The sequence below is a fragment of the Sphingopyxis sp. Geo25 genome (assembly GCF_949769135.1).
In the GTDB taxonomy this organism is placed as follows: Bacteria; Pseudomonadota; Alphaproteobacteria; order Sphingomonadales; family Sphingomonadaceae; genus Sphingopyxis.
In genome coordinates, this window is sequence record NZ_CATKOZ010000001.1 from 1,404,897 (window position 1) to 1,459,253 (window position 54,357).

General features: G+C 64.9%; 56 protein-coding genes and 1 tRNA gene (2 of these 57 running past the window's edge). 29 read left to right on the forward strand and 28 right to left on the reverse strand.

All coding sequences use genetic code 11. From position 1 onward, the window contains the following. From QOL68_RS06880 to QOL68_RS06900, 5 genes are all read left to right on the forward strand, one after another. On the forward strand, positions 1-830 hold the 3' portion of the coding sequence (locus tag QOL68_RS06880) for a LysR family transcriptional regulator (RefSeq protein ID WP_282948119.1). Its footprint begins 67 nt before the window's first position; 830 of the gene's 897 nt are visible here — the last part of the coding sequence; the start codon falls outside the window, past its left edge; it ends in the stop codon at positions 828-830. Positions 831-905: 75 nt separating this feature from the next. Next, positions 906-1,811 carry a sulfate adenylyltransferase subunit CysD gene (cysD, locus tag QOL68_RS06885; RefSeq protein WP_282948121.1) on the forward strand — a complete coding sequence of 302 codons (906 nt, stop codon included), beginning with the start codon at positions 906-908 and terminating at the stop codon, positions 1,809-1,811. Beyond that, positions 1,812-3,713 carry a sulfate adenylyltransferase subunit CysN gene (gene cysN, locus QOL68_RS06890; RefSeq protein WP_282948123.1) on the forward strand — a complete coding sequence of 634 codons (1,902 nt, stop codon included), beginning with the start codon at positions 1,812-1,814 and terminating at the stop codon, positions 3,711-3,713. A gap of 3 nt (positions 3,714-3,716) precedes the next feature. Then, positions 3,717-4,466, forward strand: a complete 750-nt coding sequence (locus tag QOL68_RS06895) for a 3'(2'),5'-bisphosphate nucleotidase CysQ (RefSeq protein ID WP_058455808.1) — start codon at positions 3,717-3,719, stop codon at positions 4,464-4,466. Positions 4,467-4,542: 76 nt separating this feature from the next. Beyond that, entirely contained in the window at positions 4,543-5,676 is a 1,134-nt protein-coding gene (locus QOL68_RS06900) for a zinc-binding dehydrogenase (RefSeq protein WP_282948126.1), read from the forward strand. Here the strand turns inward: QOL68_RS06900 and QOL68_RS06905 are convergent. Beyond that, on the reverse strand, positions 5,673-6,383 hold the full coding sequence (locus QOL68_RS06905; RefSeq protein ID WP_282948128.1) for a helix-turn-helix transcriptional regulator: 711 nt from the start codon (positions 6,381-6,383) through the stop codon (positions 5,673-5,675). The genes QOL68_RS06900 and QOL68_RS06905 overlap by 4 nt on opposite strands. Before the next feature lie 92 nt (positions 6,384-6,475). Between QOL68_RS06905 and QOL68_RS06910 the strand changes: the two genes are divergently transcribed. Beyond that, complete coding sequence (locus QOL68_RS06910; protein WP_282948130.1) at positions 6,476-7,213, forward strand: glutathione S-transferase C-terminal domain-containing protein; 738 nt, start codon at positions 6,476-6,478, stop codon at positions 7,211-7,213. Between the two features lie 49 nt (positions 7,214-7,262). On the opposite strand, the gene QOL68_RS06915 is transcribed toward QOL68_RS06910, so the two are convergent. The 4 genes from QOL68_RS06915 to QOL68_RS06930 form a co-directional block, all read right to left on the reverse strand. Continuing rightward, entirely contained in the window at positions 7,263-8,417 is a 1,155-nt protein-coding gene (locus QOL68_RS06915; RefSeq protein WP_282948132.1) for a cell wall hydrolase, read from the reverse strand. Between the two features lie 9 nt (positions 8,418-8,426). Then, on the reverse strand, positions 8,427-9,347 hold the full coding sequence (cysK, locus tag QOL68_RS06920; protein ID WP_282948134.1) for a cysteine synthase A: 921 nt from the start codon (positions 9,345-9,347) through the stop codon (positions 8,427-8,429). Continuing rightward, positions 9,344-10,012 carry an RBBP9/YdeN family alpha/beta hydrolase gene (locus QOL68_RS06925; protein WP_282948136.1) on the reverse strand — a complete coding sequence of 223 codons (669 nt, stop codon included), beginning with the start codon at positions 10,010-10,012 and terminating at the stop codon, positions 9,344-9,346. Before QOL68_RS06925 ends, cysK begins: the two co-directional genes overlap by 4 nt. A 151-nt stretch (positions 10,013-10,163) precedes the next feature. After that, positions 10,164-11,474: an MFS transporter gene (locus tag QOL68_RS06930; protein WP_204992851.1), complete on the reverse strand. Its 1,311-nt coding sequence runs from the start codon at positions 11,472-11,474 to the stop codon at positions 10,164-10,166. Positions 11,475-11,601: 127 nt separating this feature from the next. On the opposite strand from QOL68_RS06930, the gene QOL68_RS06935 reads away from it, so the two are divergent. Genes QOL68_RS06935 through QOL68_RS06945 form a run of 3 tightly spaced genes read left to right on the forward strand, consistent with a single transcriptional unit; the run spans position 11,602 to position 16,319 of the window. Next, on the forward strand, positions 11,602-13,323 hold the full coding sequence (locus QOL68_RS06935) for a DUF885 domain-containing protein (RefSeq protein WP_282948139.1): 1,722 nt from the start codon (positions 11,602-11,604) through the stop codon (positions 13,321-13,323). 54 nt (positions 13,324-13,377) lie between these two features. Then, a complete protein-coding gene (locus tag QOL68_RS06940) occupies positions 13,378-14,547 on the forward strand; it encodes a TIR domain-containing protein (protein ID WP_282948141.1) in 1,170 nt (389 codons plus the stop codon). Next, entirely contained in the window at positions 14,544-16,319 is a 1,776-nt protein-coding gene (locus QOL68_RS06945) for a TRAFs-binding domain-containing protein (protein ID WP_282948144.1), read from the forward strand. Before QOL68_RS06940 ends, QOL68_RS06945 begins: the two co-directional genes overlap by 4 nt. On the opposite strand, the gene QOL68_RS06950 is transcribed toward QOL68_RS06945, so the two are convergent. After that, positions 16,311-17,609, reverse strand: coding sequence for an RsmB/NOP family class I SAM-dependent RNA methyltransferase (locus QOL68_RS06950; RefSeq protein WP_282948146.1), 1,299 nt, complete (start codon positions 17,607-17,609; stop codon positions 16,311-16,313). The genes QOL68_RS06945 and QOL68_RS06950 overlap by 9 nt on opposite strands. Positions 17,610-17,667: 58 nt before the next feature. Here QOL68_RS06950 and QOL68_RS06955 point away from each other — a divergent pair, with 58 nt between their 5' ends. After that, the gene (locus QOL68_RS06955; protein ID WP_058455818.1) at positions 17,668-17,874 is read left to right on the forward strand and encodes a DUF1674 domain-containing protein; all 207 of its coding nucleotides are present in this window, start codon (positions 17,668-17,670) and stop codon (positions 17,872-17,874) included. Between the two features lie 17 nt (positions 17,875-17,891). On the opposite strand, the gene QOL68_RS06960 is transcribed toward QOL68_RS06955, so the two are convergent. The 3 genes from QOL68_RS06960 to QOL68_RS06970 all read right to left on the reverse strand — a co-directional run bounded on the left by QOL68_RS06960 (position 17,892) and on the right by QOL68_RS06970 (position 20,758). Continuing rightward, a complete protein-coding gene (locus tag QOL68_RS06960) occupies positions 17,892-18,434 on the reverse strand; it encodes a cytochrome b (RefSeq protein ID WP_282948148.1) in 543 nt (180 codons plus the stop codon). Positions 18,435-18,447: 13 nt separating this feature from the next. Then, positions 18,448-19,224, reverse strand: coding sequence for a SapC family protein (locus tag QOL68_RS06965; protein WP_282948150.1), 777 nt, complete (start codon positions 19,222-19,224; stop codon positions 18,448-18,450). Between the two features lie 109 nt (positions 19,225-19,333). Next, on the reverse strand, positions 19,334-20,758 hold the full coding sequence (locus tag QOL68_RS06970) for an FAD-binding oxidoreductase (RefSeq protein ID WP_502957380.1): 1,425 nt from the start codon (positions 20,756-20,758) through the stop codon (positions 19,334-19,336). Between the two features lie 184 nt (positions 20,759-20,942). Between QOL68_RS06970 and QOL68_RS06975 the strand changes: the two genes are divergently transcribed. Next, a complete protein-coding gene (locus QOL68_RS06975; protein WP_058455821.1) occupies positions 20,943-21,473 on the forward strand; it encodes a hypothetical protein in 531 nt (176 codons plus the stop codon). A 113-nt stretch (positions 21,474-21,586) separates the two neighbouring features. Next, positions 21,587-22,951 carry a DEAD/DEAH box helicase gene (locus QOL68_RS06980; RefSeq protein ID WP_058455822.1) on the forward strand — a complete coding sequence of 455 codons (1,365 nt, stop codon included), beginning with the start codon at positions 21,587-21,589 and terminating at the stop codon, positions 22,949-22,951. 416 nt (positions 22,952-23,367) lie between these two features. Here QOL68_RS06980 and QOL68_RS06985 read toward each other — a convergent pair whose 3' ends face one another. Then, on the reverse strand, positions 23,368-24,384 hold the full coding sequence (locus tag QOL68_RS06985) for an NADP-dependent oxidoreductase (RefSeq protein WP_282948153.1): 1,017 nt from the start codon (positions 24,382-24,384) through the stop codon (positions 23,368-23,370). Between the two features lie 101 nt (positions 24,385-24,485). On the opposite strand from QOL68_RS06985, the gene QOL68_RS06990 reads away from it, so the two are divergent. Then, positions 24,486-24,561, forward strand: a tRNA-Ala gene (locus tag QOL68_RS06990). A 119-nt stretch (positions 24,562-24,680) separates the two neighbouring features. On the opposite strand, the gene QOL68_RS06995 is transcribed toward QOL68_RS06990, so the two are convergent. The 3 genes from QOL68_RS06995 to QOL68_RS07005 all read right to left on the reverse strand — a co-directional run bounded on the left by QOL68_RS06995 (position 24,681) and on the right by QOL68_RS07005 (position 28,894). Then, positions 24,681-25,589, reverse strand: coding sequence for a DUF4349 domain-containing protein (locus QOL68_RS06995; protein ID WP_282948155.1), 909 nt, complete (start codon positions 25,587-25,589; stop codon positions 24,681-24,683). 74 nt (positions 25,590-25,663) lie between these two features. Next, positions 25,664-27,976, reverse strand: a complete 2,313-nt coding sequence (locus tag QOL68_RS07000) for an ATP-dependent helicase (RefSeq protein WP_282948157.1) — start codon at positions 27,974-27,976, stop codon at positions 25,664-25,666. Between the two features lie 48 nt (positions 27,977-28,024). Continuing rightward, positions 28,025-28,894, reverse strand: coding sequence for a Rossmann-like and DUF2520 domain-containing protein (locus QOL68_RS07005; RefSeq protein ID WP_282948159.1), 870 nt, complete (start codon positions 28,892-28,894; stop codon positions 28,025-28,027). Positions 28,895-29,004: 110 nt separating this feature from the next. Here QOL68_RS07005 and QOL68_RS07010 point away from each other — a divergent pair, with 110 nt between their 5' ends. Continuing rightward, positions 29,005-30,273, forward strand: a complete 1,269-nt coding sequence (locus QOL68_RS07010; protein ID WP_282948161.1) for an MFS transporter — start codon at positions 29,005-29,007, stop codon at positions 30,271-30,273. Here the strand turns inward: QOL68_RS07010 and rsmD are convergent. Beyond that, positions 30,260-30,802, reverse strand: coding sequence for a 16S rRNA (guanine(966)-N(2))-methyltransferase RsmD (rsmD, locus tag QOL68_RS07015; RefSeq protein ID WP_282948163.1), 543 nt, complete (start codon positions 30,800-30,802; stop codon positions 30,260-30,262). The genes QOL68_RS07010 and rsmD overlap by 14 nt on opposite strands. Further along, on the reverse strand, positions 30,799-31,647 hold the full coding sequence (locus QOL68_RS07020) for a pseudouridine synthase (protein WP_204992837.1): 849 nt from the start codon (positions 31,645-31,647) through the stop codon (positions 30,799-30,801). Before QOL68_RS07020 ends, rsmD begins: the two co-directional genes overlap by 4 nt. Positions 31,648-31,802: 155 nt before the next feature. On the opposite strand from QOL68_RS07020, the gene QOL68_RS07025 reads away from it, so the two are divergent. From QOL68_RS07025 to QOL68_RS07040, 4 genes are all read left to right on the forward strand, one after another. Continuing rightward, positions 31,803-32,240, forward strand: a complete 438-nt coding sequence (locus tag QOL68_RS07025; protein ID WP_058455829.1) for a response regulator — start codon at positions 31,803-31,805, stop codon at positions 32,238-32,240. Positions 32,241-32,300: 60 nt separating this feature from the next. Continuing rightward, positions 32,301-33,044 carry a DUF1223 domain-containing protein gene (locus tag QOL68_RS07030; RefSeq protein ID WP_282948166.1) on the forward strand — a complete coding sequence of 248 codons (744 nt, stop codon included), beginning with the start codon at positions 32,301-32,303 and terminating at the stop codon, positions 33,042-33,044. Positions 33,045-33,151: 107 nt separating this feature from the next. Continuing rightward, positions 33,152-34,498, forward strand: coding sequence for an AmpG family muropeptide MFS transporter (locus QOL68_RS07035; protein WP_282948167.1), 1,347 nt, complete (start codon positions 33,152-33,154; stop codon positions 34,496-34,498). Positions 34,499-34,502: 4 nt separating this feature from the next. Beyond that, positions 34,503-35,246, forward strand: a complete 744-nt coding sequence (locus QOL68_RS07040; RefSeq protein WP_282948169.1) for a tetratricopeptide repeat protein — start codon at positions 34,503-34,505, stop codon at positions 35,244-35,246. Here QOL68_RS07040 and QOL68_RS07045 read toward each other — a convergent pair. From QOL68_RS07045 to QOL68_RS07060, 4 genes are read right to left on the reverse strand one after another with little or no spacing between them, the layout of a single operon-like run. Continuing rightward, entirely contained in the window at positions 35,243-36,583 is a 1,341-nt protein-coding gene (locus QOL68_RS07045; RefSeq protein WP_282948171.1) for a bifunctional folylpolyglutamate synthase/dihydrofolate synthase, read from the reverse strand. The genes QOL68_RS07040 and QOL68_RS07045 overlap by 4 nt on opposite strands. Before the next feature lie 19 nt (positions 36,584-36,602). Beyond that, positions 36,603-37,454, reverse strand: coding sequence for an acetyl-CoA carboxylase, carboxyltransferase subunit beta (gene accD, locus QOL68_RS07050; protein ID WP_058455834.1), 852 nt, complete (start codon positions 37,452-37,454; stop codon positions 36,603-36,605). Further along, on the reverse strand, positions 37,451-38,239 hold the full coding sequence (gene trpA, locus QOL68_RS07055) for a tryptophan synthase subunit alpha (RefSeq protein WP_282948174.1): 789 nt from the start codon (positions 38,237-38,239) through the stop codon (positions 37,451-37,453). The genes accD and trpA overlap by 4 nt, the downstream gene beginning before the upstream one ends. Beyond that, a complete protein-coding gene (locus tag QOL68_RS07060) occupies positions 38,236-38,514 on the reverse strand; it encodes an endonuclease domain-containing protein (RefSeq protein ID WP_349252321.1) in 279 nt (92 codons plus the stop codon). Before QOL68_RS07060 ends, trpA begins: the two co-directional genes overlap by 4 nt. Between QOL68_RS07060 and QOL68_RS07065 the strand changes: the two genes are divergently transcribed. After that, positions 38,419-38,649, forward strand: a complete 231-nt coding sequence (locus QOL68_RS07065) for a hypothetical protein (protein ID WP_282948176.1) — start codon at positions 38,419-38,421, stop codon at positions 38,647-38,649. The genes QOL68_RS07060 and QOL68_RS07065 overlap by 96 nt on opposite strands. 14 nt (positions 38,650-38,663) lie before the next feature. Here QOL68_RS07065 and trpB read toward each other — a convergent pair whose 3' ends face one another. From trpB to purB, 5 genes are all read right to left on the reverse strand, one after another. Next, positions 38,664-39,884 carry a tryptophan synthase subunit beta gene (gene trpB / locus QOL68_RS07070; RefSeq protein WP_282948178.1) on the reverse strand — a complete coding sequence of 407 codons (1,221 nt, stop codon included), beginning with the start codon at positions 39,882-39,884 and terminating at the stop codon, positions 38,664-38,666. Between the two features lie 100 nt (positions 39,885-39,984). Next, complete coding sequence (locus tag QOL68_RS07075; protein ID WP_204992829.1) at positions 39,985-40,614, reverse strand: phosphoribosylanthranilate isomerase; 630 nt, start codon at positions 40,612-40,614, stop codon at positions 39,985-39,987. Between the two features lie 10 nt (positions 40,615-40,624). Continuing rightward, positions 40,625-41,299, reverse strand: a complete 675-nt coding sequence (pyrF, locus tag QOL68_RS07080; RefSeq protein WP_058455837.1) for an orotidine-5'-phosphate decarboxylase — start codon at positions 41,297-41,299, stop codon at positions 40,625-40,627. After that, a complete protein-coding gene (locus QOL68_RS07085) occupies positions 41,296-41,646 on the reverse strand; it encodes a lipopolysaccharide assembly protein LapA domain-containing protein (protein WP_282948182.1) in 351 nt (116 codons plus the stop codon). Before QOL68_RS07085 ends, pyrF begins: the two co-directional genes overlap by 4 nt. Positions 41,647-41,706: 60 nt before the next feature. Continuing rightward, positions 41,707-43,023, reverse strand: a complete 1,317-nt coding sequence (purB, locus tag QOL68_RS07090; protein WP_282948184.1) for an adenylosuccinate lyase — start codon at positions 43,021-43,023, stop codon at positions 41,707-41,709. 198 nt (positions 43,024-43,221) lie between these two features. Here purB and QOL68_RS07095 point away from each other — a divergent pair, with 198 nt between their 5' ends. Further along, on the forward strand, positions 43,222-43,659 hold the full coding sequence (locus QOL68_RS07095) for an EF-hand domain-containing protein (protein ID WP_282948189.1): 438 nt from the start codon (positions 43,222-43,224) through the stop codon (positions 43,657-43,659). Positions 43,660-43,730: 71 nt separating this feature from the next. Here QOL68_RS07095 and rnk read toward each other — a convergent pair whose 3' ends face one another. Further along, positions 43,731-44,144 (reverse strand): nucleoside diphosphate kinase regulator, encoded by a 414-nt coding sequence (gene rnk, locus QOL68_RS07100; protein ID WP_058455841.1) that lies wholly within the window; start codon positions 44,142-44,144, stop codon positions 43,731-43,733. Between the two features lie 217 nt (positions 44,145-44,361). Further along, complete coding sequence (radC, locus tag QOL68_RS07105; protein WP_058455842.1) at positions 44,362-45,051, reverse strand: RadC family protein; 690 nt, start codon at positions 45,049-45,051, stop codon at positions 44,362-44,364. A 197-nt stretch (positions 45,052-45,248) separates the two neighbouring features. Between radC and QOL68_RS07110 the strand changes: the two genes are divergently transcribed. The 8 genes from QOL68_RS07110 to QOL68_RS07145 all read left to right on the forward strand — a co-directional run bounded on the left by QOL68_RS07110 (position 45,249) and on the right by QOL68_RS07145 (position 51,797). Then, a complete protein-coding gene (locus QOL68_RS07110; RefSeq protein ID WP_282948193.1) occupies positions 45,249-48,407 on the forward strand; it encodes an intermembrane phospholipid transport YdbH family protein in 3,159 nt (1,052 codons plus the stop codon). After that, positions 48,404-48,619, forward strand: coding sequence for a YnbE family lipoprotein (locus QOL68_RS07115; protein ID WP_282948196.1), 216 nt, complete (start codon positions 48,404-48,406; stop codon positions 48,617-48,619). The genes QOL68_RS07110 and QOL68_RS07115 overlap by 4 nt, the downstream gene beginning before the upstream one ends. A 16-nt stretch (positions 48,620-48,635) precedes the next feature. Further along, entirely contained in the window at positions 48,636-49,031 is a 396-nt protein-coding gene (locus QOL68_RS07120; RefSeq protein ID WP_282948198.1) for a YdbL family probable chaperone protein, read from the forward strand. A 205-nt stretch (positions 49,032-49,236) separates the two neighbouring features. Beyond that, a complete protein-coding gene (locus QOL68_RS07125) occupies positions 49,237-49,557 on the forward strand; it encodes an AtpZ/AtpI family protein (RefSeq protein WP_058455844.1) in 321 nt (106 codons plus the stop codon). A 67-nt stretch (positions 49,558-49,624) separates the two neighbouring features. Beyond that, positions 49,625-50,410, forward strand: a complete 786-nt coding sequence (locus QOL68_RS07130; RefSeq protein ID WP_204992820.1) for a F0F1 ATP synthase subunit A — start codon at positions 49,625-49,627, stop codon at positions 50,408-50,410. A gap of 41 nt (positions 50,411-50,451) precedes the next feature. Continuing rightward, positions 50,452-50,679, forward strand: coding sequence for a F0F1 ATP synthase subunit C (locus QOL68_RS07135; protein ID WP_003044110.1), 228 nt, complete (start codon positions 50,452-50,454; stop codon positions 50,677-50,679). Between the two features lie 82 nt (positions 50,680-50,761). Further along, positions 50,762-51,262: a F0F1 ATP synthase subunit B family protein gene (locus QOL68_RS07140; RefSeq protein ID WP_204992819.1), complete on the forward strand. Its 501-nt coding sequence runs from the start codon at positions 50,762-50,764 to the stop codon at positions 51,260-51,262. Continuing rightward, a complete protein-coding gene (locus tag QOL68_RS07145; RefSeq protein ID WP_204992818.1) occupies positions 51,255-51,797 on the forward strand; it encodes a F0F1 ATP synthase subunit B family protein in 543 nt (180 codons plus the stop codon). The genes QOL68_RS07140 and QOL68_RS07145 overlap by 8 nt, the downstream gene beginning before the upstream one ends. 62 nt (positions 51,798-51,859) lie before the next feature. Here the strand turns inward: QOL68_RS07145 and QOL68_RS07150 are convergent, their stop codons facing one another. Next, positions 51,860-52,504, reverse strand: coding sequence for a glutathione S-transferase family protein (locus QOL68_RS07150; RefSeq protein WP_204992817.1), 645 nt, complete (start codon positions 52,502-52,504; stop codon positions 51,860-51,862). Between the two features lie 11 nt (positions 52,505-52,515). Next, positions 52,516-53,235, reverse strand: coding sequence for an SDR family oxidoreductase (locus tag QOL68_RS07155; RefSeq protein WP_282948206.1), 720 nt, complete (start codon positions 53,233-53,235; stop codon positions 52,516-52,518). 70 nt (positions 53,236-53,305) lie between these two features. Here QOL68_RS07155 and uvrC point away from each other — a divergent pair, with 70 nt between their 5' ends. Continuing rightward, positions 53,306-54,357, forward strand: the 5' portion of a protein-coding gene (gene uvrC / locus QOL68_RS07160; protein ID WP_282948207.1) for an excinuclease ABC subunit UvrC. It continues 883 nt past the right edge of the window; only the first 1,052 of its 1,935 coding nucleotides appear in the window; it begins with the start codon at positions 53,306-53,308; its stop codon lies beyond the right edge, outside the window.

Here is a 54,357-nt window from a genome sequence, read left to right on the forward strand (position 1 = left end):
CGCAGCAAATCCGGGTCACCCAGCCGGCGCTGTCGACCGGCGTGGCCGACCTCGAACGCCTTGTCGGCGCGCCGCTCTTCATCCGTAACCGCCGCCAGATCCGCCTTACCGAAGCCGGAGGCCGCTTCCTGCCGATCGCGCGCGACCTTGAGCGGGGCTTTCGTACCGCCGACGGCTTCGGGCGGGGGGAAGAGAGCGACAAACCGGTGCTCAGGCTCGGGACGATCCGCTCGGTACCCGGCGAGTTTTTCCAGACCGTCGCGGCCTTGCTGTCGCGCGACTTTGCGTTGGAGATCGGCGAGAACAGCGATTCCGAACTCCGGGCAGCCATTCACGGCGGCCGCCTCAACATGGCGCTCGTCCCGCTCCGGTCGGGCGAGCGCGGCGCCAATGTCGTTTCGCTGTACGAGGAACCTATGGCGATGTTCGTCGGGACGGGTCATCCATTGGCGGGGCAGGATGCGGTCTCGCCCGAGGAGCTGGCGCCCGAGACGATGATCGCGCGCCGCTCGTGCGAGTTTCTCGACGCGACCAGCCGCTTCTTCACCCGCCACCGCGTCCGCCCGCGCTTCGCGCTGCGCAGCGACAGCGACGACCGCTGCCTGCGCATGGTCGCGGCGGGGATCGGGATCACGACCGCGCCCGTCTCGCTGGCGATTGACGGAGTCGTTCCGATCAAGGTGAGCGGCTACGACTTCCGCCGCGAACTCGGCCTCTTCATCGATTCCGCGTGGCGTGCCCAGCCCGAGATGGAGCAACGTCTCTCCCGTGCTCTTCCGGCCATCCAACGCGCCGCCGCCGAATGGCAGGAGGCGAGGGTCAATGGCTGAGCTTTCAAGTCTGGCTTGCCCCCCCGAAAGGCCATACAGCTTGATCGCCCTCTGCCGGGGCGGCAAGGGCGGGGCATGACCGATACACTGACCCATCTCGACCGGCTCGAGGCCGAGAGCATCCATATCATGCGCGAAGTGATGGCCGATGCGGCGAAGCCGGTGATGCTGTATTCCGTGGGTAAGGACAGCGCGGTGATGCTCCATCTCGCGCGCAAGGCCTTCTATCCCTCGCCGCCGCCATTCCCTTTGCTCCATGTCGACACGACCTGGAAATTCAAGGCGATGTACGAGCTGCGCGACCGCATGGCCGCCGAGAGCGGTATGGAACTGATCGTCTATCAGAACCCCGAGGCGAAGGCGCGCGGGATCAACCCGTTCGACCACGGCCCGCTGCACACCGACATGTGGAAGACCGAGGGGTTGAAGCAGGCGCTCGACCTCCACGGCTTCGACGTGGCCTTTGGCGGCGCGCGGCGTGACGAGGAAAAGAGCCGTGCGAAGGAGCGCATCTTTTCCTTCCGCACCGCGACCCACGGCTGGGACCCGAAGAAACAGCGACCCGAGCTTTGGAACCTCTACAACGCCCGCAAGGCCAAGGGAGAGAGCATCCGCGTCTTCCCGATCTCGAACTGGACCGAGCTCGACATCTGGCAATATATCGCGCGCGAAAATATCCCGATCGTACCGCTCTACTTCGCCGCCCCGCGCCCGACGGTGGAACGCGACGGCCTGCTACTGATGGTCGACGACGACCGCTTTCCGCTCGAGGATGGCGAGGTTCCGGTAGAACGTTCGGTGCGCTTCCGCACCCTCGGCTGCTACCCGTTGACGGGCGCGGTCGAAAGCGAGGCGACGACGCTTTCCGAGGTGATCCAGGAAATGCTGCTGACGACGACCAGCGAACGGCAAGGCCGCATCATCGACAAGGATGGCGGTGATGCCTCGATGGAAAAGAAGAAGCAGGAGGGGTACTTCTAAATGACCGATCCTGTTTATGTCACCGACGCGCTGATCGCCGAGGATATCGACGCCTATCTCGCGGCTCACGAAAAGAAGTCGCTGCTGCGCTTCATCACCTGCGGTTCGGTCGACGACGGCAAGTCGACCTTGATCGGCCGCCTGCTCTACGACAGCAAGATGATCTTCGAGGACCAGCTGGCCGCGCTCGAAGCCGACAGCAAGCGCGTCGGCACGCAGGGGCAGGAGATCGACTTCGCGTTGCTTGTCGACGGCCTCGCCGCCGAGCGCGAGCAGGGAATCACGATCGACGTCGCCTACCGCTTTTTCACGACCGAGAAGCGCAAGTTCATTGTCGCCGACACGCCGGGGCACGAGCAGTATACGCGCAACATGGTCACGGGCGCCTCGACCGCCGACCTGGCCGTCATCCTGATCGATGCGCGCAAGGGCGTGCTGACGCAGACGCGGCGGCACAGCTTCCTCGCGCACCTGCTCGGTATCCGGCACATCGTGCTTGCGGTGAACAAGATGGACCTTGTCGGGTACGACAAGGCCGTCTTCGATCGCATCACGCTCGCCTACCGCGCGTTCGCGAGCGAGATCGGGATCACCCATTTCACAGCGATCCCGATCTCGGGGTTCAAGGGTGACAATATCACGGCGCTTTCGGCCAATACGCCCTGGTTCAAGGGCCAGGCGCTGATCGAGCATCTTGAGACGGTCGAGGTTGGCGAAGCCGCCGACGGCGCAAAGCCGTTCCGTATGCCGGTGCAATGGGTCAACCGCCCGAACCTCGATTTCCGCGGCTTCTCGGGCCAACTCGCGAGCGGGACCGTCAAGCCCGGCGATTCGGTGCGCATTCTGCCCAGCGGCAAGACCACGACCATCGACCGCATCGTTACCCTCGACGGCGATCTTGGCGAGGCCGTCTCCGGCCAGTCTGTAACACTGACGTTCGCGGACGAGGTCGACTGCTCGCGCGGCGATGTGATCGCGGCAGCCGATAATCCGCCCGAAGCGGCCGACCAGTTCGAGGCGACGCTCGTCTGGATGGCCGACGAGGCGATGATCGCGGGCCGTGCCTATTGGCTGAAGCTTGCGACGCAGACGGTCTCGGCGACTATCCAGCAGCCGAAGTACGAGATCAACGTCAACACGCTCGACCATCTCGCGGCAAAGACGCTCGACCTCAACGGCATCGGCGTCGTCGAACTGTCGACCGACAAGCCGATCGTTTTCGAAGCTTATGCGGACAACCATACGCTCGGCGGCTTCATCCTGATCGACAAGCTCACCAACGCTACCGTCGCGGCGGGGATGCTGCACTTCAGCCTTCGCCGCGCGCAGAATGTCCATTGGCAGGCGACCGACATCAGCCGCGAGATGCGCGCGGACCTAAAGAACCAGAAGCCCGCCTTGCTCTGGTTCACCGGCCTCTCGGGTTCGGGCAAGTCGACAATCGCCAACCTCGTCGAGAAGAAGCTGCACCGGATGAACCGCCACAGCTTCCTGCTCGACGGCGACAATGTCCGCCACGGCCTCAACCGCGACCTCGGCTTCACCGAGGCCGACCGGATCGAGAATATCCGCCGCGTCGGAGAGGTGGCGAAGCTGATGACCGACGCGGGGCTCATCGTCATCACCGCGTTCATCAGCCCGTTCAAGGCCGAGCGCGACATGGTGCGCTCGATGCTGCCCGAAGGCGAGTTCCTCGAAATCTTCATCGACACGCCGCTCGCCGAAGCCGAGAAGCGCGACGTGAAGGGCCTCTACAAAAAGGCGCGCGCCGGCCAGCTCAAGAATTTCACCGGCATCGACAGCCCTTATGAGGCACCCGAGCAGCCCGAAATCCGGATCGATACGACCACGATGACGCCGGATGAAGCTGCGGCCATGATCATCGATCGCTTGCTGGGATAGAGTATGATTGTGGGGGAAACGGACGAACAGCTGGCCGAACGGCTCGCGAATGCCGCGGGTGGGATCTTGCTCGACCTTCAGGCGTCTGGCGAGTTCGTCGACAGCGCGCTCGGCAAGGTCGGCGACGCTCGTGCGAACGCCATGCTGATGGACGAACTCCGCGCCGCGCGCCCCGACGACGCGATCCTGTCCGAGGAAGAGAAGGATAATGTTGCGCGCTGCGGCGTCAGCCGCGCGTGGATCGTCGACCCGCTTGATGGCACGCGCGAATATAGCGAAGGGCGCAGCGACTGGGCGGTGCATGTCGCGCTCGCGGTCGACGGAGTACCGACGGTGGGCGCAGTAGCGTTGCCCGGTTTCGGTCTGACGCTAACCTCGGGATCGCCGAAGCCGCTCGCGCCCGTCAATGTTCCGCTCAGGATGCTGGTCAGCCGCACCCGGCCCGCCGCAGAAGCCGTCTATGTCGCGGAGAAGATGGGCGCCGAGCTGCTCGCTATGGGATCGGCGGGAGCGAAGGCCATGGCGGTCGTGCTTGGGCAGGCCGACATCTACCTGCACACCGGTGGGCAGTATGAATGGGACAATTGCGCGCCCGCGGCCGTCGCCATCGCCGCTGGTCTTCACGTCAGCCGCGCCGACGGCTCGCCGCTCTTCTATAATTGTGCGAACCCGTATCTCCCCGACCTGCTGATCTGCCGGCAAGAACTGGCCGAGGAAGTACTGCGGTTCGCCGCGGAATATTCGCCGGGTTGACCTGCCGGGCATTGCCAGTTGAGCCGCTGCGCCTTAGTTCGGTTGCATCGAAAAACCGAACAACGGGAGATGCGCGATGACTGATTTGCCCACCACCAACACCGTCATGCTGACCTTGGTGAAGCCCGAAGGGCAACTCGAGGTCTATTTAGAGCGCCGCCCGATGCCCGAGCCCAAGCCGCACGAGGTGCTGGTGAAGGTGCTCGCCACGCCGATCAACCCGTCCGACCTCGGCCTGCTGTTCGGCGGCGCCGACATGACGACTGCGCGCGCGGGTGAGCGCGATGGCCTGCCGATGATCACCGCCGACGTCCCGCCCGCGGGAATGCGCGCGATGGGCGGGCGCATCGGCGATGCGCTGGCGATCGGCAACGAAGGCTGCGGCGTCGTGGTCAAGGCCGGCGACTCGCCCGAAGCGCAGGCACTCGTCGGCAAGACCGTCGCGCTGCTCGGCGGCGAGATGTACGCCGAATATCGCTGCCTTCCCGTTCAGATGACGATGCCGCTGCCCGACGGCACCGACCCGGTCGACGGCGCATCCTGCTTCGTCAACCCGCTTACCAGCCTGGCCTTCACCGAAACGATGCGGATGGAGAACCACAGCGCGATCGTCCATACCGCCGCGGCGTCGAACCTTGGCCAGATGCTCGTCAAGATTTGCGCGAAGGACGGCATTCCGCTCGTCAACATCGTGCGCAGCGACGCGCAGGTCGACATTCTCAAAGGCATCGGCGCGCAGCATGTCGTCAACAACAGCGCCGACGACTTCATGGATCGCCTCGTCGATGCGATCGCCGAGACCGGCGCCACGATCGGTTTCGACGCGACCGGCGGCGGCAAGCTGGCGGGGCAGATACTGACCGCTATGGAAGCTGCTGCGGTGCGCAAGATGACGACCTACAGCCGCTATGGTTCGGACACGTTCAAGCAGGTCTATATCTATGGCGCGCTCGACCTGTCGCCGACGACCTTCTCGGCGCGCAGTTTCGGCCTGACCTGGGGGCTTGGCGGCTTCCTGCTCACGCCGTTCATGGCGAAGGCAGGGATGGAAACGGTGGGGCGGATGCGGAAGCGCGTCGTCGACGAGCTGACGACGACCTTCAAAAGTCATTACAGCCACGAAATCTCGCTGACCGATGCGCTCGATGTCGATACGGCGCAGGCTTACAATGCGAAGCGCACCGGCGAGAAATATCTGATCCGGCCTTAAGTCCTGTCGTCGGCGCACTCGTGACGGCGTCGGCGCTGGTGCGCCTCCCATCGCGAGCGCAGCCGTGCGAAGGGCTCGGGGATACGCTCGTCGAGCCGCTCGACGCGTTGCATCCGGTCTGTCCTGAAATGGCGGAATGTCCCGCGCAATTCGCAGTGCGCGGCGAGAAGGCGCACCTCGTCCTGATAGCCGATTACGATCGGCCATAGCACGCGTTCGGTGGCACGACCTTCGACGTCGGCATAGGCGATTGCCAGCTTGCGCCGGTCGCGGATCGCCGCGCGCACGACCGACACGTCGTGGCCGTCCTGATGGCCGTCACGGATGGGGAAGGGCGCAATCGCGGGGTCGATGATCGCGGTGCGCAGATGGTCGGGGACGGCGGCCGACAGCTTGGCGACCAGATCGCGGGCGCCGCGGGCAAGAGCCTCGTCTCCGCGCTGCGCGACCCACGCCGCGCCGAGCGCGGCGGCTTCGATCTCGTCGACCGTCAGCATCAGCGGCGGCATGTCGAACTCGCTGTCGATGACATAGCCGGTGCCGGCCTCACCGCGGATCGGGACGCGCTGCGCCAAAAGTTCGGCCATGTCGCGGTAGAGAGTGCGCAGCGACACTTCGAATTGCTCCGCCAGCAAATGGCCCGCCACAGGGCGCCGCGCGGTGCGCAGCGTCTGGATGATGCCGAAAAGTCGTTCCGTCCGTCGCATGCGGCGATCCTGCCGAACCTATGCTGACATCATGCTGTCAGTAGCCATTCGATATAGACGCGATGTCCTTTTGAAAAGCAGGAGACATAGCCATGACGACGCTATTCGGATGGGGGCCGATGTTCGGCTGCCAGAGCCCCAGCCCCTTTGTGATGAAGGCCGACATCCACCTTCAGATGTTCGGCATGCCGTTCGATCGTGCGATCGCCGATCTGGATAGCGTGGCCAAACACAAGGCGCCCTATGTGGAAGACGAAGGACGCATCATCGAGGATTCCACCTTCATTCGCCTGCATTTCGAAGCCAAGCTGGGTGCCGACCTCGATCATGGACTGAGCGCGGAGCAAAGGGCGATCGCAGCTGCCGCCGAACGAATGTTCGAGGATCGGCTCACCGCGATCGTCGGTCACGAACGCTGGCTCGAAGGCGACAATTTCGAGCGCGGCCCGGCCGCCTTCTTCGGCGCGGTTCCTGAACCGGTGCGCGCCGCTGTCATCGCCGAAACGCGCGAGCGGGTCCGCACCGGATACGAGATCAGCGGGATCGGGCGCCACAGCCGCGCCGAGCGGATGCAGCTTGCGCGGCGCGACATCGACGCGGCGGCCGCCTTGCTCGGCGACAAGGCGTTTTTCCTCGCCGACTACCCGACGGCCATCGACGGCATCGCCTATGGCGCGCTGTCGGCCTGCACGGCGCCGATCTTCGACACCGAACTCAAGAGTCTGGTTGCGGCGCACAGCAATCTCGGCGCCTATTTCAAGCGAATGGAGGCTCGTTTCTTCTCCGAAGACCGTTGGCCTTCGATGATGCCGCAGGCCGAAGCCGCTTGAGGAAAACGAACGGTCGCGTGCCGAGCCCGCGACCGTTCGTTTCGCGCTATCAGCGCTTCATGCACTGGCGCGTGTCGTCGCGCTTATATTCGCTGCAATTCCACAGCGCCTTCTCGAACCCCGCCTTGTCGTCGCGGAGGTAGGAAAAGGTCATTGCCGATCGCTGCATGTCGCTCATCGCGTCGCTGTCGGGCTTCAGCATCGGGTTGGTCCAGCCCATGAATTTGCAATAGGGCTTCTCGCCGCAGAGCCTAAGCGCGGTCGTCACAAAGCTCTCGGGCGTCGCGCGGCGGTCGAGCGAAACATAGATGGTGTCGCGTCCGGCCTTCTCGCCCGCGCCGGGGACGAGCTTGGCCTCGCCGACGGCAGCGTTGGCATCGACGCCGGCCAGTTCGACCGGCGGCAGCGTTCCGATCGCCAGCGCGTGCGCGGGCGACAGCGCCGCCATCTTGGCGATTCCGGCGTCGTTGCCCGACACCAGACCGCGAAACGCGCCGGATGTGCCCCAGAAGCCCGGCCAGCGGAAGAAGAGGTGCGTATCGACGATCGCGATCTTCTCCAGGCTGTCGCTCCAATAGGGGCGCACCCAGTCGGTGTGATAATGCGTCGCGAGCCCGACCTTGGGATAGGTCGTCCCCGACAGCATCATCTCCGCATTTGCCTGCGCGCGCGCCCAGGCGGCATCCGAATAACGCCGACTCAGCGCGCCGTCGCAGGTGAAGGTAAACTGGCAGCCTGTCGTGCGTTCCGATCCCTGGAACACGACGCCGCAGATCGACTTGGGAAAGGCGGGATGGCGCGCGCGGTTGATGACGACCTGGCCGACCGCCTGCTGGCCCTTCGCATCATCGCCGGCCTCATAGAGCATCGCTGCGGCAAGGCAGTCGCGCGCGCGGGCGCGGCCGTCGCCGCTACCGGCGTAGATGAAAGGGCGCGCAGCAACGAAACCCTTGGTGATGAGAGGAATTTCGGCGTTCTGCGCCTTGGCGTCGGCCACGGTGACCGGCGCCAATTCGACCGGCGCCACCTCGGGAACGACGTCGGCGGGCGGAGCGATCGGATGCGGGCGTGCGCCATGCTTGCCCGCCCCCGGGTGGCTGCTCGCGTAGAGGACGGTAACGATCGCCACGACCATCATCAGGACGAACAACCAGCCCGTCCAGTCGCGCCGCAGGGGCATCGCCTGTTCGCCTTCACCGCGCATCAGAGGAGGTCAGATTTCGGGCAGGAAATCGGGAACCGACAGATAGCGCTCGCCGGTGTCGTAGTTGAAGCCGAGTACGCGCGTACCGGGGGGCAGTTCTGCCAGCTTCTGCTGGATAGCAGCGAGCGTCGCGCCCGACGAGATGCCGACGAGCATCCCCTCCTCGGTCGCAGCGCGGCGCGCGAAATCCTTCGCAGCGGCGGCGTCGACTTTGATGACCCCATCGAGCAGGTCGGTGTGCAGATTGCGCGGGATGAAGCCGGCGCCGATCCCCTGAATGGGGTGCGGGGCAGGCTGGCCGCCCGATATGACCGGCGAAGCTTCGGGCTCGACCGCGAAGACCTTCAGGTTCGGCCAGTGCTGTTTCAGGAATTGCGCGGTGCCGGTGATATGGCCGCCGGTACCGACGCCCGTGATCAGGACGTCGATCGGCGTGTCCCTGAAATCGGCGAGGATTTCTGGGCCCGTCGTGCGGACGTGAACGTCGATATTCGCTTCATTCTCGAATTGCTGCGGCATCCACGCGCCGGGGGTCGTCTCGACGAGTTCGATCGCGCGCTCGATCGCACCCTTCATGCCCTTTTCGCGCGGCGTCAGGTCGAAGGTCGCGCCGTAAGCCAGCATCAGCCGGCGGCGCTCGATCGACATGCTCTCGGGCATGACGAGGACGAGCTTGTAGCCCTTGACCGCGGCCGCCATCGCCAGGCCGATGCCGGTGTTCCCCGACGTCGGCTCGACGATGGTGCCGCCTTCCTTCAGGCTGCCGTCGCGTTCGGCGGCCTCGATCATGGCGAGGCCAATACGATCCTTGATCGACCCGCCGGGGTTGCTCCGTTCCGACTTTACCCAGACTTCGGCGTCGGGGAACAGCTTGGCCACGCGGATGTGCGGTGTATTCCCGATGGTCTCCAGGATCGAATTGGCTTTCATGATCGGTGCGCTCTTTCTTTATACTCGAACCGCGGGTCGAGACGGACCCGGTTCGGCCAGTCCCCGGCGCGCAGCCACTGGGTCTCTTCGGCCAGGGCGGGCAGCGGCGCGGGTTGTAACGAGGCGAGCAGATACTGTCCATAAGGCCAGTCGCCGATCCCCGAATCCGCGTTGATGTGACCGAACGGCCCGGCGTTGACGAAGCGCGCATCCCATTGCCGCGACAGGCGCCAGACATGCGGCGTCTTCGCATAAGGATCGTTGTCGCTCGCGACCACGATCATCGGCGTGCGCGACGCGAAGCTCGGCGCGTCACCGAAGCCATAGACGCGGTTTTCGTGCCGCAGGCGCGACAGTTCGGGCGGCGCGACGAGCAGCGCCCCTACGATGCGCGTGCGCGTCAGCGCGCTGGCGACCGCAAACCAGTGCGCGAAAGCATGGCAGCCGAGGCTGTGCGCGGCGATCAGCACCGGCTCGCTTTCGGCGTCGATCGCTTCGGCGATACGCTTGACCCATTCGTCCTTGTCGGGGTTCGACCATCGACCAAGATCGACTCGCTCACAGTCGGCGAACTTGTGCTCCCACAGGCTCTGCCAGTGGGTCGGGCCGCTATTATGCAGCCCCGGAATCGTCAGGATTTTGTGGTGTATCGTTGGATTGGGCATCGGAGGTTCTCCATCGAAAAGGGGAGGGGGAACCGCGGTGACGGGTGCAATGGAGATAATTCAACTAAATTAGTTGGCAATAACTTTGTGATGAAAGGGAGGCAGTTTGCGACGAGCCGATTTTGCCTTTTCGGGCGACCGCAGAAATGCGCTATTCGGCCGGTTTGAATTGCGGCTCAAAAGTCTTGGCGCGGCGCAGTTCGGGAAAGAGCCATGCCCAAAGTGCGGTTACACCGACCGCGGCCGCTCCGCCGACGACTACGGCAGGAACCGGACCCAGCGCCGCGGCCATCGCGCCCGCCCGCATCTCGCCAAGCTCGTTCGACGCCGATATGGCAAGGCCCGACGCTGCGCTGACGCGGCCGCGCATATGATCGGGGGTGTTGAGCTGGATCAGCGTCCCGCGCACGAAGACCGAGAACATGTCGGCGGCCCCGAGCAGGACAAGCATGCCGAGCGAAAGCAGCAGGCTGGTCGACAGGCCAAAGGCCGCTGTGGCGAGGCCGAACACCACGACTGCCCACAGCATCTTCACGCCGACGTTGCGTTCGATCGGCCGAAACGAGAGTCCCAGCGCCACAACCGCCGCGCCCAAGGCGGGGGCCGCGCGCAGCAGCCCGAGACCTTCCGAGCCGACATGCAGGATGTCGCGCGCATAGACGGGCAGCATTGCGGTCGCACCCGACAGGATCACCGCGAACAGGTCGAGCGTGATCGTGCCGAGCAGGAAGCGCTCCATCCAGACGAACTTCAGGCCGTCGAGCATCTCGCGCAGAGGATGGCGGCGCACCTCGACGGGCGGTGGCAGCACAGGGCGGACGCGGCTGATGGTGAGCGCCGAGACGGCGAGGAGGATGGCCGCGAAGATATAGACCGACGTCGGATGTGCAGCATAGATCAAGCCGCCGACTGCGGGGCCGATAACGGAAGCTGATTGCCAGGCGATGCTGCTCATCGCGATCGCGCGCGGCAGCACCGCGGGCGGAACGATATTTGGCGCGATTGCGCTCATCGCGGGGCCCGAAAAGACGCGCGCCACCCCATGCAGCGCAGCAAGGCCGAACAGCAGCGGCAGCGTCAGCCCGCCGGCCCATGTGAACCAACCGAGTGTGGCTGCGATCGTGATGTCGATCAGGTTCGAGAAGATCGCGACGCTGCGGCGCTCGAACCGATCGGCCGCCCAACCCGCGACCGGCGTCAGCAGCGCAAGCGGGACGAATTGTACGAGCCCGAGCAGGCCGAGCTGGAACGACGCCTCCCTGATCGACATGCCATAGTCGGTGCGCGCGGTGTCATAGAGCTGGTATCCGATCACGACGACCATCGCGATCGTTGCCATCACCGCGGTGAAGCGCGCCGCCCAATAATAGCGGTAATCGGGAAAGCTGAGCGGGGAGGCGGCTCTCGGCGTCGATTCCGGCATCACCGGTTCGTCGCCGTCGGGAGGGAGTATCGTTGCCATCGCCCTCCGCCCTATCGGAGAATTCGCCGGTGTCCAGTCGCCCTCGCCGATGCCGTTCGTCGATTTGCGGATGTCATCGACCGATCATGGTGGCACTAAACGCTCATCGATTGAGGGAGATCATCGAATGACGCGTAAATTTGCCCGCTTTGGCGGCGCCGCTATGGCTGCGACGCTGCTGGTCCTGACCGCCTGCAACGCATCGGAAAAAGCGCCCGCATCGGGATCGGGCGCGAAGAACTGGACCGAGTTCCGCGACAATTTCCTCGCGGGCTATTTCCCGCTCAACCCCAATTTCGCGGTCTATCAGGGCAAGCACGAATTCGACGGCAAGCTCCCCGACTGGTCGCCCGAGGGGCTCAACAAACAGATCGCTTTCCTCGAAAAGACGATCGCCGATGCCAAGGCGTTCGACGGCGACATGACAGATGCGGAAAAGTTCGAACGCGATTACCTTGTCCACGTGGCGCAGGGCCAGCTCTTCTTCCTGAAGGACGCCGATTTCCCGCACAAGAACCCAGCCTATTATGTCGGCCAGCTCGATCCCAACGTCTATATCGCGCGCCCCTATGCCGACGCGACGACGCGGATGAAGGCCTTCATCGCCTATGCCCAGAAAGTTCCGGCGGCGGCCGAGCAGATCAAGGCAAATATCAAGCTGCCGCTGCCCGCAACCTTCGTCAAATATGGCACGGCAGGCTTTGGCGGCTTCGCCGACTATTATACCGGCGACGCCAAGAAGGCGTTCGCCGAGGTCAAGGACCCGGAACTTCAGAAGCAGTTCGACGACGCAGCCGCGAAGGCCGCCGCGTCGATGAAGGATCTTGCCGCCTATATCGGCTCGAAACCCGGCACCGCGGACGGCTATGCGATCGGCGCCGACAAGTTTGCGAAGATGATCCTGACCAACGAAGCGGTCGACACGCCGCTGGATGAGCTTGAACGCATCGGACAAGCCGACCTCAAGCGCAATCAGGACGCGCTGAAAGCCGCCTGCGCGACCTATGCGGCGGGGATGACGATCGCCGATTGCATGAAGAAGATGAATTCGGACAAGCCCGCCGACGGTCCGGTCGCCGAAGCGCGGCGCCAGCTCCCGACGCTGCGCGCCTTCCTCGTCGAGAAGGATCTTGTCTCGATCCCCGGCACCGAACAGGCGCAGGTCGAGGAATCACCGCCCTACAATCGGCAGAACAGTGCCTATATCGACATTCCGGGGCCGTATGAAAAAGGCCTGCCGTCGGTCTATTATATCTCGCCGCCCGATCCGAGCTGGGACAAGGCGACGCAGGACGCGTTCGTTCCCGGCAAGAAGGATCTGCTCTTCACCTCGGTGCACGAGGTGTGGCCGGGGCATTTCCTGAACTTCCTGCACTCGAACCGCGCGGAGAGCATCTTCGGCAAACTGTTCGTCGGCTACGCCTTCGCCGAAGGCTGGGCGCATTATACCGAGGAGATGATGTGGGAGGCAGGGCTCGGCAACGGCGACCCGGAAACGCACATCGGCCAGCTCTCGAACGCGCTGCTCCGCGATTGCCGCTATCTCTCGGCGATCGGATTGCACACCAAGGGCATGACTGTCGAGGACAGCGAAAAGCTCTTCAAGGAACAATGCTATCAGGATGACGGCAACGCGAAGCAGCAGGCGGCGCGCGGCACCTACGATCCGCTCTACCTCAACTACACCATGGGTAAGCTGATGATCCGCAAGCTCCGCGACGACTGGACGAAAGGCGACAGGACGAAGTGGAAGGCCTTCCACGATGAATTCCTGTCCTATGGCGGCCCGCCGATCCCGATGGTGCGCGCAGCGATGATGAAGGAGGATACGCCGAAGGCGGTCTTCTGAGGCTGGCGAATCGACGGACCCGCGGCTAGCCTCCCCGAAACGGGGGGCTAGCCGATGGTCGACGTCTTCATTTCCTACTCGCGCGACAACAAGGCGCGCGTCGCGGAGATCGCGCAGGCGGTCTCTGCCGCCGGCTATGCTGTGTGGTGGGACGCCGAATTGCCGCCGCATCGCTCCTATGGCGATGTCATCACAGAAAAGATCGGCAGCGCGAAGGCCGCGATCGTCGTCTGGTCGCACCAGTCGGCGCAGTCCGAATGGGTCCGCGCCGAAGCCGACGTCGCACGCAATCAGAAGAAGCTGGTGCAGACGGCGATCGACGATGTCATGCCGCCGCTCCCCTTCAACCAGATCCAGTTCGCCGAACTCGCCGATTGGAACGGCGAGCCCGATCATCGCGGCTGGCGCAAGGTGCTCATGAGCCTTGAAGAACTGTGCGGGCGTGAAGCCGCGCCAGCAGCGGCGGCACCCGTATCTCCGCCCCCGCCCGAGCCGCCGAGGCCGGCCCCGAACAACTGGTCGGCGCAACCCGCCGCCCGGAAGCCGTCCTTCCTGCCCTGGGCGCTGCTCGGTGTCGCGGTGATCGCTGTTGCGCTACTCGCCTGGAAGCTCCTCCAGCCGCCACCGGCACCCGCGCCGGCTTCGACCCCGACCGAAAAAACGGCGGCTGCTGAAAATGCGGAGGCGGCCCCCGCGTCGGATGCATCAGCACCGACCGAAGCCTTCACGCTTGCCGCGGTGATCGACGATCCCGACGGCTTCACCAATATCCGCGCGGGGCAAGGGACGCAGACCAAAATCGTCGGCAAGATATTCGAGGGCGAGAAATTCCTGACCTACAGGCAGTCCGGCCAGTGGTGGCGCGTGCGCAAGGCCGACGGGACGACGGGCTTCATGTTCCGCAAGTATATCCGATTGGTCGAAGGTGGGGTGGTGTCGGCATCCGAAGGCTATGAATGGAAGCTGGATGGGCCAGTGGTTATCGCCGACTCTTCGACACGCGAGCTGACGCCTGCGGATGCTGCGTCGCTGACCAAGCAACAAGCCCGTTTGGCGCGGAACGAAATATTTGCGCGAAAGGGGCTTCGTTTCAAAGATCCCCAGCTACGGGAGGTATTCGGTCGCTACGCCTGGTACACGCCGACCTCCGATGTGGTCGAACTGTCGCCGATCGAGAAGGCGAATGCCGCGCTGCTGAAATCGGCCGAAGACGCGGCGCAATGACCGATTGCGCCGCTGTGGAGGCGGAAGTCGCGCACCGCTTGGCCCAGGGCGACGCGCTCAGCGCCTTCGACTGCGCGGCAGCTTCGCGCCGTGACGGGATCGAGAGTCCGCGCCTCCGTTACCTGATGGTTCGCGCGCTCGCAGCGTCGGGAGACAGCCTCGGCGCGATGCACCTCTATGAGCAACTCGACCTCGCGGCGACGGGCGACGTCGATAGTCTCGCGCTCGCCGGGCGGATATGGAAGGACGAGGCGTTCGATCATGAGGGCGCCGAACGGGCGCTGTTTCTTCGCAAAGCCGCAGCGGCTTACGAGAATGCGTTCAAGAGGTCGGGTGCCGACTTTCCGGCGATCAATGCCGCAAGCCTTTATGCAATGCTCGGCGAACGCGAGCGCGCGGCGGCGCTGGCCGGTCCGATCGCGGCCAATGGCGCGTCCGACAATTATTGGGATCAGGCGACGCTCGTCGAGGCGTTGTTGCTGCTCGGCCGCGGCGAGGAAGCGCTGGCCCATGCCGCCGCGGCCGCCGCCGACGCGCAGGCGGCTCCGCGGGCAGGGGATCGCGCTTCGACCTGCCGCCAGATCGCGCGACTCGCTGCAAGCGGTGCGATCGACACCACCCAGGCGGCTGCAATCGTCGCCTTGCTGCGCCCGCCGCCCGTCGGCGTCTATTGCGGACGCATGTTTCGCGCGGGCGGCGAAGGCGAAGCACGTGCCGCGCGCGCGATCGCCGAAGCGCTCGATACGCAGCCGCTCTCTGCGCTGATCGGCCCGCTCGCGTGCGGGGCCGACATATTGTTCGCCGAAGCGGCGCTCGATCGCGGCATCGACCTCACGATCGTGCTGCCTTTTGCTGAGGATGATTTCATCGCCCAATCGGTGCAATCGGGGGGCGAGGCGTGGGTGCCACGCTATCTTCGCTGCCGCGACGGAGCAGCGATGGTCCATTTCGCGAGCAACGCGCGCTATGTCAGCGACGATTGCCAGTTCATTCTCGGCTCGCACACCGCGATGGGCCTCGCGAAGCTCCGGGCGCGCGAGCTCGAAACCGAGGCGATCCAGCTCGCCGTGGTCGATCCCGAATTCGCCGCGCGATCGGGGGCCGAGATTGCCGGGACGAACGCCGATGTCGCGCTGTGGCGCGGCAGGGGCGAGCGGACGCTGACCATCCCCGTCGGCAACCTTGACCGCAATCTCGACTTTCCTCCAGCCCCCAAACCACCCGAAGGGACGCAGCGGGGACTTTACGCAATTCTCTTTGCGGACTTCGCCGGCTTCTCGAAACTCGGCGAGGCCGAGCTTCCGGTCTTCGCGGCCGAGGTGATGGGCGGGATCGGGCGCATCCTGGACGATTTCGGCGATGCGGTGCTGTTCCGCAATACCTGGGGCGATGCTGTTTACGCGGTAATCGACAATCCTGCGACCGCCTCGCGAATCGCGCTCGCGATGCAGGAACGGCTCGACGTCCTGCCGCCTGGCCTCGGCCTCGAAGGGCACAAGGCCGGGATGCGGACCGGCATCCACTTCGGCCCGATCTATCGCGGCGTCGATCCCGTCGTCGGCAACGAGCTGTGGTACGGTACCGAAGTGACGCGCACCGCGCGGATCGAACCCGTCACGCTGGTCGGGCAGGTCTATTGCACCCAGCCGCTCGCGGCGATGCTGGCGCTCGAGAATGCGCGCGATTTCGACTGCGACTATGTCGGCAAGGTCCGCCTGGCCAAGGATTATGGCGAACTGGCGCTCTATCGCCTCTCGCGCCGCTCAGCCTGACGGCGCGCGGAGGCGGGCTACGAAAAAGCCGTCGAGCCCGCCAACATCGGCCAGCATCCCCGGAAGCGTGCGGACGAAGCCGCTCGGGTCGGGAATGATGCCGCCAGGGAGTTCGTTGGCGAGGACGGGGGCGACGGCCCAGCCCGGGTGATTGGCGAGGAAGGCAGCGATCCGCTCCTCCCCCTCGGCGCGTTCGAGCGAGCAGGTCGCATAGACGAGCATTCCACCGGGCCTCAACCAGTGCGCCGCGCGGTCGAGCAGCGCCGCCTGCAATTCGGCCATGTCCGCAATCTGGCGCGCTTCGATGCGATGCAGCACGTCGGGATGGCGGCGAAAAATTCCGGTCGCCGAGCAAGGTGCGTCGAGCAGGATCGCATCGGCGGGCGTCTCGGGTTCCCAGACGCGAACGTCGCCCTGCACGACCTGCGCCGTCAGGCCGGTTCGGTCCAGATTGTCGGAAAGCCGCCCCAGCCGCTTGGCGCTCGCATCGACGGCAACGACGTCCCAGCCCGCCGCGGCAAGCTGCATCGTCTTGCCGCCGGGCGCCGCGCAGAGGTCGAGGACACGCCGGCCGTCGCCCTTTCCCAGCAGGCGCGCGGGCAGGCTGGCCGCAAGATCCTGCACCCACCAGCCGCCTTCGCCATAGCCGGGCAGGCTCTCGACCGCTCGCCCGCGAGCGAGGCGGAGATGGTTCGGCGCGAGTGCGACCCCATCGCTCCACTTGTCAGACGGGGGCTCGGCCGCGAAGCTCAAGTCGATCGGCGGCGGCGCGCTCCACGCCTTGGCCGCGGCGTCGGCAACTCCATCCCCCCACTGCGCCGCCCAACGCGCGGCAACGTCATGCGGCAGGCTCGCCCGGTCGGGCAGAGCCCATTCTTCCTGCTGCGCGCGCGACAGCAGTGCATGCACCAGCCGCCGCGGCCCACCGGCAACGAGCGGCAGCGCCGTCGAAACCACAGCGTGCGGCGAGCTTTTCAGCAGAAGCAGCTGCGCCAGCGCGATGCGCAGCACCGCGCGCGACTTCACGTCGTCGGGCAATTGCTGCGCCGTCGCGCCATCGATCAGCGCGTCTATGTCGACCATCCATCGCAGCGCTTCGGACACGATCGCGATCGCAAAGGCGCGATCGGCGCCGCCGAGCCCCTGCGTCGCGGCATGCGCGGCGATGTCGAGCGGATCGCCGCGACGCAGGATCGCATCGATCAGACGCAGCGCGGCACGGCGCGGCGCTGTGCCGGGCGGGTCGGGCTCATTCGCTCCGCGCCGACGCTTGGGGCGCCGGTCAGCCATACGGCTGACCATAGTTGTTGTTGGCGACGGACATAGGAAAGCCTATGTTGCGGCCATCATGGCCGACAACAGCAAATCGATGATGGGTGACACGCCGCGCGCGACGAAACGCCCCGCGCATGTAAAGCCCCCCGAAGGCTGGACGAACGACCCCGTTCCAGCGCCCGAACCCCTGCTCGAGGACAAGGCCGAGGACCAGCCGGGCGGACGCAACCCGGTGCGTTACGGCGATTGGGAGCTCAAGGGGCTTGCAATCGATTTCTGAATCACCGGCTGCAACGGTCAAAAGGGATTCATCCGCGAAAGAAGCCGATCACGGTCGATGAACTGATGCTTCAGCGCCGCCGCGATATGCAGGACGACCAGCACAAGCATCGTCAGACCCAGCATCTCGTGCCGTTCATGCAGGACATCGGCGAGTTGCTTGTCGGGTCCGACGATCGCGGGAATGGTGAACAGTCCGAAGAAATCGATCGGACGATCCGCCGCCGACATCCAGACCCAACCCGACAGGGGCAGCAGGATCAGCAGCACATAGAAAAGGAAGTGCGCGAAGCGGGTCGCCCGGCGTTCCCACGCGCGCATCGTTTCGGGTAGCGGCGGCACCCTGTTGACCAGCCGCCACAGGATGCGGACCAGCGTCAGCGCCAATATCGCCATACCGAACGCCTTGTGCGCGCCCATCGCAGCACGATGGACGTCGCGCGGCAGACCTTCGGTCAGCATCGCCAGGCAGATGTTTGCGATCACCGCGAGGCCGATGAGCCAGTGCATCCCTATGGCCACCGTCGAATAGCGCGATCGGGCGTTGTCGATGGTGGCCATAGAAAAATGCTCCTCAGACGGCAGGAACCTGGATCAATTCCGGAACCTTACCCGAGCGGACCTGCTCGGCAAAAATTTCGCGCATCAGCTGCAGCGAGAAGAGGTGGGCAAAGATCAGCGCGAGGATACCGTTTTGCATCATCTTGCGCAGCACGTCGCCGCGCAGCTCGCGCAGCTTGTTCTCGTCGACCATCTGGAAGCCGCGATAGATGAACGGCTTGTCATTGCCTTCGGGCTGGATCGCCACTTCGCCGTCCATCAGCAGGTCGGCCTTTTTCAGTTCTTCGACGAACATGCTGGTGCGCTGACCCGCTTCCTCGAAGGTACGGCAGAATTCGAGCACCGAATTCACCGGCTCGGTCGGTTGGCCATCGGCGAACAGCGCATCGCCTTCCTCGAACTTGCCGATCGCGGGCGAGGTCGGGTCGAAGCACAGCGACAGATCGTCGCTGTCGGGGTTGAGCCGCGCGAGCATGAAGGGATAGCGGCGGACATAAGCGGGGACATAGACCGGATTGATCAGCTTGCCCTGGTCGTCGACGAAGATGTTGACGCCCTCGTTCAGGCCCATCAGCGCCAGCGGCACCGGGTTTTCGCCGGACGAGAAGACGATCGGGAAGTACCGGCTTGCCGACACGAACTCGTCCGAAGTCAGCGGAATGGCGTGCTGGCCGACCAGGAACTCGGCGGTATCGAGGCTGCGCGCATGATAATCGGCGTGATCGATGCTCGAGAGCGGAACGAGGTCCTTGTAGAAAAGCGGCAGGTTGTTTGCGGGCGCAGTGGCCATGATCGAACTCCGGCTACATGCCCCGGACCGTTCGGGGCAATGAATAATGGCGCGCCTTATTGGCCCGCGCGACGCGGCGCAAGGGCGTTTGCACGGGACGCCCCGGCAATCAGCCGATCAGTTTCCCGGGATTGAACAGGCCTGCCGGGTCGAGGCCCGCCTTGACGGCCCTCAGCGCATGCAACCGCGCCGGACTGTCGAGCTCGGCCAAAATGTCGCGTTTCATCTGCCCGATCCCGTGTTCGGCGGAAATCGACCCGCCCAGCTCGATGACATGCGAATAGACGGCCCGGCTGAGCGCCGCTCCATGCTGGGCGAGCCAGGCCTTGCCGTCGACGCCTGCGGGCGGCTGGACATGATGGTGGATATTGCCGTCGCCGAGATGGCCGAACGACGTTGTGCGGACGCCTTGGAATTCGGCGGCAAGGCGCGCCGGATTGTCGGCGATGAAACGCGGCATCAGGTCGACCGGAACGCTGACGTCATGCTGGAGCGCCGGTCCTTCCGCGCGTTCGGCCTCCGAGATGGAATCGCGGAGCTTCCAGAAATCTTCGCTTTCGCGCTCGTTCTTCGCGATGGCGACGTCGTCGATCAGGCCGGCGTCGAGCGCCGCCGCCAAAATCGCCTCGAGTGGAACTGCAAGCGCCACTTCATCGTCGCCAGCCAATTCGATCAGCGCATTCCAGGGCGCCAGATCGGCGAGCGGCGCACGGGTCTGCGGAATGTGGCGCAGCACGGCGTCCAGGCTGCTTTTCGGCACGATCTCGAACCCTTCGAGCGCGTCGCCAACGCCGTCGTCGAGTTGGCGCAGCAGCGCCAGCGCGGCCTCGGGCGATTTAAGTCCGACCCACGCGGTCTGGCGCGCCGCGTTGGCGGGAATGAGATGCAGGCAAGCCGCGGTAACGATCCCCAATGTCCCCTCGGCCCCGCAAAGCAGGTGGCGCAGGTCATAACCGCGATTGTCCTTCTTCAGCGGCGCCAGCCCGTCGAAGATGCTGCCGTCGGGCAGGACGGCCTCGATCCCCGCGACAAGCGCGCGCATCGTGCCGTGGCGCAGGACCTGCGTGCCGCCGGCGTTGGTCGACACGAGCCCGCCGATCGTCGCCGATCCCTTGCCGCCGAGCGTCAACGGAAAACGCAGACCGACGTCGAGCGCCGCATGATGAAAATTCTCCAGAACCACGCCCGCTTCGGCGACGGCCGTCCGCGCCGCCGCGTCAATCGACCGGATGCGGTTCATGCGTCGGAGGCTCAGCAGCAACTGATGTCCGCTGGCATCGGGCGTCGCGCCGCCGACCATGCCGCTATTGCCGCCCTGCGGAACGATCGCGGCGCCCTCGGCGGCGCAGAGGCGGACGATTTCGGCCACTTCGTCGGTAGACCCGGGCGACAGCATCGCCGCAGCCTGTCCATGATATTTGCCGCGCCAGTCGGTGAGCCAAGGCGCCATGGCATCGCTATCGACGCTGAAGCCCTTCGGTCCCAGCAGATCGGCCAGGGCCTGAAGCAATCGGGGGGAGGGTGGGTGGCTCACTTGCGAATATTTCCCCAAAAACGCCGTCCGGCCGCCGGTCGGGGTCGACAGCAATTCATTTGATGTTCAATCATGGCCGTTAAAGGGGCGATGGACGAAGAAAGGCTTTTCGTCCAGCATCGATGCGGGAGACGCGGGTGAACGACATCTTCGATCGGGGCGCCGGAAGGGCGGCAGTACGTTCGTGCTGACTCTTGCCGCCCTGTGGACGATGATGATGGCGCCCGTCGCCGAAGCCCCGGGACCGGCGCCGGGGCCGGAGCCCCTCTCGATCGTCTCGATACCGTCACCGGAAGATTCGACCGCGTCCTTCTGGCAAATGGTGATCGAACAGCAGATCATCATCCGCGTTCCGGCGCAGCGGTCGTCGCTCAACAATTTCTCGGCGGCACCCGCCCCCGAACTGCGGGTTCGGAAGGCTCCCGTCGAGTGGAAGGAAAAAAAGGCGCCCAAATGCATCGCGATGCGCAACATTCTGGGGATGCAGGGGGCACAGCGTGACAGCATCGACCTGATCACGCGTCAGAAACAGCGCCTTCGCGCCCAGCTCAACCGCGGTTGCCGTGCGCTCGACTTCTATGCCGGTTTTTACATGCAGGGCTCGAAAGACGGGCAGCTTTGCGAGGATCGCGACCAGATTCATGCCCGAACGGGCGCCAAGTGCGAGATCGACAAGTTTCGCCTGATGGTCCCCGTCACGAAAAGCGACGACTGATCAGCCGAATTGTCGGCCTTTTCTTGACTTTTCGCTGCTGTTTCCCCATTGGCCGCGCAGGATCGGCTGGCGTGGGACGCCGTGCTGAAACATTTTCCGGACAGTTTGACCTTATGAAATTTGCCGACCTCGGCCTTTCCGATGAACTTTTGCGCGCCGTGACGGAGTCCGGCTACGACGAGCCGACCGCGATTCAGGCGGGCGCGATCCCGTCCGTTCTGATGATGCGCGACATGATCGGCATCGCCCAGACGGGCACGGGCAAGACCGCGTCCTTCGTGCTGCCGATGATCGACATCCTGGCGCATGGCCGAGCGCGCGCGCTGATGCCGCGCTCGCTGATCCTCGAGCCGACGCGCGAACTTGCGGCTCAGGTGGCGGAAAACTTTGAAAAATACGGCAAGTACCACAAGCTGTCGATGGCGCTGCTGATTGGCGGCGTCCAGATGGGCGATCAGGTCAAGGCACTCGAAAAGGGCGTCGATGTCCTGATCGCAACGCCGGGCCGCCTGATGGACCTTTTCGAGCGCGGCAAGATCTTGCTCACCGGCTGCAACCTGCTGGTGATCGACGAAGCCGACCGGATGCTCGACATGGGTTTCATTCCGGACATCGAGAATATTTGCACCAAGCTGCCCGCGAATCGGCAGACGCTGCTCTTTTCGGCGACGATGCCGCCGCCGATCAAAAAGCTCGCCGACAAATTCCTGTCGAACCCGAAGACGATTGAGGTCGCTCGTCCCGCGAGCCGGAACGAGAATATCGAGCAATTCGTCGTCAAGACGTCCGAACGCGGCAAGCGCGATACGCTCCGCGGCCTGATCGAGTCGGAGGACATCAGCACTGCGATCATCTTCTGCAATCGCAAGACGACGGTGCGTGAACTCGCCAAGTCGCTTCAGCGTCACGGCTACAAGGCCGGCGAAATCCATGGCGACATGGACCAGTCGAGCCGCATCGCCGAGCTCGACCGCTTCAAGGCCGGGACGATCAACATCCTCGTCGCATCGGACGTCGCGGCGCGGGGTCTCGACGTCAAGGGCGTGAGCCACGTCTTCAACTTCGACGCGCCCTGGCACCCCGACGACTATGTCCACCGCATCGGCCGCACGGGCCGCGCGGGTGCGCAGGGGCGCGCGTTCACGCTGATCACCCCGTCGGACGACGAGGCGATCGACAATATCCAGAAGCTGACGGGCTACACGATTCCGGTTCACGAGGCCGCGGGCGCGTCCGATAAGCCGGCGCGGGATGCGGAGGAACGCGAACCGCGCCGTAGCAGCCGTTCCGATCGCGGGGCCCGCCGTCCTGCGAAGGCCGAGCAGGAGCCGCGGCGGGGCGGCGAAAAGCGTTCGCCGGCACCGAAGAGAGACGGCGCGCGCAAGCCGGCGCCTGCTCCGCGGCAGGATGACGATGGTCCCGACGACGGTTGGAACGGGCCGATGCCGGGCTTCCTGTCGGTGGGTTTCGGTAGCTGATCCGCACGCCGATTGGCGGTGCCGGCTTCGGGGCCGATATCCGCCATGCCTTTTTTCGTCCCGGCGACGTGGATTTCAAAGTTCAGGAAAGGTCAGCCTCTTGCAGGCCCGACTTGCCGTGCTTAACGGAGGCGCCGCACCGGGCTCCTGCCCATCTGCATAGAACGGACTGCGATCGCGGTCGTCCACCTATTTAAAGAGCCGAGGGAAAGGCTGACCGAGCGGAATAATGCAGGACAGCGTTATTTTGCGCCGCGAATGTCCATTTTGGGGTGGGAAGCTGATGTATCAACAACGTCGCCCCCGCGCAGGCGAGGGCCGCTAGCCGCCTATTCCTGCGCGGCCGCGTAAACCGACAGCGGCCCCCGCCTTCGCGGGGGCGACGGCTTATTCCGGTCGTTTCCGGACACAGGAACCTACAGCCGGACGAGCATCTTGCCGATATTCGCGCCCGAGAAGAGTCCGAGGAAAGCCTCCGGAGTTGCTTCGATCCCGTCATGCACGGTTTCGCGCATCGTGACCGCGCCGCTGGCGATCAGCCCGCCCATGTCGGCGTAGAACTCTTCCATGCACTCGAAAAACTGGTCGGTGTAGATGAAGCCTTCCGTGCGGATGCGCGCGGGGATCGAGCGGATGATATACTTCATCTCCTGCGGCTTGCCGTCATTATAGACGTCGATCATCCCGCAGATTGCGAAGCGCGCGAAATCATTGGCGACCGCAAAGGCTGCGTCGAGATGCTCGCCGCCGACATTGTCGAAATAGACATCGATCCCCGGCTTTCCGAGCTTTTCGAGTGCCGCCGCGAGTTGCGGCAGCACCGGCCCCGCCTTGTAGTCGATCACCGCGTCGGCGCCGAGATCGGTGACCCATGCGCCTTTCCCGGCGCCGCCGGCGGAGCCGATGACGGCCATTTCGCGCGCCTTGGCAATCTGGACGACCGCAGAGCCGACAGCGCCCGCCGCGGCGGAAACGAAAACCGTATCGCCCGGCTTAGCCGCTGCAACGCGGAGCAGGCCGATCCAGGCGGTGCCGCCAGTCAGGCCCATATTGTGCAGGAAGGTCTGCGGCGACATGCCGCCTGCCAGCAACTCGGCAGGCAATTTGTTCGGCATCATGTCGAGCCCGATAATCCCGCCGTCGCGCCAGCCGCCCATGTGGAGGATCAGGTCGCCGGGCACGAAGCCGTCCATCGTGCTTTCCAGCACCTCGCCGATTGCGCCGCCGGTCATCGGCTGATCGATCTGGAAACTCGCGGCGTAGCTTTTGGCGTCGTTCATCCGTCCGCGCATATAGGGGTCGACCGACAGCCACAGGTTACGGACGCGCAGTTGGTCGGCGTCGAGCGGCAGGTCGGGCAGCTCGCGGAGCGCAAAATTGTCCAGCGTCGGTAGCCCATTTGGACGACTGCTCAGATGCCATGCCCTGCTCATTGGAAGTTCCCCCAATTCCCCAATTTCATTCACGCCATGCGGGCAATCGTCAGAAAAGCCGTTGCCACTGTCAAGTCATGCCGTTAAGAGCCGCCCGTCGCGGGGCCGTAGCTCAGATGGGAGAGCGCTGCAATCGCACTGCAGAGGTCAGGGGTTCGATTCCCCTCGGCTCCACCAGCGACCCTTTCCACCCTCATTCGTCCTCCCTTGCCGCACCGACGGACGTCGCTCGCGCGTCACGCTCCTCGCCATGTGCGAAGGAACCTGATCGCGGCGAGCGATCGCCCGCCCTGCGGTCAACCGGCGGGTGGAGCCGATGATTCGTTCCGCTTGGCATTCGCGCGCATATGCTGACGCACCGCGGTCATGAAGCGGCTGCGCCAGAAGGCCAGGGCTAAGGCGAAGAGGATGCCCCAGGGGAGAATCGCCGCGCCCAACGTCAGGACGAAGGTGAGGGCCGTGCTGCCGCTCCGCATCAGCGTCTCGCCCGCCTTGGCAAAGGGATTTTCGTGGCCGATACCCGGCAGCCCGCCGTCGCTGACATAGTTGAACGCGACGCTCGTCCACGCAATGCGGGCCTCGCCGGCGCGGCGGCTCTGACGTTCGTCGCCGATCTGGCCGCGCAGCTGGCTGATCTGCGCAAGGATTTCGGCGCGCTCGGCCTTGCCGAGGCCGCCCGCTTTCAGTCGCTCCTCCAGGCGGGAAATTTCGGCTTCGGAGCCTGCACTACGCTGCTGGGAGGCGAGAATTTCGGTGCCGACGTCTTCGCCCGCGACGCTGGCATCGGCGAGGATACCCTCGGCCTTTTCGACGCTGGCGATCGCATTGGCGCCAAACTTGCGCGCAATGCCAGGGTCCAGTTTGAACTGAGTTTGCGCCTCGACGAGCTTTTCATCGCTGAGCTGGTATCGCACATCGACGATACGGCAGCGCTGCACCCCGAGCGTCTCGCAGGCGGCGGCATGCTCTTCCTGAACCTTCGAGATGGATTTGTCGGCAAGGCGGAAGGTGTAGGTATAGTCGAACGCCACACCGGGGGCGGCTTCGACGCCAATACGGGGGGTGCTGGCGGCGTCGGCGGAACCGCCTTCTTCGGCGGCGCTTTCGGCAGCGGGGCTATCGGTCGTGGCTGCATCTTCGGCTGCCTTTTGAGAACAGCCGACCAGGGCGAGCGCCATCGCGCCCGCTAAGAGCTTATTTCGCATGCAGATTCTCCCAAAACGCGACTCGGTGATCGCAGGAGATGGCATATCATAACTGATATAGTTGACAATAGAATTCAGGCTGCGCGGACGAAGCCGTCGAGAACCTTTTTGCTGCCTGCCTGGTCGAATTCGACGTCCAGCTTGTTGCCGTCGATGTCGACGATCTCGCCATAGCCGAATTTTTCGTGGAACACGCGCATGCCGATCGCGAGGTCCGAGCGCGGTTTGGCGCCGACCGAAGCGGCGGGCCCCTTTTCGTTGGGGGCGGGGGCGCGCGTGATGGTCGATGACGACGCGACGGCGCGTTGCCACGCGGGGCCGCGCGTCATCGTCCGTGCGGGATTGCGGTCTGCAACATGCGCGAAGGGATCGCCCTGCGCCGACCAGTTGGCGCGCCACAGGCTTTGTCCGCCGCCGAAGCTGTTCTCGCTTTCGACATGTTCGGGGGGGATTTCGGCGATGAAACGGCTTGGGATGCTGCTCATCCACTGGCCGTAGATGCGGCGGTTCGCGGCGTGATAGATGCTCGCGCGGTGGCGCGCGCGGGTGATTGCGACATAGGCGAGGCGGCGTTCCTCTTCGAGACTGGCGATGCCGCCCTCGTCCATCGACCGCTGCGACGGAAATACTCCGTCTTCCCAGCCGGCGAGGAAGACATGATCGAACTCGAGGCCCTTGGCGGCGTGGATGGTCATGATGGTGACAGTCTCGGCCTGATCGTCATTGTCGCGGTCCATGACGAGGCTGACATGCTCGAGAAAGGCTTCGAGCGACTCATAGTCTTCCATTGCCCGGACGAGTTCGGAGAGATTCTCCAGACGCCCCGCAGCCTCTGCGCTGCGGTCAGCCTGCAGCATTGCGGTGTAGCCCGACTCGTCGAGGATGAGCTGGGTCAGCTCGGGGTGCGACAGCTCGTTGGCCTTGCCCTGCCAATTTCGCATCTGCGCGATGAAATTGGCGAGCTGGCGGCGGGCTTGCGGGGTCAGCTCATCGGTTTCGGTGATCCGCGAGGCCGCGTGGAACAGCGGGGCTCGCTCGATCCGTGCGAACTGGTGGATGCGCGCCAATGCCTTGTCGCCGAGCCCGCGCTTGGGCACGTTGACGATGCGCTCGAACGCCAGATCGTCTGCCGGAGATTGCACGAGCCGCAGATAGGCGAGGGCATCGCGGATTTCGGCGCGTTCGTAGAAACGGAACCCACCGACGATGCGGTACGGCATGCCGATCGCGATGAAGCGGTCTTCGAATTCGCGCGTCTGGAACTGCGCGCGGACGAGGATCGCGGTACGGTCGAGGCTGACCTTGCGATGCTGGAGCGTTTCCAGTTCCTCGCCGATCCGCCGCGCCTCTTCGGGGCCGTCCCAGACACCGACGACGCGGACCTTGTCGCCCGCATCAAGATCGGTCCACAGCGTCTTGCCGAGCCGGTCGCTGTTCTGTGCGATCAGTGCCGAGGCGGCGGCGAGGATCTGCGGCGTCGAACGGTAATTCTGTTCGAGCCGGATCACCGTCGCGCCGGGGAAGTCCTTCTCGAAGCGGAGGATGTTCGCGACCTCGGCGCCGCGCCACGAATAGATCGACTGGTCGTCGTCGCCGACGCAGCAGATATTCTTGCGCGCCTGCGCGAGCAGCCGCAGCCACAGATACTGGCTGGCGTTCGTGTCCTGATATTCGTCGACGAGCACATATTTGAAACGCTGTTGATAATGTTCGAGCACGTCGCGGTGCGTCTTGAGGATCACCAGCATGTGGAGCAGGAGATCGCCGAAATCGCAGGCGTTAAGCGTCTTCAGACGCGCCTGATAGAGGGCGTAGAAATGCTGGCCTTTGCCATCGGCATAGGCCTCCTTGTCTGCCGCGTCGAGATCGGAGGGCGTGAGGCCGCGGTTCTTCCACTTGTCGATGAGGCCGGCAAGCTGGCGCGCCGGCCAGCGCTTCTCGTCGAGCCCTTCGGCCTGGATGAGCTGCTTGAGGACGCGAAGCTGGTCGTCGGTATCGAGGATGGTGAAATTGCTCTGGAGTCCGACCAGTTCGGCGTGGCGCCGCAGCATCTTCGCGCAGATACTGTGAAAGGTGCCGAGCCACGGCATCCCCTCGACCGCGTCGCCGATCATCCGCCCGATCCGCTCGCGCATCTCGCGCGCCGCCTTGTTCGTGAACGTGACCGCGAGGATTTCGGATGGCCAGGCGCGCCGCGTCGCGATGATATGCGCCAGCCGCGCGGTCAACGCGGCGGTCTTGCCCGTTCCGGCGCCCGCCAGCATCAGTACGGGGCCTTCGGTCGTCAGCACGGCCTGCCGTTGTGGGCCGTTGAGTCCCTGCAAATAGGGCGGATCCGAGGGGTCGGGGCGGGTCAGGTCGGGCGTCGAGGCGGGGAGGTCGGTCACGTGCGAACGATTAGGGAACAGCGACCGCGCTGTCCAGTGCGGGGACGCTCAGGCCAACCGGTCACGAAGAGCAACGAGGTCGATGCCGGCGCCGGTCCGTTCGAGTTCATCGACGGTGGCGAGCGCCATCGCGCGATAGGCGGGGAGGAGCGTCGGACAATCGGTGGCAAGCGCCGCGAGATGGCCTTCGATCGTCCGCCCGTCGCCGCGCAGCAGGGGGCCCGACAGGGCATCGAAACCGCGATCGAGGCCATTCTGCAGCGCCGCGCGGACCAGCGGCGCGAGCAGCGATGCCGGATCATCGACGCCCGCGCGCACCAACGCGTGCGATGCGCCGGTGAGAAGCGTCACCAGATGGTTCGAGGCATGGCAAAGGGCGGCGTGGTAGAGCGTGCGCTGCGCTTCGGCGATTTCGATCGATACACCGCCCAGCAGCGCAACGATGGCGCGCGCCTGCTCGGTGGCGCTTGCCGACGACCCCGTGACCGCAAATCGCGCTTGCGCCATTTGCGCCACCTCTCGCTCGGGATGGCCTGTGAAGGTCATGGCGGGGTGAACGGCGGCGGTCAGGGCACCCCGGTCACGGAGCGGTTCGAGAGTTGCTGCGCCGCTCCGCCCGCTGACGTGAAACACGAAGGTCGAGCTGTCTGCGACCAGCTCCCGCGCCAGTTCCCCGACCATGGAGGGGATCGCATCGTCGGAGACCGCGATGGCGATGACGTCGCAGTCGCTCGCCAGCCGGTCGAGCGACACCGCCACTTCGCTGCCGGTCGCCGCCGAGGCGGCACCGAGTTTTTCCAGTGACCGACCCCACATGAGCGGCGGTTCGATCGAATGGCTCGCGAGACCGACAGCCAGCGCCTGCGCGATGCGTCCGGCGCCGATGACGCCGAACTGTTCTATGCGGGAGCCTTCCATGACGATGGTTTAGCGCGGACGGCGATGCTTCGCCAATATCGATACACCTTGCACCGCGGCCGCAAAGGCGCTCAAAGCGCGCCGGCACAGTTGGGGGAGGGGCGTGGCCCATGGATCTGGCACCTTATCGGACACATCGGCGCATCCTGACCGCGAGCCTGGTCGGCACCGCGGTCGAATTTTATGATTTCTACATCTACGGGACCGCCGCCGCGCTGGTGTTCGGGCCGCTGTTCTTTCCCACCGAATCGGCGTCGGCGCAGCTCCTGTACAGCTTCATGACTTTCGGCCTCGCCTTTTTTGCGCGTCCCGTCGGCGCCATCGTCTTCGGCCATTACGGCGACCGGATCGGGCGCAAGTCGACGCTTGTTGCATCTTTAATGCTGATGGGCGGATCGACGCTGCTGATCGCCTTTCTGCCGACCTATGCGATGGTGGGCTGGGTCGCGCCGCTGTTGCTGTGCTTGCTGCGCTTCGGGCAGGGTTTCGGACTCGGCGGCGAGTGGGGAGGGGCGGCACTGCTGGCGGTGGAGAACGCCCCACCGGGCTGGCGCTCGCGGTTCGGCATGTTTCCGCAGCTTGGCGCACCGGTCGGTTTCATTGCGGCAAACGGGCTGTTCCTGCTGCTCGGGCTCGGCCTCAGCGATGCGGACTTCGCAAGCTGGGGCTGGCGGGTTCCGTTCCTGTTTTCCGCGCTGCTCGTCGGACTGGGGCTGTGGGTACGCCTCAAGATCGGCGAAACGCCCGCCTTCGCCGAAGCGATCGAGCGCGACGCGCCAGTCAGCGTGCCGCTCGGCGAACTGTTCCGCCACCATCTGATCGCGACGCTGGCGGGAACCTTCGCGGTCGTCGCCTGCTTTGCGATCTTCTATCTCGCGACCAGCTTTGCGCTTGCGCATGGCACCAGCAAACTCGGCTATCCGAAGGAGCAATTCCTGCTGATTCAGCTGGGCGCGATCCTTTTCATGGCGGCGGGGATCGTGTTCGCGGGTTATCGGAGCGATGCGTCGAGCGCGCAGCGCGTGCTGAGCCGGGGATGCGGCGCAACAATTCTCGTCGGCTTTCTGTTCGGTCCGTCGCTGGCGTCGGGAAGCTGGCTGGTCATCTTTCTGGGACTCGCCGCCGCGCTGTTCGTGATGGGGCTTGTCTATGGCCCACTCGGGAGCTGGCTGACCGAGCTGTTTCCTGTCCACGTCCGCTATACGGGCGCCTCGGTCGCGTTCAACGCGGGTGGCATCTTGGGCGGCGCGATGGCGCCGATTGTTGCGCAGGCGCTCGCCGAATGGCGGGGCACGCCCGTGGTCGGGCTTTACCTGGCGCTCGCGGGGCTGGTGAGCTGGCTCGGCCTGCTGATGGTCCGTCGGCCTAAGCCGGTCTGAGCAGCGTCAGTTTCGCCTTGCCGACCTTGCGTATCGCATCGATTGCAAACCCGGCGACCTCGACGGCTTCCTTATCGGCGGTTTCGATCGAGATCAGGCTGTCTGCGCCGACCCACCCAAGCCGGTTGAGCTTGTCGAGCGCGACGCTGCCCGCGCCGGTGCCGTAGGGCGCATCGAACAGCAGCAGGTCGAAGGTGCGCGGCGCGAGCCCAACGGCCAGAACCGAGCCGGCACGCACGTCGGCGCGGGGCGCCGCGCCAAGCGCCGCAAGATTCTTTTTGAGCGCGTCGATGGCCTCGCGGTCCTGTTCGCCGAACACACAATGCGCCGCGCCACGCGACAGCGCTTCGATACCCAGCGCGCCCGATCCTGCGAACAGATCGGCGACATGCAGCCCCTCGAAGCTGCCAAGGCGGCTCGCCAGCATCGAGAAAAGCGTTTCGCGCGTGCGGTCCGCGGTGGGGCGCGTCGCATCGTTTTTCGGCGCGAGCAGCTTGCGGCCGCGCCATTCGCCCGAAATCACCCTCATTTGTCGAGGCGCCGCCGGAACTGAAACAGCTCGTCGCGCGGGACGATTTCGACCTGTCCGACGTCAAGGTCGGCGATGGCGAACTGGCCGTACCGCGTACGGATCAGGCGGCTGACCTGCAGCCCGAGATGTTCGAGGACGCGGCGCACTTCGCGGTTCTTGCCCTCGGTAAGCGTCAGCTCGATCCACTGGTTGCGTCCGGTGCGGCGTTCGAGATTGGCGTCGATCTTGCCATAGCGGATGCCGTCGATCTCGATGCCCATGACCAGCTCTTCGAGCTGCTCCTGACTGATGTCGCCGAATGCGCGCGCGCGATAGGTGCGCTCGACCCCGCTCGCCGGCAGCTCGAGCTGACGCTTGAACTCGCCGTCGTTGGTCAGCAGCAACAGCCCCTCGGTATTATAGTCGAGGCGGCCGACCGGCATCAGTCGCGGCAGGCCCTTCGGCAGGATGTCGTAGATCGTCTTGCGCCCCTTGGGATCGCGCGCCGCGGTGAGGCAGCCCGACGGCTTGTGAAAGCGATAAAGGCGCGTCGAGACGGGCTTGGCGACCGGGTTGCCGTCGACGGTCAGCCCTTCGAGCGATGCCAACAGCGGCGCAGGCTGCACGATGACGTCGCCGTTGAGCGCGATCCGGCCCTCTTCGATCATCCGTTCGACGTCGCGGCGCGAGCCGACGCCGGCGCGGGCGAGCAGCTTGGCAATGCGCTGCGGCCCGTCCTCGCGCTCGGGCTCGGCTTTCAGCTTGCGCGGCGGGGCGTCAGCGCGCGCGGCGCGGCGACCGCGGGGGGCATCGGTCCTTGCGGCCGAACGGGGCGCGGAGCGGGGTGGGCGGCGGTCATTCATGGGAACGGGGACTGCTTTCTTGGCGTTTCAGGCCATGTAACTGTGGCTTTGTGATCACGCTCATAGCCGGAAAAGTGTCGCTTCGTCGATGGCAAGCAGAAGCGATCTTGCAGGACGGGGCGGAGCGGGTCATGGCGACCTTAAAGGGAGTTTTTATGCTCTTCGCGTCCCGCCCTACGTGCATCAAGCGCCTTCTGGTCATCGAGGATGATCCGCTGACGGCGTTCGACAACGAGCATACGCTGAAGCACAGCGGTTATGACGTCGTTGCGACGGTCGATTCGGGCGAAGCGGCGGTCGCGGTGATCGCCTCCGAACAGATCGATGCGCTGGTCCTGGACCTCAGCCTCGCCGGGCATATGAGCGGCCGCGAAGTCGCCCGCATCGCGCGCGACCGCGGCATCGCGGTGCTGCTTGTTACCGGCCAATGCCCTGTCGATGCCGAGGAGATGGCGGTCGCCTGCCTTGGTAAACCGCACAGCGCCGCCGCGCTTGTGTCCGCGCTGAAGGCTGTCGAGACGATGACCTGCAAAAACAAGACCCCGCGCAAGGTGAGCGGACTGACGACTTTCTGGCGGCCGCAGGCCGCGTAACCGAGACGCGCCAAGGAACGAACCCGCCCTGACAGTCTTCGGGACCGACAGGGGTCGAGTATGAAATATTCACATATCGCTGCCTTTTCGACGATGGCTATCGCGGCCGCCGTTGCGGGCGTCTGGTCCGCGCATGCCGACTCGACCAAGCCCGGCTTCGTCGCGACCCGCCCGGTGCTAGTCGAACTGTTTACCTCACAGGGCTGCTCTTCGTGCCCGCCTGCCGATCGACTGCTCGAAAAGCTGGACGGCGAGGGGGCGGTCGTGGCGGTCAGCCGCCCGGTGACCTATTGGGATCGGCTTGGCTGGAAGGACACGCTGGCGAGCCCCGCGAACGACCTTTTGCAGCGCCGCTATGCCGCACGCGGGCTGCCCGGCGGCGGGGTCTACACGCCGGAGGCGGTGGTCCAGGGCCGGGCCGCGGCCGTTGGATCCGACGAGCGCGCGCTGCGCCAGCTGATCGCATCGTCAGCGCGCCGGGCGGGGGCCATCGAGCTCGCGCAATCGGGTGATCGCGTCGCGGCATCGCGGGCGCAGACGGGCGTCGAACTGCGCTTCCTGGCGATTGCCCGCCGCGCGAGTGTCCCGGTCGGCAGCGGCGAAAATAGCGCACGTCGGCTGACTTATTCGAACGTGGTGCTCGACGAGGTAGTGGTGCCCTGCGCGCGTGATGCCGCGTGCGCATCCTCAATTCCCGTCAGCATCGCGAACCGCCGCGGCGCCGATCGCTGGGTAGCGGTGCTGCAGGACCTTGACGGCGGAACCGTGCGCGCCGTGCGCTGGATCAGGCGAAGCGCCAAATAGTCGCTTCCAATTTGGCCCCGACCCATTAGGCGTTGGCGCTTCGGGCAGTACATCCATCCGGATGAGCGCAGGTCGAGCATCCGACGGATGCAGGGGGGAGAGCCGGGTTGCAGCCAGATACGACGACACCGCCGCCGCAGGGCTGGTGGGACAGCATCCGGCCTTATTTCGAGCGCGCCCCGCTGGCCGCCTTCCTTCTGGGCCTGTCGTCGGGCTTTCCCTATGCAATGATCGGCGCGACGCTGACGACCCGACTGGCCCAGGACGGGATCGACAAGAAGACCGTGACGGCTTTTACCCTGGCCTTCCTGGTCTATAATCTGAAGCCGCTCTGGTCGTGGATCGTCGATGGCGTCCGGCTGCCGGGGCTGGGCGCGCTCGGCCAGCGTGTTTCGTGGATGATCCTGGCCGCGGTGCTGGTGATGGCGGCGGTTGCGAATCTTGCCCTGCAGGAGCCGAAGGCCGACATCTACCAGACGGCGATCGCCGCCATTCTCGTGGGTTTGGCGGGCGCGACCTTCGATATCGTCATCGATGCGTATCGCATCGAGATTCTCAAGCCCGAACAGCTCGGGATCGGTTCGGGGATGAGCCAGTACGGCTGGCGTATCGGGTCGGCGGGCGCCGGCGCCCTTGCGCTATTTCTGGCTGCGCGCTTCGGCTGGCAGCCCGCCTATCTCGCCTGCGCGCTCTTTGCTTTGCCCGCGGTCATCGCCGTGCTGTGGCTGGGCGAACCCGACCGGCATCGCGATCCCGCCCAGCGCAAGGGGGGCAGCGCGATCTTCCGATCGATTATCGGGCCTTTCACCGAATTTTTCCAGCGGCAGGGCGCGTTGCTCGTGCTGCTGTTCATCCTCGTGCACAAGATCGGCGATACGCTTGCCAATCTCACCTTCCGCCTGCTCTTCGACGATCTGGGCTATACCAACGACGAGATCGCGATCTATGACGTCGGGATCGGCTTCTGGGCCTATCTGATCGGCATCTTCGTCGGCGGTATCATGTATGCGCGCATGGGTATGAAACGATCGGTGCTCGTCAGCCTGATCCTGATGGCGGTATCGAATTTCAGTTTCGCGCTCCTCGCGGCGACGGGAAAGAGCAACTTCGGTATGGCCGGTGCGATAGGCTTCGAGAATTTTGCGAGCGGTATCGGCGGCGTCGTCGTGGTCGCCTATTTCTCGGCACTCTGTGACCTGCGCTTCACGGCAGCGCACTATGCGCTGATCTCGTCGGCGGCGAGCATCGTTGGACGCTTCGTCACCGGCACGACAGCTGGCGGCCTCATCGAGACCTTCGGCTACGTGCAATTCTATCTGCTCACGACCGTCGCGGCGGTGCCGGGTGTTTTGCTCTTCTGGTGGATGATGCGGACCGGGCTGGTCGACCTGTCGGTCGGCTCGGCGGGCAAGGCCGAGGGCAGCGAAGAAACACCACTCAAACCCGTGGGTTGAGATCGTGCACCTTCTGTTGCTCTCGATCGCGTTGCAATTGCTCTGCATCGTTCATGTTTTCCGCACCGGGCGCAATACTGCGTGGATCATGGCAATCGCCTTTCTGCCGATGGTCGGTATGCTCGCCTATTTCATCGTCGAAATCCTGCCCGGCCTGCGGCACGACCGACGCGTTCGCGATGTCCGAACGAAGGTCGCCGACAAGATGGATCCCGAGCGGCGCGTGCGGGCTGCGAATGATGCAGTCGAATTCAGCAATACGGCGGGCAACCGCCTTGAACTTGGCGACGCGCTGATGGTGCGCGGTCGGTATGATGAAGCTCTGAAGCAGTTTCGCGAGGCCGAACGGCTGTCTCCGCACGTCGATCGGGCAATCGGGATGCGGATAGCCGAAGCGGCTTACGAAGCCGGACGTTTCAGCGAGGCGCTGGCAGCAATCGACAGGCTGCCGGAGACGATCTCGCAGACCGAGCTCGACCGGCGAACGCTGCTGCGTGCGAAGGTCGCCGAAGCCGATGACCGTCCACATGACGCGCTACCGCTCTATCGCGATATCGTCGAGCGCGTACCGGGCGACGAAGTACGTTGCCGCATTGCGGCGCTATTGATCGCTCAAGGTGACCGGCGCGGAGCCCGGGCCTTGCTACAAGAGGTCGAGCAGCGAATGAAGCGCACCCCGCCGGTGACGCTGAAGGCCGAAGCGGCGATGTACGACTGGGCCAAACGGACGCTTGCCGAACTGCGCTAGGCGGGTGGCTCGCCGTTGAGATCGAGCACGACGCCGCCGAGATAGAGCGATCCGCAGATCAGCACGTCGCCCGCGAGACGACGCTCGGCGATGTGGCGCAGCGCCGCGCTCACGTCGTCGCACGGCTGCGCGTCGACGACACCGAGGTCCGACTGAACCCATTGGCACAGATCCTTGGGATCGCGATGCTCGTGCCCGGGGATCGGAACGGCCTGAAACGATGCGATATGGTCGGCAAAGGGGCTGAGAAAGCCCATTGCGTCCTTGTTGCGGAGCAGGCCGCAGACGATGTGGAACGGCAACCGACCGCCCATCGCACGCGCCAGCGCGGCCCCCGCGTCGGGATTGTGCCCGCCGTCGAGCCATATTTCGCGGCTACCGGGGACGAGCGCGGTCAGCGGTCCGGGTCCGAGCTTTTGCATCCGTCCGGGCCAGAAAGCGGCCGACACGCCAGATGCGATAGCGGCTTCGCCCGGACGTGGGCCGGGGGCGATATGGAGCATCGCGATGGCCAGCCCGGCATTGCGCATCTGATGCAGGCCCGCCATCCTTGGCTCGAGAGCCTCGGTGATCGAGCCCGAGTTCGATTGCCAGCGAAAACCGTTGCCCTCGGGCTCGATCGCCCAGCCATCGCCTTCGGAAAACAAAGTGCCGCCGACCGCGGCGGCGCGCTCGCCGACCAGCTTCATGACGGCGTCGGGGTAGCGAAGCGTGGCCAGGGCGGAACCCGGCTTGAAGATGCCGGTCTTTTCCCATGCGATGCGCTTTATGGCTTCCGTTGGCACACCCTCTTCCGGCGCAAGCAGGAATGCCTCGTGATCGATACCGAGCGATGCAATGCCGCAGACGGCGGGCGCGGGGATGATATTGGTGGCGTCGAGGCGGCCGCCGAGGCCGACTTCGATGATGCAATCGTCCGCCGGAGCGCGCGAGAAAACGAGAAAGGCGGCCGCGGTCGTGACCTCGAAGAAGCTCGCCTGCAGCCCCTCGGCCATGTCGAGCACCTCGGCGAGCAACGGCGCGAGCAGCGCATCGTCGATCAGGGTCCCGGCAAGGCGGATACGCTCGTTGAAGCGGACGAGATGCGGGCTGGTATAGGCGTGGACGCGGCGCCCCTGCGCCTCAAGGATCGCGCGGAGGAAGGCGCAGGTCGACCCCTTGCCGTTAGTGCCCGCGACATGGAAGGTCCGCGGCAACCGGTTCTGGGGATCCCCGAGCCGGCGGCAGAGCTCCGCAATGCGTTCGAGGCCCAGGATATCGCGGCCCGGCGACAACGCGCCAAGGCGGTCCAGCTGCGCCTGAACCGCCGGGTCGTCGGAACGGGCGAAGTCAGCCATCGGAAGGGCCGCTTGAGGCTCAGGCCGCCTTTTCGGGCGCCAGATAGCCGATCAGGCGGCCGAGCGTTTCGGGCAGGTCCTTGCGGTGGACGACCATGTCGATCATCCCGTGGTCGAGCAGATATTCGGCGCGCTGGAACCCCTCGGGCAGCTTCTCGCGGATCGTATTCTCGATCACGCGCTGCCCGGCGAAGCCGATCAGGGCGTTGGGTTCACTGATCTGGATGTCGCCGAGCATGGCATAGCTGGCGGTCACACCGCCGGTCGTCGGATCGGTCAGCAGCACGATATAGGGCAGGCCCGCCCGGCGGAGCCGCTGGAGCGCGACGGTCGCGCGCGGCATCTGCATCAGCGAGAGCGTGCCTTCCTGCATTCGCGCGCCGCCGGCCGCGGTGATCGCGATATAGGGAACACGGCGCTTGATCGCCTGTTCGACGCCCGTGACAAAGGCTTCGCCGACCGCGACACCCATCGATCCGCCCATGAAGGCGAAATCCTGAACCCCGATCACGGCTCCCTTGCCCGAAATGCGCCCGAACGCGTTCTTGTATGCGTCGCGGTCGCCGGTCTGCGCGCGCGCCGCCTTGATGCGGTCGACATATTTCTTGGTGTCGCGAAACTTCAGCGGATCCTCGGGCGCAGGCGGCGAGGCGATCGGTTCGTGCACGCCACCGTCGAACAGCTGCGCAAAGCGCTCTTTCGCGCCGATGCGGTCGTGATGGTCGCAGCGCGGGCAGACGTTCAGATTGTCTTCCCATTCCTTGACGAACACCATCTGCTGGCACTGGCGGCATTTGTGCCAGAGATTGTCGGCGGTGTCGCGCTTCGCGGTGAAGGGCAGGGCGTTGCGAACGCGGTCGAGCCAGCTCATGCGGCGATCTCCTTTGCGCCGCGGATAGCATGGGCGAGCGAGCGGGTGAAGGCCTCGACATGCGGCGCCGCGGCGTCGCCATGCTCGGCGATAATGTCGATGAAGGCCGACCCGACGACGACGCCATCGGCGACCTTGGCGATGGCGGCGGCCTGTTCGGGGGTGCGGACCCCGAAACCGACGGCGACGGGCAGGTGGGTGGCTTCTTTGAGGCGCGCAACGGCTTCGTCGATGCTCGCTTGCGCGGCCTGCTGCTGCCCGGTGATGCCGGCGACAGAGACATAATAAAGAAAGCCGCCGGCGCCTTCGAGGACGGCGGGCAGGCGCGCGGCGTCGGTGGTCGGAGTGGCGAGGCGGATGAGATCAACCCCGGCGGCACGGAGCGCGGGGCCGAGTTCGGGATCTTCCTCGGCAGGAACATCGACGCAGATGACGCCATCGACGCCGGCACGCGCGCATTCGGCGGCAAACCAATCGCCGCCGCGGATCGTCATCGGGTTGGCGTAACCCATCAGGACGAGGGGGGTGTCGGGATGGCGGTTGCGGAAGGCGGCGGCGATCGCGAAGATGTCCGCGGTCGTCGTGCCTTTGGCGAGGCTGCGCAAGTTTGCGGCCTGGATCGCGGGGCCGTCGGCCATCGGATCGGTGAAGGGCATACCGAGCTCGATTACGTCGGCGCCGCCCGCGACGAGCGCGTCGAGGTTCGCGGCGGTGTCGCCGTCACCCGCGGTGATGAAGGCGACGAGTGCTGGGCCCCTGGAAAAGACCGAAGCGAAGCGGGTCATAGAGCCCTCTCCCCTTCAGGGGAGAGGGTTGGGAGAGGGGCACGACCTGCAAACAGTGCAAGCTGGGTCAGCACGCCGTCGATATTCGTCATCACATCATGATTGGTAAATCTGATCACTTGATAACCCTGTTCTTCGAAATATCTGCTTCTCGCCAGATCGTAACTCTCTTGGACTCCATGCGTATCGCCATCGACTTCAACGACGATCATCGGCTCTCTCGAAGAGAAGTCGGCGATATAGCGTCCGATAACTTTTTGCCGGCGAAATTTGATGCCGTTGAAACGCTGGGCGCGAAGTTCGAATCACAAGCGGATTTCCGGTTCGGTCTGTTCGCGGCGCATTTGCCTGGCGAACTCGATGAGCCGTCGGTCTCGCATTCGTCCCCCTCTCCCAACCCTCTCCCCTGAAGGGGAGAGGGCTTTTAGAGCGCTACCCCCAACGCATCCGCCACCGTGAAGATATCCTTGTCGCCTCGGCCCGAGCAGTTGACGATGATGATCTTGTCCTTGCCCAGCGTCGGCGCGATGCGTTCGGCGGCGGCGATCGCGTGGGCGCTTTCGAGCGCGGGGATGATGCCTTCGAGCTTGGTCAGCTTCTGGAAGCTCGCGAGCGCCTCGGCGTCGGTGACGGGTTCGTAGCGGACGCGGCCGATTTCGTGGAGCCAGCTATGCTCGGGGCCGATGCCCGGATAGTCGAGCCCCGCCGAGATGCTGTGCGCCTCGGTGATCTGGCCGTCCTCGTCCTGGAGCAGATAGGTCTTGTTGCCGTGGAGGATGCCCGGCTTGCCGCCCGCCAGGCTGGCGGCATGCTTGCCTTCCAGACCTTCGCCGGCGGCTTCGACCCCGACGATCTCGACTTCGGCGTCATCCAAGAAGGGATGGAACAGCCCGATCGCATTGGAGCCCCCGCCGACAGGAGCGATCAGCATGTCGGGGAGGCGACCTTCGGCTTCGAGAATCTGTTCACGGGCTTCGTCGCCGATCACCGACTGGAAATCGCGAACAAGCTCGGGATAGGGGTGCGGCCCCGCGACGGTGCCGATGATGTAGAAGGTGTCGTGGACGTTCGCGACCCAGTGGCGCAGCGCCTCGTTCATCGCGTCCTTCAGCGTCTTCGCGCCGCTCTCGACCGCGACGACTTCGGCGCCGAGCAGCTTCATGCGGAACACATTGGGCTGCTGCCGCGCGACGTCGACGGCGCCCATGAAGATGGTGCAGGGCAGGCCGAACAGCGCGGCGACGGTCGCGGTCGCGACGCCGTGCTGGCCGGCGCCGGTCTCGGCGATGATCTTTGTCTTGCCCATCCGCTTCGCGAGCAGGATCTGGCCGATGCAATTGTTGATCTTGTGCGCGCCGGTGTGGTTGAGATCCTCGCGCTTCAAATAGATCTTCGCGCCGCCGAGGTGTTCGGTCAGCCGCTCGGCAAACCACAGCGGGCTCGGGCGACCGACATAATGTTTCAGCAGATGGTCAAACTCGGCCTTGAAAGCCGGGTCGGCCTGTGCCGCGCGATAGTGACGTTCGAGGTCGAGGATCAGCGGCATCAGCGTTTCGGCGACATAGCGGCCGCCGAACTGGCCGAAATGGCCGCGCTCGTCGGGTCCGGTGCGAAAGCTGTTCGGAAGGGTCGTGGTCTCAGTCATGATCATTTCCATCGGCAAGGTTGGGGCACGCGCTTCGAGATAGTCTCAAGCGATCAGCGCCATCGTTTGCCGATAGCCGTGACGGAGGCGAACCGTGTCATCATGCGGCGACCGCTTTAAGGAAAGCAGCGATCTTGTCCACATCCTTGACGCCCGGTGCACTTTCGACACCCGATGAAACATCGACGAGCGGCGCGCCGGTCTCGGCGATCGCCTGCCCGACATTCGCGGGCGTCAGGCCGCCCGCGACACCCCAGTCGATTGCATGGCGATGATTCTTGAGCAGCGACCAGTCGAAACGCGTCCCGGTACCCCCCGGAAGCGATGCGGCAGGAGCGTCGTAGAGAATACGATCGGCGGCGCCTTCATATTGCCGGACACGCTCCAGCGTCCCGGCATCCCTCAGTCCCACGGCTTTCCAGACCTCCGCGGGTACAAGTCGCTTCACCCGCGCGAGCCATTCGGGCGTCTCGTTGCCGTGGAATTGGACGATGTCCGGGCGAACCTTGCTGAGCGCATCACCGGTCAATTGCTGCGAGGCATTGACCAGCAGCAGCGCGACCTTGACCTTGCCCTGCGCGCGCTGACGCAGTTCGGCCGCGAGATCGAGCGCGACATGGCGCGGACTCGGCTCATAGTGGACAAGGCCGATATGGGTCGCGCCGAGACGAATGGCAGCATCGACCGTTTCGGGCGTCGACAGCCCGCAAATCTTCACCAACGGTGGCATGGAATACTTTCTAGAGCGTGGCTTCGATCTCGCGCGCGGCGAGATCGGGGTCGGCCGACTGGCTGATCGGGCGGCCGACGACGAGGATCGAGGCGCCATCCGACATGGCCTGGGCGGGCGTGACAACCCGTTTCTGGTCGCCGACCTTGCCATTCGCCGGGCGGACGCCGGGGACGACGAAGAAACCGCCGGGCCAGACCTTGCGCGCCAGCTTCACCTCGCGGCCCGAGCAAACGATGCCGTCGAGCCCGGATTCGCGCGCCAGCTTGGCCAGACGGACGACCTGATCGTCGGGAGCCCCAACGACGCCTATATCTTCAAGGTCGGGCGCATCGAGGCTGGTGAGGACGGTCACCGCGACAACCTTCGTGTTGAGACCCGCCACCGCCTTGGCCTCTTCCATCATCGCGCGGCCACCGGCGGCGTGAACGGTCAGGATCGCGGCTTCGAGCGGCCGCAGCGCCTGGATCGCCTTGGCCACGGTGTTCGGAATGTCATGCAGCTTGAGGTCGAGGAAGATCGGCAGGCCGAATTTCGCCATTTCGTGCACGCCATGATGGCCGTTGGCGCAGAAGAATTCGAGCCCCAGCTTGAGCCCGCCGACATGATGCCGCACCTTTTGCGCCAGCGTCAGCGCGGCGTCGAGATGCGGGGTGTCGATGGCAAGATAGATGGGGGAGGTCATGGAATATCCAGTGGCAGGGTTGGGGAGTTGGTGCCGCCCGCGGGCGGCGTCGCCGCAGGGGCGGGCGCCGACGCCGGCTGGACCGGTCGATTGGCGAGTGCACGCAAATCCGAAAGCTGCCGTTCGCTCGTGTCGAGTCGACGCTTCATCGACCAGCGCGTGGTGCGAAGCGCGATCCACATCGGCACGCTACCGATCAGGAAGGAGACCAGCACGACCAAAGGAAGTTTCGTCTCCGCTTCCCAGCCGGGCCAGATCGTGACCGTAACGACGCGCCAGTTCGCCATCGCAAATATCACCAGCACCGCGGTCAGCAGAACCCAGATGATCGTCCGCAACGTCCCCATTCGCTTCGCTCCTCCGCAGGCTGGCCTCGACCCTATGACAGATTTGCGAGCGTTTCCAGCCTATGCCTTGCCGAAAACGCGATCGAAGATCGTGTCGACCTGCTTCATGTGATAGCCGAGATCGAACAATTCGGTGAGTTGTTCGGCCGACAGGCGTGCCATCACATCCGCATCGGCCTTGAGCAGTTCAAGCAGCGAAAGCTGTCCGTCCGATTCCCAGACCTTCATCGCGTTGCGCTGGACGAGTGCGTAGCTGTCCTCGCGGCTAGCGCCCGCCTGCGTCAGCGCGAGCAGGACGCGCTGCGAATGGACGAGGCCGCCCATGCGGTCGAGATTCTTCTGCATCCGCTCGGGATAGACGAGCAGCTTGTCGACGACCCCGGTCAGGCGCGCGAGCGCGAAGTCGAGCGTGATCGTCGCGTCGGGGCCGATGAAACGTTCGACCGACGAATGGCTGATGTCGCGTTCGTGCCACAGCGCGACATTCTCCATCGCGGGGATGACGGCGCTGCGGACCATGCGCGCAAGGCCGGTCAGATTTTCGGTCAGCACCGGGTTGCGCTTGTGCGGCATTGCGGACGAGCCCTTCTGGCCCGGCGAGAAATATTCCTCGGCCTCGAGCACTTCGGTGCGCTGGAGGTGGCGGACCTCGATCGCCAGACGCTCGATCGACGAAGCGATGACGCCGAGCACGGCGAAGAACATCGCGTGACGATCGCGGGGGATGACCTGCGTCGAGACCGGCTCGATCGCGAGGCCAAGCTTCGCCGCGACATGCGCCTCGACGCGCGGGTCGATGTTCGCGAAGGTGCCGACGGCGCCCGAGATGGCGCAGGTCGCGATCTCGGCGCGCGCGGCGACGAGGCGGGCTTTGCAGCGCGAGAATTCGGCATAGGCCTCGGCGAGCTTCAGCCCGAAGGTGACGGGTTCGGCGTGGATGCCGTGGCTACGGCCGATCGTCGGCGTGAGCTTGTGCTCGTAGGCGCGGCGCTTGATCGCCTCGAGCAGCGCGTCGAGGTCGGCGAGCAGGAGGTCGGCCGCCTGGCTGAGTTGCACCGCGAGGCAGGTGTCGAGCACATCGCTCGACGTCATGCCCTGATGCATGAAGCGTGCTTCATCGCCGACATTTTCGGCGACCCACGTAAGGAAGGCAATCACATCATGCTTGGTGACGACCTCGATCGCGTCGATCGCCTCGACGTCGATTTTCGGATTGGTGGCCCACCATTCCCACAAGGCCTTGGCGGCGGATTTCGGAACGGTTCCCAGCTCGGCAAGCGCGTCGGTGGCATGCGCTTCGATCTCGAACCAGATGCGAAAACGATTCTCGGGCGACCATATAGCCGTCATGTCGGGCCGAGCGTAACGCGGAACCATTGAAATTCCTTCCTTTTGTGTCGCTTCGTCGCAAATCGGCAGCGAATTCGCGACGGGGCGCCCCCTAGCAGGGCCGGGGCGTTTAGCCAATCGCGGCAACCACGCAACTTCCCCGAAGCCCGCGCGGTTGATCTTGTGCCCGTTCCCGAAGGCGCTCGATCGCAACCGCTGGTCGGCCGCCGCTACAGGAGAATAATCATGATGAAGCAAGTCCTTTTGATCGGCGCCGTCGCTGTCAGTTTCCCGGCGCTGGCCCAGAATACGCCGCCGGCCGACCCGACCGCGCCCCCGCCTGCCGAGCAGGCCGATCCGGCTGCGCCTGCTCCCGCGAGCGCTCCGTCCGCGGGTGAAGCCGCCAAGCCGGCACCTTCGGGCGCGGCCGCCACGCCCGCACAGGTTGCGCAGATCGTCAATCAAGAGTTCGCATCCTATGACGCGGACAAGAGCAGCGACCTCAACCAGTCGGAATTCGCGGCCTGGATGAAGAAGCTGCGCACCGCGACCGAGCCGTCGATCGATCCCGAATCGGAGCAGGTCAAAACCTGGGTCGGCCAGGCTTGGGCAGCGGCGGACGCCGACAAATCGGGTGCCGTCAGCAAGGACGAACTGACCGGCTTCCTGTCGCGCGGCGCCTGATTTTCAGCGCCGTTGGTAAAGGAGCGTCGCAGCCGTCGGAGAAATCCGGCGGCTGCTTCGCACCGGGCAGGTCATGCCGCGCGCGGCGGCTGCAGGACTGCACGGATGGTAAGCGCGCGTTCCTGCCCGTCGCGGTCGGGCCAGAGAATCGCGCTACCGGCACGCATTCCGATCAACCCGGCGCCGACGGGCGTGAGGATGGAAATGCGCCCTGTCGCGATATCGGCGTCGGAAGGATAGACGAGGCGCACGCTGCGGACGGCGCCGTTCGCCGCGTCGACGAAATCGACCTCGCTGTTCATCGTCACCACGTCGCGCGGGACGTGACGTTCCTTGTGGATTGTCGCGCGGCCGATCTCGCGGAGCAGAAGCTCGCTGACTTGCGGCATGCGCTTTTCGACGCCGATCGCGAGGTCGGTGAGCGCGTCGGCCTCACGATCGATCATATGGACGGGCGGCTTTCTGACGGCCTTTGCGTTGGTCATGGGGATGCTTTCAGCAGAATAGGGGACGGGCGCCCGAAAGGCTTCCCATCTGGAAGTTTCGGAAGTTTCACCCCGGGCTGCCGGGGCGTGACGCGCCGGAACCCGGGGCTAGATGCCCGCGAGAAGCTGTCCCCCATGGTGGCGGAAGCGAAGATGGTGCTGCCGAATCTGCATGGCGCGATGATGTGCTGCCCGCGCCAACAAGTAAAGCGTGCAGCTACAGCAGGCCGAGCCCGCGAAGGCTGCGATGGTCGGCGCCGCCGATAACGATGTGATCGTGAAGGACGATGCCAAGCTTGCCCGCGGCCGCCGCAAGCTCGCGCGTGATCGCGATATCCTGCCGGCTCGGTTCTGGATTGCCGCTCGGATGATTGTGGACGACGATGATCGCAGCCGCACCGAGTTCGAGGCCGCGCTTCACGACCTCGCGAACATAGATCGCCGACTGGTCGATGGAGCCCTCGCTCGCCACCTCATCGCGGATCAGCATGTTGCGCGAGTTAAGATAGAGTATGCGCACGCGCTCGATATCGATCGGCCCCATGTCGGCGCGCAGCCAATCGAGCAGCGCGTCCCAACTGGACAGCAGAGGCTTCTCGCGGAACTCGCCCTTCAGCATCCGCAGGCTCGTCGCCTGGACGATTTTCAGCGCGGCGACGGCAGTGTCCCCCATGCCGCTGACACGGCGAAGCGATTCGGGATCGGCGCTTGCCAGTTGTGCCAACGACCCGAATTCGTGGAGCAGCGCCTTCGCGAGCGGCTTCGTGTCGCGACGCGGGATCGCCAGCGCGAGCAAATATTCGACCAGCTCGTAATCGGCCATGCCCTCGGGATCGGTCAGCAGGCGGGAGCGCAGGCGCGCGCGGTGGCCGCTGTGGTCGTGAAGGGGTGCGGGTGCATCGGCCATGGCGCGGGCATAACCAGCTTGTGGGGCGCACTCAACGGACATAAGGTTCCCGGCCTATGGCTACGTCCCTATTGTTGCAGCCAATTGCGCCATTCTGGCGTTATCTGGCGGGCAGGGACGGACCTGCCGGGGGCGCATGAGGAAAAGAGCATAAGCGTCGTGACGTCATCCGCCACCATAGCCGCTTCGGTACCGGCATGACCGCCGGGGAAGCGGCGCCGCGACGGCGGCTGCATATGCACAGGATATTGTTCAAGAAGCGCTGGATGACGACGGGCGCCGTCGTCGCGCTTGCGGCGGTGGCGTGGATGGCGCGCGAACCGATCGCCGACAGGATCATTCGAGACCAGTTCGACAGTCGCGGGATCCAGGCTAGTTACACGATCGACAAGATCGGCTTCGGCTCCGAACAATTGTCCCATCTGGTCATCGGCGATCCGGCGCGGCCCGACCTCACCGCCACCCATGTCGAGGTGCGTATCGGCTATGGCTGGTCGGGCCCCTATGTATCGGGCGTCATCGCCGATGGCGTTCGCCTCTACGGCCGCTTCGTCGACGGGCGATTGTCGCTGGGCTCGCTCGACAGGTTCCGTGATCCGACGGACACTACCCCCTTCGCCTTGCCCGACCTTTGGGTGAGGGTTGCCGATGCCCGCGCGCGGGTCGAAACCCCGTGGGGCAATGTTGGCGCCGCGCTGAACGGCAGCGGCAACCTGCGCCGGGATTTTTCGGGCAAGCTGGCCCTCGTGGCGCCCCGGATCGCCACCGCTGGCTGCTCGGTGCGCGACGCGAGCTTTTACGGCACGGTCGACGTGCGGAATGTACGGCCGCGGATCAACGGTCCGCTGCGCGGCTCCTTACTCAGCTGCGCCGACGGCCGCGTCAGCGCCGTGTCGCCGCAGATCGCGCTCGATGTGTCGCTCTCCGAAAATCTGCGAAGCTGGAGCGGCAAGGCGGACGCGAGCATCGCGAAACTTGTCGCGATGGCGATTACGGCCGACCGGCTCGGCGTCAACGCCGCGTTCGACGGCACCTCCGACCGGACCGCGATTGATGTCGGCGCAGCGATCGCCGGGCTTCATGGCGAAGCGTTCGCGGCGCGCGGCGTCACGCTGACCGCGAAGGGCATCGTCGGCAAGCAGGCTCCGACGATCGAAGGCAGCATCCGCGTTTCGCAGGCAAGCGGCAGCGTCGCGCTTCGCCGGTCGATCGTCGCTGGCGCCGAAGAATGGTCCGGAAGCCCGGTCGGCCCGCTGGCCAGCCGCGCGGCGAAGGCGCTTGCGGCCATGCTCGCCGATACGAGCGGCGAAACGGCGTTCGCATTGAAGGGCGCAGGCGCCGAGGCGCGAATCGACCTGCTGGAGCCCAGGCTGACGAGCGCCAGCGGCGGGCGCTTCATCGGCAGCGACGGCAGCCGGATCGCCTATCTTTTCGGGGGCCCCAAACCCGCAGTGACAGCAAACGGGAGCTGGACCTTCGGCGGCGGCGATCTGCCGTCGGGTTCGCTGACGCTCGATCGCAGCGCCGACGGGTCGGTGAGCGGCCTCGCGCGCTTCGACGCCTATGCGGCCGAAGGCGCCCGGCTTGCGCTCGACGCGATCCGCTTTTCCGGCAAACCGGGCGGCCCGCTGCGCTTCGCGACACGGGCCGAGCTTTCGGGGCCGATCGGCGATGGCCGCGTCGACCGGCTGAGCATTCCGCTCGCCGGCGCGCTCGCTCCGACCGGCGATTTCGCGCTCAACGGTGGATGTACCCGGATCGGCATCGACCGGATTGCCCTATCGGGCTTCCGGCTCGACAAGGCGGGCATGGACCTGTGCAGCCGCCCGGACATGCCATTGCTGAGCGCCGGTCCGGGCGGCCTGCGCGGTGCAATCCGCATTCCGGGAATCAGGCTCCGCGGGGCCAGCGGTTCCTCTGCCTTCGGTTTCGATGCCCGCAGTGCCGAGATCGATCTCGCGACGATGCGCTGGGCGATTGCGCTCGCCGACGTCCGGCTTGGGCAGGGCGACAGCGTGACGCGTTTCGCGGCGCGGCGGATCGCCGGGCGGAACGCGCCGCACGGCATGGCGGGCGAATTGGCCGGGGCGAGCGGGAAGATCGGCGCCGTCCCGCTCGAGATGAGCGAAATCGACGGTCGCTGGCGCTGGGCCGGCGGCACGCTGACGCTGGACGGTGGACTGGCGCTTGCCGACGCCGAGCAGGTCGACCGATTCGAGCCGCTCGTCAGTCGCGACGCCAGTCTCCGGTTCGCCGGCGGCGTGATCGACGCAACCGCCGGTTTCAGCGAGCGAAAGACGGGGACGAAGATACTCGACACGGTGATTCGACATCGCCTGAGTGATGGAACCGGCTCGGCCGATCTTCTGGTGCGCGAGCTGCGCTTCGGCGAAGGTTTCCAACCCGATCAGCTCACCCATCTGGCGCTGGGTGTCGTTGCAAACGTCCAGGGGTCGGTCGTCGGGGACGGGCATATCGAATGGACCGCCGACGGTGTGAAGAGCCGCGGAACCTTTGCCACCGCGAACACCGATCTGGCGGCCGCCTTCGGCCCCGTGACCGGCCTGACTACGACCTTGACCTTCGACGATCTGCTCGGCCTGAAGACCGCGCCGCGTCAGAAGGCGCGGGTGCAAGAGGTCAACCCCGGCATTCCCGTGGTCGACGGCGCGATCGAATATGAGCTGCTCGGCGACAACCGGGTGCGGATAGAGGGCGGGCGCTGGCCCTTTGCCGGCGGCGAATTGCTGCTTCACCCGACAACGCTCAATTTCGCCGCCGATCAGCCGCGGCGGCTGTCCTTCGACGTCGTCGGCGTCGAGGCCGCGGTGTTCCTGCAGAATTTCGGCTTCGACAATATCAACGCGACCGGCAAGTTCGACGGCACGCTGCCCGTCGAATTCGACGGGCTCGGTGGGCGGATTGTCGATGGGCGGATCGACGCGCGCGATGGCGGCGGTACGCTCGCTTATGTCGGTGAGTTGTCGAACCATAATCTCGGCACGATCGCGAATTTTGCTTTTGGCGCGCTGCGCAGTCTCAAATATGACGATCTTACGATCATCCTGAACGGGGACCTCGACGGCGAAATGGTGACCGATATCCGTTTTGGCGGCGTGGGGCAGGGCGCAGGCGCGACGCGCAATTTTCTGACCAGCCGGATCGCCAAGATTCCTCTCGTGTTCAACGTGAAGGTTACGGGACCGTTCCGGCAACTCGTGACCTCCGCCAAAGGACTTTACGATCCCACGGTGTGGATCGAACAGAATCTCACCCAGTTGATCCAGCAACAGGAAGCGGCCACGGCAGGTCAACCGAACCCTGTTCAGCCCCCAGAAAGCGAGCCCGTGCAATGACTACAAACGAAAATAGCGAACGGAGGCTGATGATCGGACGGCGGTTCGTGGTGATAATGATGGGGACAGCGGCGCTTGGCGGCTGCGTCCAGATCGAAACGCCCGACAAGCCGATCGAGATCAATCTCAACATCAACATCAAGCAGGAAATTGTGTACAAGCTTGATGGAGATGCCAAAAAGCTGATTGAGCAGAATAGCGGAATATTCTGACGAGATGGGAATAACGATGTTGAAACTGGGAAAACTGGCGGGATGGGCAATGGCGGCGGTGGCCGTGACGGCAGCGGTGGCGCTGGCGGTACCTTCCGCCATGGCGCAACGCGATCCGGCGTATGAGGCGGCGCGTTCGGCGGGGCAGATCGGTGAGCAGCCCGACGGCTATCTGGGCTTTGTCACCAGCCCGACCTCCGCGGTGCGCGACATGGTCAACGACATCAACATCAAGCGCAAGGCGGCCTACACCAGCGGCGCGCCGGCAGGCAGCACGGTCGAGCAATTCGCCTTCGTCACCGGGTGCAACCTGATCGCCAAGACGCGCCCGGGCGAAAAATACAAGGCGCCCGATGGCCGCTGGCTGACCCGCGACAGCGGCGCGCCGGTGCGGGATTCGCGCTGCCCGTAAGATGATGGATTGCAAGGCGGCCCGCGGGCCGCAGATGCCGCCGCGCCCCTAAACGCGGCGGCATTTTTGCGTGTGACAGCCAAGCATTGACTTAATCGGGCGTCGTTCCTAAACGGGCCGCGCCTTAGGGGTCTCCCGAATTTTCGGGCCTTTTTTTGCAGGCAGAGGCGAGTATTTCGGCTCTGTTTCAGGAGGATGGCGGAAAATGACGGAGAATGGCAGCGATCCGGAACCAGCTTCGGAGGATTCGCGTCTGGTCTCGCTCGAAAAGCGATTGGACCGGGCCGAAGCCGCAGAAGCGGAGCGGACCGCAGTGAATGCCGGACCGGAATCCGATGCCAACTACCGGCTCGGGAACCGCGTTCTGGCCGAACTGCTGGGCGGATTGATCGGGGGCGGGCTGTTCGGCTGGCTGATCGATCGTTTCGCGGACACGTCGCCCTGGGGCTTGTTGGTGATGTTGTTCCTGGGGATCGTCGTGGCGTTCCGGAACATCATTCGCCTGACATCGACGCCCCGCAAATAGCGGGTCGCAAAGGAAATTTCCGCGGGACGGCCGAACGCGCCGCCCCGCAATGCGCGTGGAGTGAAGAGTGGCGGCGGAATCCGGCAAGATCGACCCGATGCACCAGTTCGAGGTGACCCCGCTAGGCGGCGGTTTCAACCTTGGCGGGCATGAAGTGTTCTTCACCAATAGTGCGCTGTGGATGGTGATCGCAGCGGTCGTCCTCGGCCTCTTCATGTGGGGCGGGATGCGCCGCCAACTGATCCCGGGCCGCTGGCAGGTCGCGGTCGAAAGCTTTACCGGCTTCATCTCGAACATGATGACCGCGAATATCGGGACCGAAGGGCGCAAATATACGCCTTACGTCTTTTCGCTCTTCATGTTCATCCTCTTCTGCAACCTGCTCGGCATGCTGCCGCTCGGCGTGCTCGGCGTGCATCCCTTCACCGTCACGAGCCACATCGCGATCACCGGCGTTCTGGCGCTGTTGTCCTTCTCGATCGTCCTCGTCGTCGGCTTCTGGCGCCATGGTCTGCACTTCTTCTCGCTGTTCGTGCCGCACGGTACGCCGCTGCCGATGATTCCCTTCATCGCGGTTATCGAGTTCATCTCCTTCATGATCCGCCCGTTCAGCCTCGGCCTGCGTCTTTTCGTCGCAATGACCGCCGGCCACGTGCTGCTGAAGGTGCTGTCGGGCTTCGTGATCAACGGTTTCAACGCTGACAATCTGGTGATCGGTTCGGTCGTGTCGGTGCTCAGCTTCACCCTGATGATCGGCATCAGTGCGCTCGAACTGCTCGTCGCCGGCATCCAGGCCTATGTTTTCGCCCTGTTGACCTCGCTGTACATTAACGACGCGGTCAACCTTCACTAATTTCGTTTCGCAATAAACGCTTACACCCAAGGAGTAGTATAATGGACGCAGAAGCAGCAAAGCTGATCGGTGCAGGTCTCGCCGCTATCGGTGCCGGCATGGCCGCCATCGGCGTGGGTAATGTCTTCGGCAGCTTCCTCGAAAGCGCACTGCGCAACCCCGCGGCCGCCGACGGCCAGCAGGGCCGCCTGTTCATCGGCTTCGCCGCTGCCGAACTTCTCGGCCTGCTGGCGTTCGTCGTTGCGATGATCCTGCTCTTCGTCGTCTGATTTCGACGATCGGGTGACGCCGGCCTCCCTGCGGGGCCGGCTGCACCATCCGAAGGTTTTCAAGTTTTAGGGTTCGCCTTCCATGCCCCAGATAGCCCAGCTCACCGCTGACAATTGGTATCTTGCCTCGCAGCTTTTCTGGCTGCTGGTCGTGTTCGCCGGCATTTATGTCGTGATCGGCCGCGGCATGCTGCCCAAGATCGAAGCGACGGTTGACGCGCGCGACCGCAAGGTTGCCGACGATCTGGCGGCGGCGAAGGCGGCCCATGCGGCTGCCGATAACCTCGAGGAAAGCTACCGCCAGCAAAGCGACGCGAGCCGCGCCGCCGCGCAGAAGGCGGTTGCCGACGCGAAAGACAAGGCCGTGAAGGATGCCGAAAAGCGTCTGGCGAAAGTCGACGCCGAGCTTGGCGACAAGCTTGCGGCGGCGGAAACCGAGGTCGCCGCTGCCCGCAAGTCGGCGATGGCGGAAATCGAATCGGTCGCGGCCGAAGCGGCAAGCGACCTCGTCGCCAAGCTGTCGGGTGCGAAGGTCGCGGCGGCGGACGCCAAGGCGGCGGTAAAGGCGGTGCTTCATGGCTAATGTCTCCATCATCCTGTCCGAAGCCGCAGGCGAAGTGCACGCCGATCCGACCGCATTCGGCTTGGACGCGACCGTCTGGGTCTCGATCGCGATGCTCGTCTTCCTGGGCATTCTGGTCTGGAAGAAGGTGCCGGCGGCGATCGGCGCCATGCTCGACAACAAGATTGCCGAGATTTCGAAGCAGCTCAAGGAAGCCGAACAGCTTCGCCTCGACGCCGAATCGCTGAAGGCCGAGTATGAAGCGAAGCTCGCCCGAGCGGCGAAGGAAGCCGACGAAATGCGCGCCCGCGCCGACGCTGAAGCCGAAGCGCTCGTCGCCAAGGCGAAAGAAGATGCGACCGCATTGATCGGGCGGCGCAAGCAGATGGCCGAAGACCGTATCGCTGCGGCCGAAGCCAATGCCCTTGCCGAAGTTCGCACCGCAGCCGCAAAGGCAGCGACCGACGCGGCGGCAAGGCTGATCGCGGACAAGCATGACGCGAAAGCCGATAAAGCGCTGATCGACGACGCGATCGCGGCGGTCGCGAAGGGCTGAGCCCTTCGATATCGCAGGGACAAGGCGCCCGCGGATTTCCGCGGGCGTTTTGCTATGGTCGGCTAAGGGATGGTCAGGCCGGCGACCCACGCCTTGGTGGCTGAACAGCTATCCATCGCCCGCGCATAGGCCTCGCGTGCAGTCGTGCGGGCGACATAGGCTCGCTCGATGTCACCAAGTGCGTAGCCGATCGTGCGCTGGGCGAATTGCAGGGCATAGGTCACAGAGATATCTGCGGCGGTGAAGCGGTCACCTGCGACATAGGGCGTCTTCGACAACTGGCGGCTGACGAGGCCGAGGCGGCTTTCGAAGGTTTCGCGGGCCCATTTGGTGGTCCAGTTCGCCTGTTCGCTTTCGGGGGCGAGGATGAGGGTGGCGACGATCGCATTGATCGGTCCTGCCAGCCCCGTCTCGCCCATATGGAGGAACTGGAGATAGGCCGGGAAGTCGACATCGCCGGGCGATGGCGCAAGCTGCCCGGGACCGTATCGTGCGAGCAGATATTCCAAGATCGCGATCGATTCGACCATCACGGTCTCCCCGTCGACGATCGCCGGGATGAAGCCGGCGGGATTGATTGCCAGAAATTCGCTGTCCTTCTCGATCCCACCAAGCAGGTCGACCTGCCGCAGGCGGTACGGCAGCCCCAATTCCTCCATCAGCCACGCGACCCGAAACCCGCGCCCTTCGCCATATAAGGTGATCACCTGTGCGGTCCTCAGAACCGGATCATGATCCGCCGCGCTAGCGCGGGCGAGATGCTGTTCACCAGCTGGAGCAGCTTCACCAGTCCGGCGTTGACCTCGCGCTTGCCGGTGCGAATGCCCGCGACGATCTCCGCTGCGCAGTCGTGTGCGCTCATCTTCTTGCCGCTGCGGCCCGCGGTCATGTTGGTTTCGACGACGGGCGGCAGGGCCTCGATCACGCGGACATTACTGTCCTTCAGGAGGTGCCGGATCGCCTGCGTATAGCTGCGGAGCCCCGCCTTGGTCGCGCAATAGATCGAACCCCCGGCGCGCGGCGCAATGGCCAGGCCCGAGGTGACGTTCACGATCGCCGCCTCGGGCTGCGCGCGGAGCGTCGGCAGCAACCGGGTGCAGAGCGCGATCGGCGCATCGAGATTGGTGCGGATGCAGTGCGCGGCGCTGTCGAGCGTGTCGGGCGTGTCGAGGTCATAGTCGCTGCCGACCCCGGCGTTGTTGACGAGGACCGCCAGCGGCTTGCCCGCCACGCCGTTGACGACGGCATCGACACCCGCCGGCGTCGACAGATCGCCCGCGATCGTCCCGAAGCCGAGCGACGCCATCGCCTGCAATTTCTCGGCCGAGCGTCCGGTGACGGTCACATCCGCGCCCGCGCTCCGCAATTGCAGCGCGATCTCGCGCCCGATCCCGTCGCTGCCGCCTGTAACCAAAGCGACTTTGCCGCGAACATCCATTTGTCCCTCCCGCGCTGTTTTACCTTGGACACTATGGCGGGTCGCATCGTCCTCGCCTACATGCAAAATCATGGTTCGCCCGAACGCTCCCGACCGATTCAACGAAGAGAAATCCGCCTATGTCGTCCGCGGCGACGGCGAGGGGGCCGACAAGCCCGACCTCGAACGCGGCGCCGAGGTGATCCGCAGCGTCGTGCGTAAGCTGCCTGTCCGTCCCGGCGTGTATCGGATGCTCGATGCGCGCGGCGAGGTGTTGTACGTCGGCAAGGCGCGCGCGCTGAAGAATCGCGTCACCAACTATACGCAGGTCGCGCGGCTGCCGCAGCGGCTTCAGCGCATGGTGGCGCAGACGCGCGCAATGGAGATCGTCACCACCAACAGCGAGGCCGAGGCGCTGCTGCTCGAGGCGCAGCTGATCAAACGCTATCGCCCGCCGTACAACGTTTTACTCCGCGACGACAAAAGCTTCCCCTTCATCCTGCTCCGCACCGACCATGATTTCCCGCGCGTCCAGAAGCATCGCGGCGCGCGGCGGGCCAAGGGGCGCTATTACGGTCCGTTTGCGAGCGCCGGATCGGTCGGGCGCACGCTCAACGCGCTCCAGAAGACCTTCCTGCTGCGAAGCTGTACCGACAGCTTCTTTGCGAACCGGTCGCGCCCCTGCCTGCTCTACCAGATCCGCCGCTGCTCGGCGCCGTGCGTCGATCGCATCTCGAAGGAGGATTATGCCGGGCTGGTGAGCGACGCCCAGGATTTCCTCGAAGGCCGCTCGACCGCGGTGCAGAAACGCCTAGGCGATGCGATGACCAACGCCGCCGAGGCGATGGATTTCGAGCAGGCGGCGGTGCTTCGCGACCGGCTGAAGGCGCTGACTTTCATTCAGGGCACGCAGTCGGTCCACGCCGACGGGTTGGGAGACGCGGACGTCTTTGCGCTCGCGGCCAAGGGCGGACAGCTCTGTATCGCGGGCTTCTTCATCCGTGGCGGCCAGAATTGGGGGCATCGCAGCTTCTTCCCTGCGCACATCGCGGGCGTGCCCGAGAGCGAGGTGCTCGAAAGTTTCCTGATGCAATTCTATGAAGGCGTGCCGCCGCCGAAGCTGATCCTCGTCGATCGTGAACC

Excerpts from the sequence above, each read along its gene's own strand:
- cysD (WP_282948121.1), top strand. The coding sequence starts at position 906 with ATGACCGATACACTGACCCATCTCGACCGGCTCGAGGCCGAGAGCATC.
- cysN (WP_282948123.1), top strand. The coding sequence starts at position 1,812 with ATGACCGATCCTGTTTATGTCACCGACGCGCTGATCGCCGAGGATATC.
- QOL68_RS06895 (WP_058455808.1), top strand. The coding sequence starts at position 3,717 with ATGATTGTGGGGGAAACGGACGAACAGCTGGCCGAACGGCTCGCGAAT.
- QOL68_RS06900 (WP_282948126.1), top strand. The coding sequence starts at position 4,543 with ATGACTGATTTGCCCACCACCAACACCGTCATGCTGACCTTGGTGAAG.
- QOL68_RS06905 (WP_282948128.1), bottom strand. The coding sequence starts at position 6,383 with ATGCGACGGACGGAACGACTTTTCGGCATCATCCAGACGCTGCGCACC.
- QOL68_RS06910 (WP_282948130.1), top strand. The coding sequence starts at position 6,476 with ATGACGACGCTATTCGGATGGGGGCCGATGTTCGGCTGCCAGAGCCCC.
- QOL68_RS06915 (WP_282948132.1), bottom strand. The coding sequence starts at position 8,417 with ATGCGCGGTGAAGGCGAACAGGCGATGCCCCTGCGGCGCGACTGGACG.
- cysK (WP_282948134.1), bottom strand. The coding sequence starts at position 9,347 with ATGAAAGCCAATTCGATCCTGGAGACCATCGGGAATACACCGCACATC.
- QOL68_RS06925 (WP_282948136.1), bottom strand. The coding sequence starts at position 10,012 with ATGCCCAATCCAACGATACACCACAAAATCCTGACGATTCCGGGGCTG.
- QOL68_RS06930 (WP_204992851.1), bottom strand. The coding sequence starts at position 11,474 with ATGGCAACGATACTCCCTCCCGACGGCGACGAACCGGTGATGCCGGAA.
- QOL68_RS06935 (WP_282948139.1), top strand. The coding sequence starts at position 11,602 with ATGACGCGTAAATTTGCCCGCTTTGGCGGCGCCGCTATGGCTGCGACG.
- QOL68_RS06940 (WP_282948141.1), top strand. The coding sequence starts at position 13,378 with ATGGTCGACGTCTTCATTTCCTACTCGCGCGACAACAAGGCGCGCGTC.
- QOL68_RS06945 (WP_282948144.1), top strand. The coding sequence starts at position 14,544 with ATGACCGATTGCGCCGCTGTGGAGGCGGAAGTCGCGCACCGCTTGGCC.
- QOL68_RS06950 (WP_282948146.1), bottom strand. The coding sequence starts at position 17,609 with ATGGCTGACCGGCGCCCCAAGCGTCGGCGCGGAGCGAATGAGCCCGAC.
- QOL68_RS06955 (WP_058455818.1), top strand. The coding sequence starts at position 17,668 with ATGGCCGACAACAGCAAATCGATGATGGGTGACACGCCGCGCGCGACG.
- QOL68_RS06960 (WP_282948148.1), bottom strand. The coding sequence starts at position 18,434 with ATGGCCACCATCGACAACGCCCGATCGCGCTATTCGACGGTGGCCATA.
- QOL68_RS06965 (WP_282948150.1), bottom strand. The coding sequence starts at position 19,224 with ATGGCCACTGCGCCCGCAAACAACCTGCCGCTTTTCTACAAGGACCTC.
- QOL68_RS06980 (WP_058455822.1), top strand. The coding sequence starts at position 21,587 with ATGAAATTTGCCGACCTCGGCCTTTCCGATGAACTTTTGCGCGCCGTG.
- QOL68_RS06985 (WP_282948153.1), bottom strand. The coding sequence starts at position 24,384 with ATGAGCAGGGCATGGCATCTGAGCAGTCGTCCAAATGGGCTACCGACG.
- QOL68_RS06995 (WP_282948155.1), bottom strand. The coding sequence starts at position 25,589 with ATGCGAAATAAGCTCTTAGCGGGCGCGATGGCGCTCGCCCTGGTCGGC.
- QOL68_RS07005 (WP_282948159.1), bottom strand. The coding sequence starts at position 28,894 with ATGGAAGGCTCCCGCATAGAACAGTTCGGCGTCATCGGCGCCGGACGC.
- QOL68_RS07010 (WP_282948161.1), top strand. The coding sequence starts at position 29,005 with ATGGATCTGGCACCTTATCGGACACATCGGCGCATCCTGACCGCGAGC.
- rsmD (WP_282948163.1), bottom strand. The coding sequence starts at position 30,802 with ATGAGGGTGATTTCGGGCGAATGGCGCGGCCGCAAGCTGCTCGCGCCG.
- QOL68_RS07020 (WP_204992837.1), bottom strand. The coding sequence starts at position 31,647 with ATGAATGACCGCCGCCCACCCCGCTCCGCGCCCCGTTCGGCCGCAAGG.
- QOL68_RS07025 (WP_058455829.1), top strand. The coding sequence starts at position 31,803 with ATGCTCTTCGCGTCCCGCCCTACGTGCATCAAGCGCCTTCTGGTCATC.
- QOL68_RS07030 (WP_282948166.1), top strand. The coding sequence starts at position 32,301 with ATGAAATATTCACATATCGCTGCCTTTTCGACGATGGCTATCGCGGCC.
- QOL68_RS07045 (WP_282948171.1), bottom strand. The coding sequence starts at position 36,583 with ATGGCTGACTTCGCCCGTTCCGACGACCCGGCGGTTCAGGCGCAGCTG.
- accD (WP_058455834.1), bottom strand. The coding sequence starts at position 37,454 with ATGAGCTGGCTCGACCGCGTTCGCAACGCCCTGCCCTTCACCGCGAAG.
- trpA (WP_282948174.1), bottom strand. The coding sequence starts at position 38,239 with ATGACCCGCTTCGCTTCGGTCTTTTCCAGGGGCCCAGCACTCGTCGCC.
- QOL68_RS07065 (WP_282948176.1), top strand. The coding sequence starts at position 38,419 with ATGCGTATCGCCATCGACTTCAACGACGATCATCGGCTCTCTCGAAGA.
- trpB (WP_282948178.1), bottom strand. The coding sequence starts at position 39,884 with ATGACTGAGACCACGACCCTTCCGAACAGCTTTCGCACCGGACCCGAC.
- QOL68_RS07075 (WP_204992829.1), bottom strand. The coding sequence starts at position 40,614 with ATGCCACCGTTGGTGAAGATTTGCGGGCTGTCGACGCCCGAAACGGTC.
- pyrF (WP_058455837.1), bottom strand. The coding sequence starts at position 41,299 with ATGACCTCCCCCATCTATCTTGCCATCGACACCCCGCATCTCGACGCC.
- QOL68_RS07085 (WP_282948182.1), bottom strand. The coding sequence starts at position 41,646 with ATGGGGACGTTGCGGACGATCATCTGGGTTCTGCTGACCGCGGTGCTG.
- purB (WP_282948184.1), bottom strand. The coding sequence starts at position 43,023 with ATGGTTCCGCGTTACGCTCGGCCCGACATGACGGCTATATGGTCGCCC.
- QOL68_RS07095 (WP_282948189.1), top strand. The coding sequence starts at position 43,222 with ATGATGAAGCAAGTCCTTTTGATCGGCGCCGTCGCTGTCAGTTTCCCG.
- rnk (WP_058455841.1), bottom strand. The coding sequence starts at position 44,144 with ATGACCAACGCAAAGGCCGTCAGAAAGCCGCCCGTCCATATGATCGAT.
- radC (WP_058455842.1), bottom strand. The coding sequence starts at position 45,051 with ATGGCCGATGCACCCGCACCCCTTCACGACCACAGCGGCCACCGCGCG.
- QOL68_RS07110 (WP_282948193.1), top strand. The coding sequence starts at position 45,249 with ATGACCGCCGGGGAAGCGGCGCCGCGACGGCGGCTGCATATGCACAGG.
- QOL68_RS07115 (WP_282948196.1), top strand. The coding sequence starts at position 48,404 with ATGACTACAAACGAAAATAGCGAACGGAGGCTGATGATCGGACGGCGG.
- QOL68_RS07120 (WP_282948198.1), top strand. The coding sequence starts at position 48,636 with ATGTTGAAACTGGGAAAACTGGCGGGATGGGCAATGGCGGCGGTGGCC.
- QOL68_RS07125 (WP_058455844.1), top strand. The coding sequence starts at position 49,237 with ATGACGGAGAATGGCAGCGATCCGGAACCAGCTTCGGAGGATTCGCGT.
- QOL68_RS07135 (WP_003044110.1), top strand. The coding sequence starts at position 50,452 with ATGGACGCAGAAGCAGCAAAGCTGATCGGTGCAGGTCTCGCCGCTATC.
- QOL68_RS07140 (WP_204992819.1), top strand. The coding sequence starts at position 50,762 with ATGCCCCAGATAGCCCAGCTCACCGCTGACAATTGGTATCTTGCCTCG.
- QOL68_RS07145 (WP_204992818.1), top strand. The coding sequence starts at position 51,255 with ATGGCTAATGTCTCCATCATCCTGTCCGAAGCCGCAGGCGAAGTGCAC.
- QOL68_RS07155 (WP_282948206.1), bottom strand. The coding sequence starts at position 53,235 with ATGGATGTTCGCGGCAAAGTCGCTTTGGTTACAGGCGGCAGCGACGGG.